Annotated in this window: 36 protein-coding genes and 1 pseudogene; 28 read left to right on the plus strand and 9 right to left on the minus strand. The window is 40.2% G+C overall.

Translation table 11 applies throughout. The annotated features are described in order from the left end of the window. Positions 1–300 (minus strand): annotated as a pseudogene (locus B2V92_RS17160) (serine protease); the annotation flags it as partial. Positions 301–613: 313 nt separating this feature from the next. On the opposite strand from B2V92_RS17160, the gene dapF reads away from it, so the two are divergent. The 8 genes from dapF to B2V92_RS17200 all read left to right on the plus strand — a co-directional run bounded on the left by dapF (position 614) and on the right by B2V92_RS17200 (position 13,618). Continuing rightward, positions 614–1,396 carry a diaminopimelate epimerase gene (gene dapF / locus B2V92_RS17165; protein WP_293310394.1) on the plus strand — a complete coding sequence of 261 codons (783 nt, stop codon included), beginning with the start codon at positions 614–616 and terminating at the stop codon, positions 1,394–1,396. A 256-nt stretch (positions 1,397–1,652) separates the two neighbouring features. Beyond that, positions 1,653–2,522 (plus strand): hypothetical protein, encoded by an 870-nt coding sequence (locus tag B2V92_RS17170; RefSeq protein ID WP_293310396.1) that lies wholly within the window; start codon positions 1,653–1,655, stop codon positions 2,520–2,522. A gap of 380 nt (positions 2,523–2,902) precedes the next feature. After that, entirely contained in the window at positions 2,903–4,072 is a 1,170-nt protein-coding gene (locus tag B2V92_RS17175; RefSeq protein WP_293310398.1) for an efflux RND transporter periplasmic adaptor subunit, read from the plus strand. Between the two features lie 48 nt (positions 4,073–4,120). Beyond that, positions 4,121–7,300, plus strand: a complete 3,180-nt coding sequence (locus B2V92_RS17180; RefSeq protein ID WP_293310400.1) for an efflux RND transporter permease subunit — start codon at positions 4,121–4,123, stop codon at positions 7,298–7,300. Positions 7,301–7,310: 10 nt separating this feature from the next. Next, positions 7,311–8,711, plus strand: a complete 1,401-nt coding sequence (locus tag B2V92_RS17185; protein ID WP_293310402.1) for an efflux transporter outer membrane subunit — start codon at positions 7,311–7,313, stop codon at positions 8,709–8,711. A gap of 482 nt (positions 8,712–9,193) precedes the next feature. Continuing rightward, positions 9,194–12,085 carry a DEAD/DEAH box helicase gene (locus tag B2V92_RS17190; RefSeq protein ID WP_293310404.1) on the plus strand — a complete coding sequence of 964 codons (2,892 nt, stop codon included), beginning with the start codon at positions 9,194–9,196 and terminating at the stop codon, positions 12,083–12,085. 367 nt (positions 12,086–12,452) lie between these two features. Continuing rightward, on the plus strand, positions 12,453–12,770 hold the full coding sequence (locus tag B2V92_RS17195) for a YgaP family membrane protein (protein WP_293310406.1): 318 nt from the start codon (positions 12,453–12,455) through the stop codon (positions 12,768–12,770). Positions 12,771–12,835: 65 nt separating this feature from the next. After that, positions 12,836–13,618, plus strand: a complete 783-nt coding sequence (locus tag B2V92_RS17200; RefSeq protein WP_293310408.1) for a 3-keto-disaccharide hydrolase — start codon at positions 12,836–12,838, stop codon at positions 13,616–13,618. A gap of 459 nt (positions 13,619–14,077) precedes the next feature. On the opposite strand, the gene aat is transcribed toward B2V92_RS17200, so the two are convergent. Beyond that, on the minus strand, positions 14,078–14,710 hold the full coding sequence (aat, locus tag B2V92_RS17205; protein ID WP_293310410.1) for a leucyl/phenylalanyl-tRNA--protein transferase: 633 nt from the start codon (positions 14,708–14,710) through the stop codon (positions 14,078–14,080). A gap of 74 nt (positions 14,711–14,784) precedes the next feature. Here aat and B2V92_RS17210 point away from each other — a divergent pair, with 74 nt between their 5' ends. Then, a complete protein-coding gene (locus tag B2V92_RS17210) occupies positions 14,785–16,227 on the plus strand; it encodes a DUF1800 domain-containing protein (protein ID WP_293310412.1) in 1,443 nt (480 codons plus the stop codon). A gap of 265 nt (positions 16,228–16,492) precedes the next feature. Continuing rightward, positions 16,493–17,692, plus strand: a complete 1,200-nt coding sequence (locus tag B2V92_RS17215; RefSeq protein WP_293310414.1) for a DUF1501 domain-containing protein — start codon at positions 16,493–16,495, stop codon at positions 17,690–17,692. A gap of 150 nt (positions 17,693–17,842) precedes the next feature. Here the strand turns inward: B2V92_RS17215 and B2V92_RS17220 are convergent, their stop codons facing one another. Next, positions 17,843–18,193 carry a hypothetical protein gene (locus tag B2V92_RS17220; RefSeq protein ID WP_293310416.1) on the minus strand — a complete coding sequence of 117 codons (351 nt, stop codon included), beginning with the start codon at positions 18,191–18,193 and terminating at the stop codon, positions 17,843–17,845. Positions 18,194–18,281: 88 nt separating this feature from the next. On the opposite strand from B2V92_RS17220, the gene B2V92_RS17225 reads away from it, so the two are divergent. Together B2V92_RS17225 and B2V92_RS17230 are read left to right on the plus strand one after the other, a co-directional pair. Continuing rightward, positions 18,282–18,800: a hypothetical protein gene (locus B2V92_RS17225; protein WP_293310418.1), complete on the plus strand. Its 519-nt coding sequence runs from the start codon at positions 18,282–18,284 to the stop codon at positions 18,798–18,800. Between the two features lie 47 nt (positions 18,801–18,847). Further along, positions 18,848–19,216 (plus strand): YccF domain-containing protein, encoded by a 369-nt coding sequence (locus B2V92_RS17230; protein ID WP_293310420.1) that lies wholly within the window; start codon positions 18,848–18,850, stop codon positions 19,214–19,216. Between the two features lie 345 nt (positions 19,217–19,561). Here B2V92_RS17230 and B2V92_RS17235 read toward each other — a convergent pair whose 3' ends face one another. Both B2V92_RS17235 and B2V92_RS17240 read right to left on the minus strand, forming a co-directional pair. Continuing rightward, positions 19,562–20,878, minus strand: coding sequence for an amidohydrolase family protein (locus B2V92_RS17235; RefSeq protein WP_293310422.1), 1,317 nt, complete (start codon positions 20,876–20,878; stop codon positions 19,562–19,564). Beyond that, positions 20,868–23,888, minus strand: coding sequence for an amidohydrolase family protein (locus B2V92_RS17240; protein WP_293310424.1), 3,021 nt, complete (start codon positions 23,886–23,888; stop codon positions 20,868–20,870). The genes B2V92_RS17235 and B2V92_RS17240 overlap by 11 nt, the downstream gene beginning before the upstream one ends. 112 nt (positions 23,889–24,000) lie before the next feature. Between B2V92_RS17240 and B2V92_RS17245 the strand changes: the two genes are divergently transcribed. The 11 genes from B2V92_RS17245 to B2V92_RS17295 all read left to right on the plus strand — a co-directional run bounded on the left by B2V92_RS17245 (position 24,001) and on the right by B2V92_RS17295 (position 33,057). Beyond that, entirely contained in the window at positions 24,001–24,444 is a 444-nt protein-coding gene (locus tag B2V92_RS17245; protein ID WP_293310426.1) for a cytochrome B, read from the plus strand. 601 nt (positions 24,445–25,045) lie between these two features. Further along, positions 25,046–26,443: an anthranilate synthase component I family protein gene (locus B2V92_RS17250; protein WP_293310428.1), complete on the plus strand. Its 1,398-nt coding sequence runs from the start codon at positions 25,046–25,048 to the stop codon at positions 26,441–26,443. Between the two features lie 11 nt (positions 26,444–26,454). Continuing rightward, positions 26,455–26,763, plus strand: a complete 309-nt coding sequence (locus B2V92_RS17255; RefSeq protein WP_293310430.1) for an isochorismate lyase — start codon at positions 26,455–26,457, stop codon at positions 26,761–26,763. Continuing rightward, positions 26,750–27,328 (plus strand): anthranilate synthase component II, encoded by a 579-nt coding sequence (locus B2V92_RS17260; RefSeq protein WP_293310432.1) that lies wholly within the window; start codon positions 26,750–26,752, stop codon positions 27,326–27,328. The genes B2V92_RS17255 and B2V92_RS17260 overlap by 14 nt, the downstream gene beginning before the upstream one ends. Positions 27,329–27,541: 213 nt before the next feature. After that, positions 27,542–28,324, plus strand: coding sequence for an indole-3-glycerol phosphate synthase TrpC (gene trpC / locus B2V92_RS17265; protein ID WP_293310434.1), 783 nt, complete (start codon positions 27,542–27,544; stop codon positions 28,322–28,324). Positions 28,325–28,407: 83 nt separating this feature from the next. After that, positions 28,408–29,598 carry a GTPase HflX gene (hflX, locus tag B2V92_RS17270; RefSeq protein ID WP_293310436.1) on the plus strand — a complete coding sequence of 397 codons (1,191 nt, stop codon included), beginning with the start codon at positions 28,408–28,410 and terminating at the stop codon, positions 29,596–29,598. Positions 29,599–30,003: 405 nt separating this feature from the next. Then, the gene (gene rbfA / locus B2V92_RS17275; RefSeq protein WP_147227499.1) at positions 30,004–30,381 is read left to right on the plus strand and encodes a 30S ribosome-binding factor RbfA; all 378 of its coding nucleotides are present in this window, start codon (positions 30,004–30,006) and stop codon (positions 30,379–30,381) included. A gap of 6 nt (positions 30,382–30,387) precedes the next feature. Further along, positions 30,388–31,017: a PAQR family membrane homeostasis protein TrhA gene (trhA, locus tag B2V92_RS17280; RefSeq protein ID WP_293310441.1), complete on the plus strand. Its 630-nt coding sequence runs from the start codon at positions 30,388–30,390 to the stop codon at positions 31,015–31,017. Between the two features lie 5 nt (positions 31,018–31,022). Next, positions 31,023–31,709, plus strand: coding sequence for a peptidoglycan DD-metalloendopeptidase family protein (locus B2V92_RS17285; protein WP_293310443.1), 687 nt, complete (start codon positions 31,023–31,025; stop codon positions 31,707–31,709). 301 nt (positions 31,710–32,010) lie between these two features. Continuing rightward, on the plus strand, positions 32,011–32,664 hold the full coding sequence (locus B2V92_RS17290) for a TonB family protein (RefSeq protein ID WP_293310445.1): 654 nt from the start codon (positions 32,011–32,013) through the stop codon (positions 32,662–32,664). After that, entirely contained in the window at positions 32,665–33,057 is a 393-nt protein-coding gene (locus tag B2V92_RS17295; RefSeq protein WP_293310447.1) for a hypothetical protein, read from the plus strand. On the opposite strand, the gene B2V92_RS17300 is transcribed toward B2V92_RS17295, so the two are convergent. Continuing rightward, positions 33,054–33,917 carry a diacylglycerol/lipid kinase family protein gene (locus tag B2V92_RS17300; RefSeq protein ID WP_293310449.1) on the minus strand — a complete coding sequence of 288 codons (864 nt, stop codon included), beginning with the start codon at positions 33,915–33,917 and terminating at the stop codon, positions 33,054–33,056. The two genes, B2V92_RS17295 and B2V92_RS17300, sit on opposite strands and share 4 nt — an antisense overlap. 58 nt (positions 33,918–33,975) lie before the next feature. Between B2V92_RS17300 and B2V92_RS17305 the strand changes: the two genes are divergently transcribed. Continuing rightward, positions 33,976–34,950: an App1 family protein gene (locus tag B2V92_RS17305; protein WP_293310451.1), complete on the plus strand. Its 975-nt coding sequence runs from the start codon at positions 33,976–33,978 to the stop codon at positions 34,948–34,950. A 181-nt stretch (positions 34,951–35,131) separates the two neighbouring features. Further along, complete coding sequence (locus B2V92_RS17310) at positions 35,132–35,536, plus strand: helix-turn-helix domain-containing protein (protein ID WP_293310453.1); 405 nt, start codon at positions 35,132–35,134, stop codon at positions 35,534–35,536. A gap of 380 nt (positions 35,537–35,916) precedes the next feature. Here the strand turns inward: B2V92_RS17310 and B2V92_RS17315 are convergent, their stop codons facing one another. After that, positions 35,917–36,597: a hypothetical protein gene (locus B2V92_RS17315; protein WP_293310455.1), complete on the minus strand. Its 681-nt coding sequence runs from the start codon at positions 36,595–36,597 to the stop codon at positions 35,917–35,919. 698 nt (positions 36,598–37,295) lie between these two features. On the opposite strand from B2V92_RS17315, the gene B2V92_RS17320 reads away from it, so the two are divergent. From B2V92_RS17320 to B2V92_RS17330, 3 genes are all read left to right on the plus strand, one after another. After that, the gene (locus B2V92_RS17320; RefSeq protein ID WP_293310457.1) at positions 37,296–40,505 is read left to right on the plus strand and encodes a TonB-dependent receptor; all 3,210 of its coding nucleotides are present in this window, start codon (positions 37,296–37,298) and stop codon (positions 40,503–40,505) included. Between the two features lie 104 nt (positions 40,506–40,609). After that, positions 40,610–42,361: an ABC transporter ATP-binding protein gene (locus B2V92_RS17325; protein ID WP_293310459.1), complete on the plus strand. Its 1,752-nt coding sequence runs from the start codon at positions 40,610–40,612 to the stop codon at positions 42,359–42,361. Positions 42,362–42,379: 18 nt separating this feature from the next. Continuing rightward, positions 42,380–42,595, plus strand: coding sequence for a PLDc N-terminal domain-containing protein (locus tag B2V92_RS17330; protein WP_293310461.1), 216 nt, complete (start codon positions 42,380–42,382; stop codon positions 42,593–42,595). 365 nt (positions 42,596–42,960) lie between these two features. On the opposite strand, the gene B2V92_RS17335 is transcribed toward B2V92_RS17330, so the two are convergent. Both B2V92_RS17335 and B2V92_RS17340 read right to left on the minus strand, forming a co-directional pair. Next, complete coding sequence (locus B2V92_RS17335; protein WP_293310463.1) at positions 42,961–44,247, minus strand: MFS transporter; 1,287 nt, start codon at positions 44,245–44,247, stop codon at positions 42,961–42,963. A 177-nt stretch (positions 44,248–44,424) separates the two neighbouring features. After that, the coding region (locus tag B2V92_RS17340) for a RagB/SusD family nutrient uptake outer membrane protein (RefSeq protein WP_293310465.1) at positions 44,425–44,700 on the minus strand (276 nt) is incomplete at its 5' end.

The raw sequence follows: 44,700 nt of genomic DNA on the forward strand, positions 1-44,700 counted from the left end.
GCGGCCACCGCCGCCGAAGAAATCTTCCATCATATCAAATGGAGAAGAAGAACCCTGGCCTTTTGATGCCGCATAAGTTGTTTTAATATGGACCACCCCCGGTGCAACTGCCGCCGCAGCCTGGGTAAAATCTGTAGCACCTGCCGATGTTACTTTTAATGGATTATTGGCAAAGTACAAATTCTGTTTTTCAGTAATGGTACTGCCATTTTGGTTACGCTCAAATAGCTTGTAACCGCCAATTGCTGCTGCCCCACCTATAAAAGCAGCCAACACGGTAATTCCTAATATCTTTTTCATGTGTTTATATATTGTTTTTTTAAGCCACGAAATATTATAAGCCATTTGCTAGCTAATTGTTTGGGTTAGCTTATAACATCCATTTGTTAATTTATTTTGCGGGAGCGTTTATTCACTTTGATTTAAGCAGAATGCTCCGGCAGTTTTTATCTGCTCAAATTTTCTTTCGTAAGTTTATTCAAATTTAATACCATATAAACGATATTTGTATCTTCAAAGCACTTAGTTTTGTGTTAAAAAATGTTAAATTAAAAAACACAATCCGCTTATTACCTTTTGCAACTCAAATATTGCATTAAAAAATGAAGCTTTCATGAAAATTAATTTCTATAAATACCAGGGCGCGGGGAACGATTTTATTCTGATAGACCATACTACAGGTCCGTTAAAAAATATTGACAATCAATTGGTTGAGCAGTTATGCCACAGAAGATTTGGTATTGGTGCCGATGGATTAATGTTCCTTACCAAACACGAGGATTACGATTTTGAAATGCATTATTTCAACGCCGATGGCAAACTGGGCAGTATGTGCGGTAACGGTGGCAGATGTATTGTGGCCTTTGCCAAGCAGCTCGGTATTATAGATCGCGAAACCAACTTTTTGGCAGTTGATGGACCGCACTATGCCAGAATTTCAGAAAACGGCGAATGGATTGATCTACAGATGATTGATGTAGATAATATCACCAATGATGGTGAAGCCTATGTGCTTAATACAGGATCGCCACACTATGTTGCCCTACAAAGCGGTTTAAAAGATTTTGATGTTTTTAACGAAGGAAAAAGCATCCGTTACAATTCAACTTATGCGGCAAAAGGCATCAATGTAAATTTTGTGGAGGATAAAGGCGATCATTTATTTGTGCGTACCTACGAGCGTGGCGTTGAAGATGAAACCTATGCCTGTGGTACCGGAGTAACCGCAGTAGCCATGGCCATGGCAAAACATAAAAACCAAACCGGTCATATTAAAACCGACATTAAAGTTTTGGGCGGCGACATTAAAATAGAATTCGATTACGATGGCAACGCATTTACCAATGTGTTTTTGTGCGGTCCGGCCAAACTGGTTTTTGAAGGAGAAGTTGATTAACTTCTTTTCAAATTATAATTAGTGCTAAAAGCTGCTAATGATTTGGGCGTTCCCCAGGGGGCGGGCTTTTCAGGGCTGCGCTGCGCTCCGGTACCGATGAAAGATCGGTACTGAACCCTTACAATCCCTAACGCGAAGTTATTGCATTTAATCCCCACAGGTTTTCGAAACGGCGCAGCCTTTAATAATGCCATTAAAAACAATATTAGCCGCGGGGCTAACCAGATCTATACATTTATTAAATTCTATTTTTGTAATGCGCTTAGCCTTTCTTTTCATCTGTGTAATGTGCTGCATATCTTGCAAACAGAAAAAACATGCCAAACATTTCGAAAGCAGTAAGATAAACACTCAACCGAAAGCAAAAACAGACGCTACCATTAAAAAAACAGATTCTATTTTTCAAAACGCGCTAAAAAAAGCATTAAGTATTGCCAAAGCCTCTAAAAAAGAAAATTTTAGAAAGAATTTTTCTATCGGAAATGAGAATTTAAACAATAAAGTTGATGTAGAACTTAAGTTTGGAAACCTATTTTCCAGAAAGTATAAAAATTTATTAATCGTAAGTTCGTCAAAGCTTTACACAAAAATAAATGTTTATGCGGTAAGGGATACCGGTTTTACACAATTGATCGACAAAATCTTAATGACCGATTCACATCCCGGTTATTTAATAGAAGATGTAAATAATGATGGGTTAAAAGATCTCTCCATAAACTGGTATCCTTTATCCGGTTGCTGCAGGAGAAATATTTTTGATCTGTATCTTTCTAAAAACGACGAAACTTTTAGCAAAGAGATTGAGCTTGTAAATCCTACTTTCTTTCCAAAAGAAAAAGTAATCAGAGGTATTACTTACGGTCATCCTGGACTTGCGTCTTTATATAAATTTAGATGGAACGGAATAAATGTAGATACCATAGAATATATTTATCCCAACATAAACGATACACTCCACATTTCCTTTGTAAAATCTAACAGTCAGGCCTATTCCCGTTTAAGAAATAAGTGGTCTGAAAACTTAAAATCGATACCAAAAGAATATAACCCCGTTTTAGACCTTGATTATTTTAAAAGCTACAATCTGAAAGATATTAAAGTCATTTTAAAAAACATTGATAAATAGCCCTAATTCTTAGGTATATACTGGACAATAACTTATACAGCGCGTCATTTTAGCCTGAACAAAATTACTCGCACCACCAAAGGTAAAAAAGCTTCATTGCAATTAATTTTAACAAGCTTTTAACATCTGTCGCAAGATATTTACAGATCATTTAATAACAACTATATTAGTTTAATATACTTTAAAACAGTATTTTAGAGTAGAGATATGGTCTTTTTCACCCCAAAATAAATCAATCGATTGATTAAATGACAGAATTTGGACAGATTTATTTTTTTTTAGGCTCTATTTTTGGGCGGTTAATGGCGGAAATTGAAGACCCACATTTTGACGACGCCCTTAATTCCGGAAATTTAAATTTATACACACAGAAATAACCCATGAGAAAAGTAACAACTCTCTTTTTTAGCGTGAGCATTGGTATGCTTTTAGCATCCTGCGGAAATAACGATGCAGCTAAAAAAGCTGCCGCTGCAGCAGCAGCTGGTCCACAGCCTTACCCTGTTTTTACCGTATCAACCCAAAACACCACTTTAGATTCTGATTACCCGGCCACTATCGAAGGTATCCAGAACATCGATATCCGCCCAAAGGTTGACGGTTTTATCGAAAAAATCTTTGTAGATGAGGGTGCGGTGGTTAAAAAGGGCCAGTTACTTTTCACCATCAATGCGCCACAGTACGAACAGCAGGTTAGAACAGCAAAGGCAGCAATCAGCAGTGCCGAGGCTGATGTTAATGCGGCTCAGTTAACCGTTAACAAAACCAAACCACTGGTAGATAAGGATATCATCAGTAAATACGATCTCGATGCAGCACAATTAACGCTTCAGAGCAGAAAAGCCGCATTGGCACAGGCAAGGGCCGAACTGGTAAACGCACAGGTAAACCTGGGTTATACTTCGGTTAAAAGTCCGGTAGATGGTGTAGTTGGCAGCATCCCTTTCCGTAACGGAAGTTTGGTAAGCAGTTCGAGCACCGAACCATTAACTACCGTTTCCAATACCTCGAAAGTTTATGCTTACTTCTCGTTAAACGAGAAACAGCTTTTAGATTTTTCTAACACTTATAAAGGAAATACACTGGCACAGCAGATGAAAAATATCCCTGCAGTAAGCCTCGTATTGGCTGACGGAACCATTTATGCACAGAACGGTAAAATCGAATCCATCAATGGCCAGATCAATACCAGTACAGGTTCTGCAAGTTTAAGGGCTACCTTCCCCAACCCGATTTCTTTATTGAAAAATGGCGCGAGTGCTTCAGTAAGGATTCCACAACATGTTGAGAACGCCATCTTGGTTCCGCAAAAATCAACCATCGATTTACAGGGCAAAAAATTCGTTTACATCTTGGGCGATTCGGCCAAAGTAATCAATACCCAGATCGAGGTAATGGAATTAGCTAAAGGCAACTTCTATGTGGTTACCAAAGGGCTTAAAACAGGCGATAAAGTTATTTTAGAAGGTTTTCAATCGTTAAAAGACGGTACAAAAATAAAACCTGATGTAAAAAACGCCGATTCAGTGTATGCTGAAATAAAAAAATAACAATATAATCAGTGCAATCACACTACTTCGGTGTAACCAATATTAATTATGTTCAAGAAATTTATAGATAGGCCCGTTTTATCGACAGTTATATCCATTATAATTGTAATATTAGGTGTATTAGGCCTTGTAACCCTACCCATCTCGCAGTATCCGGAGATAGCGCCGCCAACCGTTCAGGTATCGGCCTCTTACCAGGGTGCAAATGCCGATGTGGTAATGAGTAGCGTTGTTGTTCCCTTGGAGGAACAGATAAATGGTGTGGAAGACATGACCTACATGACTTCTACCGCCAGTAACGATGGTACCGCAACCATTACCGTTAACTTTAAACTGGGTACAAACCCCGATTTAGCAGCAGTTAACGTACAGAACCGTGTGGCCAGGGCAACCAGTTTATTACCTGCAGAGGTAACCCGTTCGGGTGTAATTACTGCGAAAAGACAGGCGAGTAACCTCCTTATTTTTGCTATTTACAGTGATGATCCATCGTACGATCAAAAGTTTTTACAAAACTATGCAAACATCAACATCATCCCGGAAATTAAAAGGATTAATGGTGTGGGTGATGCAAGTGCATTTGGTACATTGGATTATACCATGAGGATCTGGCTTAAACCAGATGTTATGGCCGTTTATGGTCTTGTTCCCAATGATGTAAACGTGGCCCTTGCAGAGCAGAATATCGAGGCTGCCCCAGGCCAGTTTGGCGAGCAGGGAAATCAGGCTTTCCAATATACCTTAAAATATAGCGGCCGTTTAAAAACCGAAACAGAGTTTAGCAACATCATTATCAAAGCCAATCCTAACGGACAGATTTTACGTTTAAAAGATGTGGCCAGGATAGAACTTGGCGCACAGAGTTATGCCAGTTATGTAAAATTTAATGGTAAGCCCGCTTTAGGTATTGCCATTAGTCAAACTGCGGGTTCGAACGCGAAAGAGGTAATTGATAATTCCATCAAAACATTGGATAAAGCTGCTACTTCTTTCCCTAAAGGTGTACATTACGAAACGGTTGTTAACGTAAACAACTTCCTGGATGCATCTATCGAAAAGGTAATCCATACCCTGATCGAAGCATTTATCCTGGTATTCCTTGTGGTATTTATCTTCCTTCAGGATTTCCGTTCAACTTTAATACCGGCAATTAGTGTTCCGGTAGCGATTATAGGTACCTTCTTCTTCTTAAGCCTGTTCGGTTTCACCATCAACCTGTTAACATTGTTTGCATTGGTGCTGGCTATTGGTATTGTGGTAGATGATGCCATTGTAGTGGTTGAGGCGGTGCATGCCAAGCTCGATGCCGGTTATACGGATCCTAAAAAGGCAACAAAAGATGCCATGGACGATATCAGCGGTGCGATTATTTCCATCACATTGGTAATGGCTGCTGTATTTATCCCGGTAAGTTTTATCCAGGGTTCGTCAGGGGTGTTTTATAAACAGTTTGGTTTAACACTTGCCATCTCGATCATTTTATCGGCCATCAATGCATTAACATTAAGTCCGGCATTATGTGCCATGTTCTTAAAACCACATGCCGATGATCATGCGAAAAGCAAAAATTTCCTACAGCGTTTTTATACGGCCTTCAATACTTCATTTGATGCGGTAACACAAAAATATAAACGTTCGGTTGGCTTTTTGGGCAGAAAAAGGTGGCTCGCAGGCTTAGGCATTGCAGTTTTCGCTGTGGTACTGGTTTGGATTATGAATACAACGCCTAAAGGTTTTGTACCAAATGAGGATTTGGGTACTGTTTTCTCTGATATTTCATTGCCGCCATCTACTTCGCAGGAGGAAACCGATAAGATTATTGTAAAAATCAATGATATTGTAAGTAAAGTGCCCGAAGTTGAGGCTACTTTCAGGGTTGTTGGCCGTAGTTTAATCAGTGGTTCGGGCAGTTCGTACGGTATGGTTATTGCCAGGCTTAAACCATGGGATGAGCGTAAAGGCCGCGACGTTAAAGCTATTATTGGCGAATTATTTGCAAAAGCAGCAAGCGTTAAAGGTGCTAAAGTAATTTTCTTTGCGCCACCAACCATCCAGGGTTTTGGTACCGGTGGTGGTTTCGAATTCCAGTTACAGGATAAAACCGGTGGCGACATCAAGAAATTCAACGATGTTGGTAACGGATTTTTAGCTGCACTGAGCAAACGTCCTGAAATCCAGTACGCATCAACCTCATTTAACCCTAATTTCCCCCAATACCAGATTGATGTAAATGTGGCCAAAGTAAAACAGGCCGGTTTAACTGTTAGTGATGTGCTGGGTGTGCTACAGGGTTATTATGGTGGCGTTTATGCTTCTAACTTTAACAAATTTGGCAAGCAATATAGGGTAATGTTTCAGGCTGATGCCCAATACCGTGCCAATCAGCAGAGTTTAACCAGTATTTACGTACGTAATGCCAGCGGAACCATGGCGCCTATTTCGGAGTTTATTACGCTCGAAAAAGTATACGGTCCACAGGCAATTTCGCGTTTCAACTTATATACTTCAATTGCGGTTACCGGTAACCCTAATGCGGGTTATAGTTCGGGCGATGCCATTAAGGCCATCCAGGAAGAAGCTGCCATCCACCTGCCAACAGGTTATGGCTATGAGTTCTCCGGTTTATCACGTGAGGAAGTAAGCAGTGGCAGTCAAACCATTTTCATCTTCCTGCTGTGTGTAATCTTTGTGTACTTCCTGCTTTCTGCACAGTACGAAAGTTATATTTTACCATTGGCCGTATTATTTTCACTGCCGATCGGTTTAGCAGGCGTATTCATTTTCGATAAAATTTTCGGCGTGGATAACAACATTTATACACAGATTACCCTGATTATGTTGGTGGGTTTACTCGCCAAAAATGCCATTCTGATTGTAGAATATGCGGTTGATAGGCGACGGAAGGGCATGAGTATTATTAATTCGGCCATTGATGGTGCAACTGCCCGTTTACGTCCGATTTTGATGACCTCGTTCGCCTTTATCCTCGGTTTATTGCCTTTAATGTTATCATCAGGTGTTGGTGCCGCAGGTAATACCTCAATTGGTACAGGTGCTGTAGGCGGGATGTTGATCGGTACCATTTTCGGGGTATTTGTAATCCCTGCATTGTTTATTGTTTTCCAAACCCTGCAGGAAAAAATAAGTAACAAATCTCCTTTTGAGGAAGGTATAGACCGTGAGCAAACAGAAGAAGAGTATGAGTTAGCGGTTAGCCGTGAACATTAATATTAAGAAAATGAATTTTAGATATAAGCATTCCATTTTAATTGGTTTAGCCATCCTTACCCTGAGTGCCTGCGTAACCAAAAAATACGAACGCCCACAGGTAACAAGCGAGGGTTTATACCGTGATAATAATACAACGGATACCACTACGATGGCAGATCTGCAATGGAAAACATTGTTCTCTGATACCACTTTACAATCGTTGATCCAACAGGGTATAAATCAAAATCTAGACCTGAAACAGGCCATTGAGCGCATCAAAATTGCAGAAGCGACCTTGATACAGAGCCGTGGTGCATTATTGCCAAGCTTACAGGCTGATGTTAACGTAACCGATAATAAAGCTTCGGCGGCAGCACAGAATTTTCCGGCCGGAATCAACATCAATTTAGAAACCCAAACTTATAAAGCGCAATTAAGCACCAGTTGGGAAGCCGATATCTGGGGAAAATTAACCAGCGCAAAACGCGGCGCCTACGCTACTTTGTTGCAGAGTGATGCAGCAAAAAGAGCGGTACAAACACAGTTAATTGCAACCATTGCCAATAATTATTATACTTTATTGGCGCTTGATAAACAACTGGCCATCACTGAGGAAACCATTAAGGTACGTACAAAGGATGTGGAAACCATGCGTGAATTAAAACAGGGAGCCGTGGTTAATGGCGCAGCAGTTGTACAAAGTGAGGCCAATTTATATGCCGCACAGGTTACCCTGCCTGATTTAAAAAGAAGCATTAAAGAGGCCGAAAATGCGTTGAGCGTACTGGTTGCAAAAGCGCCAAATGCGATTAACCGTACCTCGCTTGATCAGCAAACACCTTATGCCAATTTACAGACCGGTGTTTCTGCACAGTTGTTAAAAAACCGTCCGGATGTAATAGCGGCAGAGTTTGGTTTTAGGTCGGCTTTCGAAAACACTAATGTTGCTAAAGCTTATTTCTACCCTGCTTTAACCATTACCGCAGCAGGTGGTTTATCGAGTCTGCAATTGAGCGATTTCTTCGGTAAATCTATCTTCTATAACCTGGTTGGTGGCTTAACACAGCCTATTTTTGCGAAAGGAGCCAATAAAGCACGTTTAAAAACAGCTGAGGCTAATCAGCAGATCGCTTTTTATAATTTCCAGCAAACCCTTTTAACCGGTGGACAGGAAGTATCTAATGCTTTATATGCTTACCAAACGGCTACAGAAAAAGAAGAAACAAGAACAAAACAGATTGCTTCGTTAACCAAAGCGGTTGATTTTACAAAAGAGTTATTACGTTACAGCTCGGCCACAAACTATACTGATGTATTAACATCAGAGCAAAGTTTGTTAAGCGCACAGTTAAGCGGTATTAACGATAGGCTACAGAAATTACAGGCTGTTGTTAACCTATACCGTGCATTGGGCGGCGGCTGGAAATAACATTATCATTTACAGTCAATTTTAAAGGCATTCTGATTTTCAGGATGCCTTTTTTGATTTCATAGTTGTGTCCCATGGTTTGTGTCACCACAAACTATCGCCTAGGCTTTTTGCCACGCCTGCCCGATAATTCAGGCGGGGAAACACAGATTAACACGGAGGATTTTATAGCCTGTCATCCTGAGTGCAACGATAGATGTTTAAAACCCAAACCATTTTCTTTGGCTCACTCCCATTCCTTTCCTAGTTAATACCCAAAAACATAAATTAATACGCAAATTACCGATCCTATACAAGAAGTATTTTATTACCGGCAGTAATATCTTCCCATTACCTATTGCATTTCAACGCAATTTCCGTTATAGATAAAAATTATCTATATTTTTTATTTCAAAAGCCATCAGTTTTTTTGATGTATTCCTAAAATATTGTAAGTTTAAAGTTTTTTAAGCGCTTAGCTTATAAAAATTTTATATCCATCAATGTTACGTGTCGATAGTTCTAAAGCCTGCAAAATTGTATACTCTTTGTGCAAACATGAGTATTTGGGTTATCTAATTGAACCGCATGTAGTTCAACTCAATCCGCAGGGCGATTTTTCTTTTACCTACCAAAGGATTTTCACCCACACTGCCGAAGAATTTAAGGCCTGCTTAAACGATATCGATTATAAGCTGATCAAAATTTTAGACGACATTGAACAGGACTCGCTGATTAAGAAGTATTATAAGAAATTAATCAGGCCAACCGAGTTTTTCACCAAAATTTTCGACGATAAATTCTATGAGAATGTACGTCCGAAAATAGAGAAGAAACTCGCCGAAGCTTTAGAACTTTTAAAGGTTAAAAACGAGCTTTACGTAATGGACAAAGATGGCTGGCCGGTTGAGCGTAAAATCGAACTTGCCGGCGAGCCTGCGTCTATCCTTTTCCATTTCCGGAGGAATGAAACCGAAACGAGGTATTTCCCAACCATCAAATACCAGAACCTGCGCATCGAATTTATGTTCAAAGAAGCACAAATCATCAGTAACAAACCTGCCTGGTTATTACTGAATGATGTATTGTACTTTTTTGATCAGGATATTGAAGGCAAAAAATTACAACCCTTTTTAAATAAACGTTTTATTGCCATACCAAAAACTACCGAAGCTACTTATTTTGAAAAGTTTGTAGCACCATTGATCGAGAAACACCATGTTTATGCAGAGGGGTTTGAAATCAGGACGGAACAGTTTGAGGCCAAACCGGTGATTAAGGTTTTATATGTAGATGGCGGACTATCGCAGATCCAGTTGTACTTTAAATACGGCGAATATACTTTTCCGGTCGAGAATGCGCATAAAGTTACCGTACGTTTAGAAAAAACGGCCGACAACTATATTTTCCACCGGATTAAACGCTCGGCAGACTGGGAGAAAAAACAGTTTAACCTGTTATTATCGCTGGGACTTAAAAAAACCAGTTCTTTATTCAGCAACCTCGAAGTGATTGCTGCCGACGAGAACCCGAGTTACGCAGCAATTAACTGGGTAAACGAACATATCGAGCTTTTAGAGTCATCGGGTTTTGAAATTGAACAGGCTACCGGTCAGAAAAAATTTGTACTCGGTGCCAGTAAAATCGACCTCGAAGTTAAAGAAGGGAACGATTGGTTCGATATCCATGCCGTGGTATGGTTCGGAAAATACCAGATCCCTTTCCTATCTTTAAAACAGCATATTTTACATAAAAAGCGCGAATTTTTATTGCCAGATGGCGAAGTAGCCATTATCCCCGATAAATGGTTTACCCAGTACGGCAGTCTTTTCAGTTTGGCAGAGGCCGGACAAACGCTTAAATTAAAGAAACACCACATCGGTTTAATTAACGATCTGGCCGAAGATAGTTTGGCAAATGTTACGCTCGAACGCAAGCTTCAGCGCCTTTCGGATTTCGAAGATATTGCCGATACGCAGATGCCTGTGCATTTTAAGGGCAGTTTACGCGATTACCAAAAAGCAGGCTATAACTGGTTCAGCTTTTTACGCGAATATAACTTTGGCGGTTGTTTAGCCGATGATATGGGTTTGGGTAAAACCATCCAAACGCTGGCTATGCTGCAAAAGGTGAAAGAAGAAGATCAACTGCTCGGAACGCAGACTACTTCATTGATCATCATGCCAACATCGTTAATTTATAACTGGTTAACAGAAGCCAAAAAATTTACGCCAAAGCTTAAAATATTGGCACATACAGGTACCAACCGGAATAAGGATGTGGCCAATTTCGCCAATTACGACATTGTCATAACCACGTACGGTGTAACCAGGGTTGATGTAGATGAACTGAAGAATTTTTATTTCAATTATATTATTCTGGACGAAAGTCAGAACATTAAAAACCCTTCTTCAAAATCGTTCAAAGCCGTTAGAAGCTTAAAATCTAAACATAAATTGATTTTGAGCGGTACACCTGTAGAAAATTCGGTAAGCGATTTATGGTCGCAGTTAACTTTCCTTAACCCGGGTTTATTGGGTACGCAGGCATTTTTCTACGAAGAATATGTGCAGGCCATAGAGAAGAAAAAAGATGAAGAAAAAGCACGGAAACTGCAATCCATCATCAAACCTTTTGTACTCCGCAGAACAAAAGAGCAGGTAGCTGCTGAATTACCGCCTAAAACGGAGCAGGTAATTTATTGCGATATGAGCGAGGATCAGGCTGCTTACTACGAAAAAACAAAATCAGCCTATCGTAACGACCTGCTGCAGAGCATGGATGATGGAACTTTTGCGCAAAAGCAGGTTCAATTATTGCAGGGTTTAACGGCACTACGCCAATTGGCCAATCACCCTGTGATGATCGATGGTGAATATATTTCCGATTCGGGCAAATTTGAAAATGTAATCCACACTTTAGACAATGTACTTAAGGGCGGGCATAAGGTTCTGGTATTTTCGCAGTTTGTAAAACACCTCGATATCTTTAAGAAACATTTTGAGGCCGAAAATATTCCTTTCGCTTACCTGGATGGCGCCACCCGTAACCGTGGCGAAATTGTTTCCGAATTCCAGCAGAATACCGATTTAAAGGTTTTCCTCATCTCGATAAAAGCTGGAGGCGTGGGTTTAAACCTCACACAGGCCGATTATGTTTTCATCCTCGACCCATGGTGGAACCCAGCTGTAGAACAACAGGCCATTGACAGGACACACCGTATCGGTCAGGATAAAAAGGTTTTCATCTATAAATTCATCGCAAAAGATACCGTTGAAGAGAAAATCCTTGCATTACAGAACCGGAAAAAATCTTTGGCCAACTCATTGATCACCACAGAAGAAAGTTTCTTTAAATCGTTGAGTAAAGAGGATATCAGGGATATATTGAATTAAAATCGCCAAAGGCAATTGGCTCATTAGTCATTAGTTCATTTGTTAGCATAACGCCTACAAATAAGTTTAATTTGATGTAAATCTCACGCGTTCGTCACCCTGAATTTATTTCAGGGTCTTAATCACAAAAAAGATGCTGAAACGAGTTCAGCATGACGATTCGCTGGAATGATTACTTCGAGGCAGATTTTACTCCGTAGAGCCTTCGGGTTCTCAGCTGCGTTGCACCCGATAGCTATCGGGCCGCTCGAAATGACGTTATGGGAGAAAACTTCGCTACCAACAACGACCTTTTACCATTTTAAACTTCTTTTCAAAACTCATTCCCTCTTCACTTGTTATACAGTAGAACATTAATACTACCATCATGACAAATCAAGATTTTAATACCGCAGTAAATAACGTTAAAGAGGCCTGGAAATATCCTGAGTTATTCGAAAATGTTTCCAAATCCGAACGTTGGTTATCAGGCGTTACCGGCACATATTTACTATTTAAAGGCATTACCAGCATTTTTTCGCATCCCGTTATCGGTTTAACAGGTGCGGCAATCGGTACAGGTTTACTATACCGTGGCATTACCGGTTATTGCCCAATGCGCGATCTGGCAGAACAACGCCGGGAAGACATTGCCCCTGATGAAGTGATTATAAGTGAAACCTATGTTGTTGACGATTTGGGGTAATATTTTAAATACTAAATTTCCATTTCTTAATAAACTGGTTAACTTTAAAAAGTTAAACCACAATTATGAACAAGTACACACTATTATTTATTCCTGTTTTATTTGCAGGGCAAGCTATGGCACAAGATAAAAAACCAGATCCTGCCAAAGACCCAAAAACAACCGAGGTTTGGTCGCCTGTACCTAAAATTGTTACACCAGGTAAATTGCCCCAGGATGCACCTTCTGATGCGATCGTTCTTTTTAACGGCCGTAATTTAGATGCATGGCATTCGGTTAAAGATCCATCTAAACCTGCTGCCTGGACAATCGACGATGGCTTTTTTACCGTAAAAAAAGGTACCGGAAATATCGAGACCAATAAAAAATTTACCGATTACCAGTTACACATGGAGTGGAAAATTCCTGAAAACATTTCGGGCGAAGGTCAGGCACGCGGTAACAGTGGAGTGTTTTTAGCTTCAACCGGAGGTGGCGATGATGGCTACGAAATCCAGATTATGGATGCCTATAACAATAAAACCTACGTTAACGGACAAACCGGAAGTGTTTATAAACAAGCTATTCCACTGGCAAATGCCAACAAAAAACCGGGCGAATGGCAATATTATGATATCATCTGGAATGCACCCCGCTTTAATGAAGATGGTACAGTACAAAAACCGGCAAGCGTAACCCTTTTTTTAAATGGTGTGCTTTTACAGAACGGTTATGTATTAAAAGGCGAAACCCGTTATATCGGTGCCCCTGAATATAAAAAACATGGTCCGGCTTCAATTAAATTGCAGGATCACGGCGACCCGAGTCCGGCAATTAGTTTTAGGAACATTTGGGTAAGGGAATTATAATTTCAAGCAATAACATGATCCTCGTTTGTAACGAGGATCGACGAGAATGGCGATTTTATCGCCTTAATAAAACAAATAATAAGGAACCTGCAGGCCAAAAACTTGCAGGTTTTGTTTTATAACCTAATTTTGGCGAATTGAAAACGCAATGAGGATTCAGGATTTAATGGATAAATTATTTAACATAAAAACCATCGGGCACAGATTAGGCAATTAGCCGATAATAGAAACGCAGGTTTTGCCATTTAGCCTGATATTTGTAAATAATATATCTTTAAAGGTCTTCCATAAACATTTTTAACTCATAGCCGTCACCCTGATCCGATAGCTATCGGATTTATTTCAGGGTCTATATTGCAGGAAAGATGCTGAAATAAATTCAGCATGACGATCGCGTTAGCTTCGCGGGTTCAAAACTAATCCTTAAGAATTTCAAATAACAAACTAAGCACGGTGGCATTAATCTCGCCGTAATATTTCCATATACACTTCACGGCTGATCATTTCTGCGCCCAAACTCATTAAATGATCGTTCGGTAACTGGCAGTCGATTAAATCGATATTCATTTTACTTAAAAAGATGAGGGCAGCTTTAGAGGCATTGCTTACATGGCTGAACATGCTTTCGCCACAGAACACGCGGTTAACTTTTAGTCCGTACAAACCACCAACCAATCGCTCTTCCAGCCAAACTTCTACACTATGGGCATACCCCTGTTCGTGGAGGTTGATATATGCTTGTTGCATCTCGTTGGTAATCCAGGTTCCATCCTGCTCCTTCCTTTCAGTTGTTGCACAGTTCCGGATCACTTCTGCAAAAGACTTGTTAAAAGTGATTTTAAAAACCTCCTGTTTCAAAGTCTTCTGCATGCTTTTACTGATCTTGATTTTGCCTGGATAAATCACGCATCGCTCATGGGGCGAGTACCATAAAATAGGTTCTCCTTCGCTAAACCATGGAAATATCCCGTTAGAATAAGCAATTAACAGTCTTTCCATGCTCAAATCTCCCCCAACAGCCAACAAACCGTCCTCTTCGGCCAAAGCCGGATCAGGAAAACCGGGGTGATCATCTAACAGTTGAAAAAACATAGGCGAAAATAAGAAAGAAAACAAAGATTAAACCCTTGCGTTTTAAATAAGTCATACTGTTAAAATCGTCCACCATGAATGCAAAAGATAATTTCTTAAAAGTTAAACATCTTTATAACCGGGCCGGCTTCGGCATTTCGTATGCCGAATTGGAAAAATTAAGTAGAAAAAACCTTAATAAAGTGGTTGATACGCTGCTAAAAGACTCCCAAAAAGACGATCCCATCAAATTAGTAAACGATTTTGAATCGAAAAGGCAGCTTTTGGTGCAGGCAGGACTTTATGCAAAAAAAGACCTGACCGATGAGGAAAAGAAAATGCGACAGCAGATTGTACGCGAGCAGAATGAAGTAAGCCGCGACCTCAACATTGCTTTCGTTAACCAGATGATCAATACCGCTGCGCCGTTGAGGGAGAAAATGACCCTCTTTTGGCATGGACATTTTGCCTGCCGCAGCAACAATCCTTTTTTCGCTCAGCAGCTAAATAACATCCAACGCACCAATGCCCTGGGCAGCTTTAAAACTTTATTGGTTGAGGTTTCCAAATCGCCAGCCATGTTGCAATACCTCAACAACCAGCAGAACAGGAAGGGCAAACCGAACGAGAATTTCGCACGCGAGCTGATGGAGCTTTTTACCCTGGGCAGGGGAAATTATACAGAACAGGACATTAAAGAATCTGCCCGTTCGTTTACGGGCTGGATGTACGATAAAGATGGCTCTTTTATTTTCAGGCAGAACCTTCACGATACCGGAACGAAAACCTTTTTCGGAAAAATCGGAAACTTTGAAGGCGAAAACATCATCGATATCATTCTCGAAAAACCCGAAACTTCGCAGTTTATCGCCCGCAAAGTGTATAAGTTCTTTGTGAACGATAATCCAAATGAAGATCACGTTAAAGAGTTAGCTACGCATTTTTACAATTCGAAATACGATATCGCCTCGATGATGAAAAAAATGTTTACATCAGACTGGTTTTACAGCCCTGAAAATGTAGGCACCAAAATTAAATCACCTGCCGAATTTTTAGTCGGTTTAAGTCGCGAGTTTTATGTTACCTATAACAAACCACAGGTTTTAATCCAGTTACAAAGTAGCTTAGGCCAGTATCTATTTAATCCACCAAACGTAGCGGGCTGGCCGGGTGGACAAAGCTGGATCGATAGTTCATCCTTAATGCTCCGGATGCGCATTCCATCGCTGGTTTTAAACGATGGGGAAATCGATTTTAGTGGCAAGGCCGATCCGGAAGATGAAGCTGTAATTGCATTAAGCAGGGTGGCAACCACCAATGCGAATGCCAACAGTAAACCCAAGTCGTACGTTAACGCAAATGCCGATTGGCCTAAATTTTTGGGTACTTTACCAAAAGGATTAACGCCACTTGCACTGACGGAGTTTTTATTGCAACCGAAGTTAAACGATAAAATTACAACAATGGTTAGCGACAATAAAGGATTACGGAGTACGGCGGTAGAGATTACGAGTATGCCAGAGTATCAGTTGTGCTAACTAGGGCAGATTAATTGAGTATTTAAGTTATATGGTTGATAGTTTGATGGCTCATGGTTGATAGCTGATCAGTGAAATAAAATTAAGCAAATTGAGGTTGATGGTTTAGTAGCTCATGGTTGATAGCCGATTGGCTAAAACCCAGTCCATCAACCAAAAAACCATGAACTATTAACCTAAACATCATGGCCATGAACCATCAACCAAAAAACTATGAACCATGAACCAATGACCAAGTCAACCAGTGAACCAAAAAAGTAACAAAATGAACAGAAGAAATTTTTTAAGAAATACAGGATTTGTTGCGGCAGGATCCCTATTTGTTCCCGCTTTTATGAAGCCGTTGGAGGCCATGGCGCTTGATGAGTTGAGTTTATATAAAAACCTCGTTGTGGTACAGCTTTCGGGCGGAAATGATGGATTAAATACGGTTATTCCTTTCGGAAATGATATTTATTACCAAAAAAGGAAAAGCATAGCCATTAAACCCGAAGAAGTAATCAAACTGAACGATATGCAGGGCTTAAATCCGAATATGGCTGCGCTGCAGGAGATACACGATCAGGGCTGGATGACCATTATTAACGATGTGGGCTATCCTAATCCGGATCGATCGCATTTCCGTTCGATGGATATCTGGCAAACAGGTAGCGATAGCAATCAATTTCTTTCTACGGGCTGGATTGGGCGTTATTTAGACAGCAACTGCCAAACCTGCAAATTCCCCTATACCGCGATTGAGGTTGATGATTCGCTTTCTTTAGCGATGAAAGGACAAACTAAAAAGGGTATCGCATTAAAAGATCCGGGCGCTTTATATCGCAACACCAACGATCCGTTTTTTAAAGCCATGCTGCAGAATGATAAAGAGCATTTAGACGAAGATAATTTGGGTTATCTGTATAAAACCATGATCGAAACATCTTCTTCGGCCAATTATATTCAGAATACATCAAAAATTTATCAATCAAAATCAACTTATCCTAACTCGGGTTTTGCCAACCAGTTAAAAACGGTTTCAAAATTCATTTCTTCTGGCTTAAAAACCAGGGTTTATTACGTTTCGTTAAGCGGCTTCGATACCCATGTTAACCAGATCGGTCAGCAGGGAAATTTGTTAAAACAATACGGCGAAGGTATGGCGGCGTTCTTAAAAGATTTAAAAACAAACAATAAACTGGATGATACCTTAGTAATCACCTTCTCCGAATTTGGCCGAAGGGTTGAACAGAATGCAAGTAACGGAACCGACCATGGAACGGCAAATAATATGTTTGTTTTTGGCGGAAAACTCAAAAAACAGGGCATTTTTAATGCAGCACCTAACCTAAGTGATTTAGATACAGGAGATTTAAAATACCAATTGGATTTCAGGCAGGTTTATGGTACCATCCTCGATAAATGGCTGGATGTAAACAATGCCGATATCCTGAACAAGAAATTTAATACACTTGATTTTATATAGAAAGGTTCGTCATCTCGACCGGAGCATGGCGGAGTGGAGAGATCTACATGAGAAACTATCTTAGATAGCTCTCTCGACTTCGCTACCGATGTAAAACCGGTACAAGTTACACTCCGCTCGAGATGACGATGATTTTAAAGAAGTTATTCTTTACTTTCTTTTCAGCACATAAACAGGTCTTGTGGCATCTTTATCAATCTGATCAGTGTAGGTATTAAAAAGTTCGTACCCATAGTTTCTCAATTTATTCAGGCAATCCATCTGTGAATTAAAGAGTAAATCATTCCCATCATCATCCCTTACGTTCAGTTCTTTTAAACGTTTAAACTTTTGTCCATAATCTATTCTGGCAATATAAGTATCACTGCCATTGTAAACAGGTTTAACTTCGATGTATTCTACTTTAATATCGCTCAGTTTAAAACCGTTAACATTTTGGGCTTTGGCACTAAACAGCCCAAAGCATACGGCGAATGCCGCTGCAAGAATTAATTTTTTCATATTGTGTTTCTTTTGTGTGTAATTCTAAATTACGGAGAATGATTTATACTTTTAAGATTGTACCCATAAAAAAGAATTAATTGGTATTATGAGAAAACGCTCCCTCCTACTCATCATTATTTCCCTGTTGTGCTGCAACATCGGCTTCGCACAAAAACAACGCAATAAAGTTTACCAAACATTTATGGCTGCTGATTCAGTAATAATTGTGAGCCATACCCTAACTTATTCTCCAATCAGAAACAAAGGTGATTATTCCGCACGCTTGATCGAGAATGGGAAATTGAACGGAAAAATTATAAAACAGCAATTAAAACTTGGCAGAAAAGACATCGATATACTGGCAAGTATCCTGATTACCCCACTTAAAATCGGTGAAACATTCGAAAAAGGTAAATGCTTTATGCCCCATCATGGTATATTGATTTATAAAGGAAATAACTGTTCTTTTTTCGACATCTGTTTTGATTGCAAACACTTTGTTACCTCTGATGATATTAAACTTTCTGATAGTTTAAGTATCAATACCTGGCAAAAGTTAAAAGCGTTTTTCAAAACCCGTAAACTGGATTACCAGATCCCGATGAATAATGAAATAGATGACTGAGCATGTAACAAATACTTTTAAATTAAATCTTAACCTTAAAAAACAACATGAACTTTTTAGGCAATATCATCTGGATTATTTTTGGCGGAATCTTTATTTTTTTCGAGTACATTATCGGAGGCCTGATCCTTTGCCTAACCATTGTAGGTATTCCTTTTGGTATACAATGTTTTAAATTTGCCATTGTTGGCCTTGCACCTTTTGGTGTTAAAATAACCGATACCTCATCGAACACAGGTTGCCTTTCTACCATCATGAACCTGATCTGGATTTTCTGTGGCGGTTTCTGGATTGCCCTAACCCATTTGTTCTTTGGTATCCTGCTCTGCATTACCATTATCGGGATACCATTTGGCCGCCAGCATTTTAAGCTGATGAATTTGGCTTTCACTCCCTTTGGGAAATCGATAAATTAAGGACTTAGGCTCCATAAAAAGGCTCATAAAAGCAGCGTCATCTCGACTGGAACACAGTGGAATGGAGAGATCTATTTAGAAATATCTCCCCAGTTAGATTTCTCGGCTGCGTTGCACTTCGCTCGAAATGACGACGTAGGGGGAGTTATTTACCTTAACTTCTCTATCAACAAAAAACGGCCGATAAACTAATATCGACCGTTCTAATTTTAAGCCTTAACAATTAACCATATACACAGTTTTCGGTTAGCAATTGGCAGTTTGCAATGCAGCAATCTAACAATTGAACACTTTGATATTCTCAGTTAACCGATTCAAACAATTAACCGATTAACCACACAGAAGTTACTTCTTTTCCGCACTATACTTATCGCTGAATTTTTTATCAAGCTGTTTATGTAAGTTATCCAGATTAATATCCCTGCCCTGAATAAAAGCCTGTTCTACTTTGTTGGTACGCATATCCAGCGCATCACCAGCTGAGATAAAGAAAGTAGCATCTTTACCGGTTTCGATACTGCCCGTGGTTTTATCAACGCCCATGGCTTTTGCCGCATTTAAGGTAATGGTTGATAAAGCTTTTTCCTTATCCAAACCCCAGGCCGTAACTGTACCCGCCATAAAAGGCAGGTTGCGCTGTTGCCAGTAACCATCAATGCTCAATACCACATTTAAACCCGCATTGGCCAACACTGCGGCATTTTTATAAGGCATATTTACATCATCATCGTTGTTGTTCGGTAAAGCATGGGGCTGTTTCACCACCAAGGTAATGTTGTTGTCTTTAAGGAAATCGATTACCAGGTAAGCTTCATCGGCACCCGTAATTACCGGTGTAATACCGAATTTCTTGGCGAAATTAACGGCCGCAACAATATCTTTCTGACTATCAGCGGCAATAAATAGTTTTTCATTACCCGCAAATACCTTTTTCATTGCTTCGAAACGGGTATTGATTACTTCTGGTTTACTGATTTCTGAATAAGCTTTAGCCTCAGCAAAGAAAGAGGTTAACTGTGCAATGGCAGCCTGTGTTCTTTCGGCCAAAGCCTCAGGCGATTGCTGTGGACGGCCAAAACCTCCGAAACCACCCCTGAAACGTGGCGTAACCGGCCAGGTAACGTGCATAGCATCGTCGGTTTTAATTGCTGCATCTTCCCAGTTCCAGGCATCGAGCTGAACTACTGATGAACTGCCAGAAACCGTACCACCCTGTGGTGTAGGCTGTGCCATTAACACACCATTGCTACGCAAAGTAGCCGGAACTTTCGAATCAGTATTGTAAGCTACAATAGAACGGATGTGCGAATTAAAATCGCCGATTTCCTGAAAATCCAATGTTGCTTTTACGGCTTCAATTTCTGTTAAACCCAAATTGGTTGTTGCAGCAATAAAACCCGGGTAAATGTGCTTACCTGTGGCTACAATACGCACTACATCATCCTGCGGTACCTGCCCGTTGGCCGTAACCGAAATGATTTTTCCGTTGCCGAAAAGGATGGTGCCGTTTTCGATTACTGTTCCATTGCCCACATGTACCGTTGCACCTGTAATGGCGATGGTTTTGCTCTGTTTTTTAGCTGGCGAAATGTTTGCCTGCGCAAAACACATCAGGCTTGTTGCCGATAGAGCCAAGCTTAATATATATCTTTTAGTGTGCATGTTCTTTCTCGTTTAATTCTGCTGAATAGTTTTCTAAAGTTTCGCAATTGTATAAACGCGGTGCATCACCCATAGGGCGTTGCGTGCGGCCACCTTTGCTTTTGCTCTCTAACATTTTTTGGATCAAACGGGCTTTTTCTATCTGTTGTGCTTTGATTACCTGTGCATCTTTATCAATATCCCAGTAAGCTACACCATCAACAAAGGTTTTTTCGGCCCTTGCGTAGATAGAAAGCGGATTGGCAGTCCAGATTACTACATCGGCATCCTTACCAGCTTTTAAACTGCCCACTTTATCATCAATATGCAGCATTACAGCCGGGTTAAGCGTTACAAATTTCAAGGCATCCTCTTCCGGAACGTTACCATATAAAACCGATTTTCCGGCTTCCTGGTTTAAGTGACGGGCCATTTCGGCATCATCTGAGTTGAAAGCAGTGGTAATACCCACGTTGTGCATAATTTTTCCGTTGTAAGGGATCGCCTCGGCAACTTCGTTTTTATAAGCCCACCAATCAGAGAAAGTAGAACCTGCAATACCATGCGCTTTCATTTTATCGGCCACTTTATAACCTTCTAAAATGTGCGTAAAAGTATTGATCTTAAAGCCTAAGCTATCGCCCACATGGATAAGCATGTTGATTTCACTCTGCACATAGGAGTGGCAGGTAATGAAACGTTTATTGTTCAAAATTTCTACAATCGCATCCAGTTCAAGGTCTTTACGTACACTGTTTCCTTTTACCGATAATGCTTTTTCGTATTCTTTTGCGCGGGTAAATTCATCAACAAAAGTTTGTTCAACCCCCATACGAGTAACCGGGAAACGGGCGCCTGTACCAAAGTTACTCTGCTTAACGTTTTCGCCCAATGCGAATTTGATAAAACCATCCGCACCAACAAATTTCAACTCTTCGGGCGATTTGCCCCAGCGTAATTTGATCAGTTGTGATTGACCTCCGATAGGATTTGCCGAACCGTGTAAAATATGCGAAGTGGTAACTCCACCGGCCAGCTGGCGATAAATATTTACATCTTCAGAGTTGATGATATCTGCAACACGTACCTCGGCAGAAACCGATTGTGCACCTTCGTTAATACCACCGGCACCAGCAATGTGCGAGTGCTCATCAATAATACCGGCGGTAATGTGTTTGCCTGTAGCATCGATCACTTTGGCACCACTTGCTGAAAGATTTTTACCAACAGCTTTGATCTTTCCGTTTTCTAAAAGTACATCGGCGTTTTGTAGAATGCCTTCTTTCTCATTTGTCCAAACGGTACCATTTTTAATCAGCACAGTTTCCTGTTTAGGCAATTCGGTGCTACCGAAAGCAGAAAAAGGATAAATTACCGGGCCAAGCGCTAAAGTAGCTTTAGGTTCGTCTTTTTTAGGTGTTTCTTTTGCAGCTTCTTTGTATGTAGCTGTAAATTTTCCGGTGCTACCATCAGCCAAAGCCGATTCGCCTTTAACCGTAACCGGATTTGCCGAAGTAATGTAACCGCTTAAACGGACATCGCCTTTAGGGTTTTTCTTTAAATTGAAATTAATGCTGATCCAATCGCCATTGCGGGTAAAAGTGGCGGTAGTTTTTACACTATCAACGCCAACTCTTTCAATCGCAGCGGTTGACCCACCACCGGTTCCGGTAATTTTTAAGGTTAAAGCACCAACGCCGTCAACATTTAAGTTGTAGTTTCCACGTACATCGCTTACATCAATTTTGTTTACCACAAAACGTTTGCCCTGTACCCAGTTTTCAAAAATAATATTTCCGTTTTTGAAGAGGTTATCAGATGAGATCAAAAAGTTGGCAACTTTTCCTTTTTCCAGTGATCCTACTTTATCGCTGATACCCAAAAGAGAGGCAGGGATTTCGGTAACCGATTGTAAAGCCTGTTTTTCTGTTAAACCATTTTCAATTGCTGTGCGGATGTTTGTCCAGAAATCGCGGCTGTTCTCTAATCCGAAAGCCGTTAAAGCAAATTTAATTCCTGCTTTTTCCAAACTTGCCGGATTGGTTGGTGCCAGTTCCCAGCCTTTCATCTGCGATAAACTTACATTCCTTGCTTCAGCGGGATCTTCCACATCGTAAGCTTTAGGGAAAGTTAAAGGAATAATCAAGCTTGCACCTGTCGCTTTAACTTCGTTGATGCGCTGGTACTCATCGCCTGTTGATTTGATGATGTATTTCTTGCCGAATTCTTTACCGATTTTATCTGCACGCAGGATGTTCTGCCATCCATCTACCTCAAAAATCTGTGGGATAGCTTGTTGTTTGCCAAACTCATCAAGCGAGATATTATACTCGTCTTTTTGCTTGCCGTACCATTGCGCATCGTAGTAAGTCTGACGCAATAAGGCAATCGATCCCATTAACGAAGTAGGATAATCGTTTGATGATGTTCCTTTATTGAACGAGTAGTTTGCTGCCGTCTGGTCTTTTAAGATCACACTGTTATCAGCGCCTTCGTTTAAAGTTACCGCGGCAGAAACACCACGGGCAATACCATCACGGCTGATCACATTTACACTTCCGAAACCTACTTTACGCAGTTCGTCTGCTTTTTTGCTGTCGGCAGAAAAAATGTTTTTCACATAAGTTTCAGGTCTGATTGATTCGTTCCAACCGTAAGCACCTTTTTTGGTCGATACGAAAATAGATTGTCGCTGACCGCCAAAACCGCGTTGCTGTGCTGGGCCTTCGGTAAGTCCATAGCTGGTAAAAGCATCAATTAACGATGGGTAGATAAATTTTCCTTTAAGGTCTATCACTACGTAACCTTTTGGTACAGCCAAGCCGGCACCAACGCCCTGTATGGTTTGTCCTTTAATTAAAAGTGTTGCGTTTGTAAGGGTTTGATTGGCATTAACTACTATTGTTGCATTGGTGAAGGCAAACAATCCGGGCCGGGTATCAAAAGAGCCATTAACCGGGAAGGTGGTTTGCTGTGCAAACAGAAATGTAGTAGAAATTACCAGCCCAATGGCGAGTAAAATTTTCTTCATAATAAGTTTAGGGTTTAATTTGTTTAAAACTAATATAAATAAGCCTTGATTCTGCTGAATATCCTATTTTTTACAATTAATGTCTATTTTTGGCTAAACATATCTGATTAAAATGTACAACATCTTAAAATCTGCGCACTCCGGATGGCGCTACATCGTATTAATTTTATTGGTTATTGCTGTAATCAATGCTTTATCGGGCTGGTTGGGCAATAAAACCTACACCGAAGGTAACCGCAAACTGAATGTATTTACGCTCATCAGCGCGCACATCCAGTTGTTGATCGGTTTGGTATTGTATTTTTTGAGTCCGCTAACAAAATTACCGATGAGCGATGCCATTGGCCGTTATTTTAAGGCAGAACACACCTCGATCATGATTATTGCCATTATTTTGATCACAGTAGGTAATGCTAAATCGAAAAAAGTAACCGAGGCAGTTGCAAAACACCGTACCATTGCTATTTTCTTCGGTCTTGCCCTGATCCTGATTATTGTTGGTATTGCATTATTGGTTAAAGCTGTTCCGGGAAGATCTTTTTTTGGGATTTCTTAATAGGATATTTCTTGCAAATTAAATATAGAATCCTGCTTTAAGAGCGGGATTTTTTATTTACTCGTTTTTTACCGCAATTACGTAGAGAAAAGGCGCAAAGGTCGCTGAGGCGATATTGGTAGTGAAGCTCTCCTCTTCACCGTCATCTCGACTGAAACGTCCCGAATATTCGGGAGAGAGATCTGCCGCATAGATTTCTCGACTTCGTTGCACCCCGCTCGAAATGACGACAATTTGTAAACAAACCTTTGCCTACCCACCGTCCCTCTTTGCGAAATTGCGGTTAAAATGATCATGCTTAAAAGTATCATTCTCTCAAAATAATTAACCGTTCGCTCAATTATTTTCATAAATATTTCGGTTTTTCAAAATTCTTTATATTTTTGTGGCTCATGATCAACAATATACATACATGGCTTTGGCAAAGTAATTCGAAAACGGATTGCGCTGGCTGCGTATGAAAAAAATATAGTTTATCAACCTAAACCTTATTAAAGAACCATTAAAGCCCGGCGTAGAACCACACGCCGGGCTTTTTATTGTTAAAAAAACACGGAAATGCAAACTTTAGGCATTATAGCTTACACCATTTACCTTTATCATGTATAAAATAAATACGACTTACAAAAAAATGCTTGCCGATACCACTACTCCAGTGAGCATTTATTTACGTTTACGGGATGTATACCCGAACAGCATCTTATTGGAAAGCTCTGATTACCACAGCAGGGAAAACTCAATGAGTTTCGTTTGTGCCGAGCCTGTTGCCGGAATTATCTTAAAGGGATCGCGGTTGGAAACCTATTTCCATGATGGAACGGTAGAGATTACAGAAAGTAAAAACCTGATTGATGAAATAGCCGATTTTAAGGATAAATTCAAAGAAACCGAATTTCCTGAAATCAAGTTTATTTCGAGCGGATTATTCGGTTACTTCACCTGGAATGCTGTACAGAACTTTGAGGATATCAAATTTACTTCCGAAACACCAGAGGGAGAAGAAATTCCGGAAATGCAGTACCATTTGTACCGTTATATTATCGCCATCGATCACTTTAAAAACGAAATTACCCTTTTCAAAAATACTTTCGAAGGCGAAGAAGAAGGCGGACTGGAAAAAATGGAATACCTGATCCAGAATAAAAATTATCCTGAATATAAATTCCAGACAAGGGGTCAGGAATCATCCAATCTAACCGATCAGGGTTTTATGGATCTGGTATCGAAATTACAGAAGCACATCTATCGTGGCGATGTTTTCCAAATTGTGCCTTCGCGTGCATTTAAGCAGGCTTTCTCGGGAGATGAGTTTAACGTATACCGTTGTTTGCGCTCCATCAATCCATCGCCTTACCTGTTTTATTTCGATTACGGGAATTTCAAATTGTTCGGTTCGTCGCCAGAAGCACAGATTACCATCAAAAATAATTCGGCAAACATTTTCCCTATTGCCGGAACGTTTAAACGCAGCGGAAACGATATCGAAGATGCCGAACAGGCCCGCAAACTGGAGCAGGACCCTAAAGAAAGTGCCGAACACGTAATGCTTGTTGATCTGGCCAGGAACGATTTAAGCAGGCACTGTAACCGTGTAGAGGTAAAATCATTTAAAGAAGTACAGTATTATTCGCACCTCATCCACCTGGTAAGCAAAGTAAGCGGTCACCTGCAGGAAAATGTAAGTGCATTTAAAGTAGTAGCCGATACCTATCCGGCAGGGACTTTAAGTGGTGCGCCAAAATATAAAGCCATGCAGCTGATTGATGAAAACGAAAAACTGGGCCGGAATTTCTATGCTGGTGCTATTGGTTTTATGGGTTTCAACGAAGATTTTAACCATGCCATCATGATCAGGACTTTTATGAGCAAAAATAACGAACTGCATTACCGTGCAGGCGCAGGTATAGTGGCCGATTCGGTACCGGAAACCGAAATGCAGGAGGTGAACAATAAAATTGCTGCATTGCGTAAAGCGGTGCAGATGGCTGAAAGTATTTAAACATTGATAAAATGGTAGGTTCGCCAGAAAGCTGTAAAAATATCAATGAGATAAGGTTAGCTATTGATGCTATCGATCTGCAGGTTATTCAATTGATCGGAAAAAGATTTAAATATGTAAAAGCCGCTTCAAAATTTAAAGTAAATGAAGAGGCTGTTAAAGCACCCGAAAGATTTGAAAACATGCTTTTACAGCGACGTGATTGGGCGGTAGAAGAAGGTTTGAGCCCTGATATTATTGAAAAATTATACAGAGACCTGGTAAACTATTTTATCAGTGAGGAAATAAAAAATTGGAATATTGAAAATGGAAACAAATAATAAAGTGCTGGTTATAGATAACTATGATAGTTTTACCTATAATCTCGTACACCTAATTAACGAAGTTGGTTATGAAGCCGATGTTTGGAGAAACGACAAGTTCGATTTAGCAGATGTAGATAAATACAACAAAATTTTGCTCTCTCCTGGGCCGGGTATTCCAGAAGAGGCAGGGTTATTATTGGATGTAATCAGAACTTATGCCCCAACCAAAAGTATTTTTGGAGTATGTTTAGGCCAGCAGGCCATTGCCGAAGTTTTTGGTGGCACGCTATTAAACCTGGGCAGGCCAATGCACGGAATTGCCACACCTGTAACGGTTGTAGATGGTGATGAACCATTGTTCTGGGAATGCCCGCAAACCATAAATGTTGGCCGTTACCACAGTTGGGTGGTGAGTAAGGATAACTTTCCATCTTGTTTAAAAATCACGGCAAGAGATCACAAAAGTGAGATTATGGCGTTAAGACATGAAACATTGGATGTGCGTGGTGTGCAATTTCATCCCGAAAGTGTACTTACCGAGTATGGCAAACAGATGATGGAGAATTGGTTAACTGCTTAAGAATTATCCTGCCAGTCGTCATCCCGAACTTGATTCAGGATGACGACTGGAATTAATTAAATTTTAGACGAGGGTATATCATAAAGCTTTTTTCTAAAAATTTTGTCACGTTGAGCCTGTCGAAACGTCTAGCAAAGAGTTAATAAAGGTCCTTCGACGAGCTCAGGATGACAATTCTGCATTTATTACGCATCCTGATAACAGATTGATATAATGAACATATTAGATAAAATCGTATTACGTAAAAAAGAAGAAATCGCTGCCGCAAAAGCCTTGGTTTCTATACAGGATTTAGAAAATTCGGTACACTTTAAAAGAACACCTTATGTTTTTAAAGAGTTCTTATTGGCAGGAGATCGTACCGGTATTATTGCCGAGTTCAAACGCCGCTCGCCTTCAAAAGGTTTAATTAACGGCATTGCCGATGTTGCTGAAGTTACGCAAGCCTACAATGCTGCAGGTGCTTCAGCACTTTCGGTATTGACTGATGTAGATTTCTTTGGAGGTAAAACCGATGATATTCTGGCTGCAAGGGCTGCAAACGATATCCCGATCCTGAGAAAAGATTTTATGATCGACGAGTATCAGATCCTGGAAGCGAAAGCTTGGGGTGCCGATATCATTTTGTTGATCGCCTCGATATTAACACCGCAGCAGATCAACGATTTTGGGAAATTTGCAAAAGATTTAGGTTTAAACGTGCTTTTAGAAGTGCATAACCTCGAAGAACTGGAGCGGAGCATCTGCCCCAACCTCGATGCCATTGGGGTAAATAACAGAAACCTGGCCGATTTTACAGTTGATATCCAAACCTCCTTCGATCTGGTAAATAAAATCCCTGATGAGTTTTTAAAAATCTCAGAAAGTGCGATCAGCAATCCACAAACCATTAAGGAATTAAAAAACGCTGGTTTTAACGGATTTCTGATCGGCGAAAACTTTATGAAGATGGATAACCCGGGAGCTTCTATTAAGGAATTTGTAGCGCAGATTTAGCCTTATAAAACCTTATAGGTCTTTGAGACCTATAAGGTTTGGCAAAAACTGGTTCGCAAATTTCGTATCTTTGTAGCAATTACATGGGAAAACAAAAATTTTATGATACTGCCGTTGTGCAGGAGCGGGCAATTTTAGTTGGTGTGGTTACACCTGGCGAAAAAGAAGCCCAAACAAAAGAATATTTAGATGAGCTGGCCTTTTTGGTTGATACAGCTGGTGGGAAGGTTGAAAAGGTTTTTACACAGAAAATGTTAAAACCTGAGCGTGCCACATTTGTGGGTACAGGTAAGCTCGAAGAAATAAAAGCTTATGTGAAATCGGAAGAGATTGATGTGGTTGTTTTTGATGATGAATTATCACCATCGCAACTGCGCAATATCGATCGCGAACTTGGTGTTAAAGTGCTGGATAGAAGTAACCTGATCCTCGATATTTTTGCCAACAGGGCCCAAACAGCACAGGCAAAAACACAGGTAGAGCTGGCACAGTTACAATATGTTTTGCCACGCTTAACGGGTATGTGGACGCACTTGGAACGCCAAAAAGGTGGTATCGGGATGCGTGGTCCAGGTGAAACCCAGATCGAGAGTGACAGACGTATTATTTTAAATAAAATTTCGCTGTTAAAAGAGCGTTTAAGAAATATCGACCGTCAGAACGAAACGCAGCGTAAAAACCGCGGACAATTGATACGTGTAGCTTTGGTTGGATATACCAACGTGGGTAAATCGACCATTATGAACATGCTTTCCAAATCGGAAGTATTTGCAGAGAACAAGCTGTTTGCAACCTTGGATACGACTGTACGCAAAGTAGTGATCGAAAATTTACCTTTCCTGCTTTCTGATACCGTTGGATTTATCCGCAAACTGCCACACCATTTGGTAGAGTGTTTTAAATCTACTTTAGATGAGGTGCGCGAGGCCGATTTATTGATCCACGTGGTAGATGTTTCGCATCCGAACTTTGAAGACCAGATCAACACGGTTAACGAAACATTGAAAGACTTAGGTGCCATTGATAAAGACATGATTTTGGTTTTTAACAAAATTGACGCTTACGTATCGCCAGAAGTTGACAATGAAGACGACGATGGAAAGCTGACATTGGAAGATTTCAAAAAAAGCTGGATGAGTCATGATAAAGTACCTGTACTGTTTATCTCGGCTACACAGAAAGAAAACCTTGAAGAGTTTAAAACATTATTGTACGATAAGGTAAAAGCTGCGCATGTAGCGAGGTACCCGTATGATAGTAATCTTTTGTATTAGAAAAAAATCCACAATTGTTTGGAGCAAACCTTAAAATTTTTAAGTTTTTTAAGCCAGGTTCGATTGACAATGTGCCTTTAAGGTATTTTTAATATAGAATCGTCATGCTGAATTTATTTCAGCATCTTTCTTGCAAAATAGACCCTGAAATGAATTCAGGGTGACGATCGCGTTAGAATTAAAGTTAAAATGGTCACTATGGATAAATATTAAACTAACTTAGATCTTAAGATTTCAAAATTTTTTACATTTTTAGCATATAATATCTATCCCATTTGTGATCTTTAGATAGATTATGGTCTGATAATTGACACCGGGTTATAGATAATTTTAACTTTACCAAATAGGAATTACCGGCTCTTGGGCCAGATAATTGATTATTGGTAATTGATAATTATAAACATTATGGAAAGTAAACGTCAGCAGAAATTTGCAGGAGTATTACAAGAGGAGTTGGCACAGGTTTTTCAGCGCGAGGGTGCTGCATTTTTGCCAAATACATTGGTAACCATTACCCGCGTTAGGGTTTCGCCCGATCTGGCCGTAGCCAAGGTTTACCTAAGCTTTTTAAATACCAATAATACCACGCTCTCTATCAATACTGTTAATGCACATGCAGGTGAGATCAGGTATAAACTGGGCAGCCGTATCCGCCATCAGGTAAGGGTGGTGCCCGAACTTACTTTCTTTGTTGATGATACCAATGAGTATGTAGAGCGCATGGACCATCTTTTCGATAAGATTGCAAAAGAACCCAGACAGAAAGACGAAGACAGCGAATAATTTTTTGTGAGGAAACTAAGGGAACCCGTTAATTTCTTCACCCATTTTATTCCGGCATTGATTGCAATTCCGGCAGGATATGTTTTGCTCCAGAAATGCCATACGCCAATTGAATTTACTGCTGCCTGGATTTATAGTATAGGCACATTTATCCTGTTCGGGGTAAGTGCTATGTACCATGGTTATCCGGCTACCGAATATGGCGTACGCTTTTGGCAGAAATTTGATCACTGCTGCATTTACCTTATGATTGCCGGATCGTACACGCCAACAGCTTTATTGGTTTTTGATGGCTGGCTGCGTTGGAGTTTGTTTGCCATTGTATGGGTTATTGCCATTGTGGGCTGTCTGCTCAAAATATTTAACCGGTTAAAAAGTACAGCCATATCTTTGGCCATCTATATTTTAATGGGTTGTTTAATTGTGCCTTTATTACAGAAAATGCTGGGAACTTTGCCCATTGGTGCTATTTTTTGGCTACTATTGGGAGGCGTTTTTTACATCGGCGGAACCTATTATTATGCGAAGGATAAACAGCTATACAGGTGGATGCACAGCCATGAGTTATGGCACCTATTTGTAATCGGCGGTGCCCTGTCACACTATATTTATAACTTCGTTTATATCTTTAAATAAAACAGATGCAAACTTTCAAAGAGGGTATCTTATCAAATATCTCGTTGATTCAAAAAGTTGTCGATTTTGATATAAAACAGGATCGGCTTTTACCTTTGGATTTTACGGCAGCCAATATCGAATTAACAAACGAAATTTTGGATGATACCGATCTGTTTTCCGATTGGGTAACCAAAAAACTTTCAGCAAACAGTGCCCGTTACGGAATTGGAGGATACAACGAGCACCGCACCATCTATTCGCGAAGCGCACATTTTGATACCGGAGAAGAACCCCGCAGGTTACATTTAGGTGTAGATATCTGGGGACCGGCTGGAACACCGATCTATAATTTTTTAGATGCTACTGTACAAAGTTTTGCCTACAACAACAATCTTGGCGATTACGGTGCTACTATTATTTTGGCTTATGAAATAGACGGCTTTAAATTTAATGCCTTGTATGGGCATTTAAGTTTAGCCTCATTAAATGGACTGGAAGAAGGTAAATTTATCCCTGCGGGAACTAAAATTGCCGAACTGGGTGCAAAAGAAGAAAACGGATCGTGGCCACCACACCTACACTTTCAGTTGATTAATGATATGGGTGGTTTAAAAGGTGATTATCCGGGTGTTTGCAGGTTTAGTGAAAGGGAAAAATATTTAGCCAATTGCCCCGATCCGGATTTAATTTTGAAGGCTACTTTTTCTTAATTTTTAACCACAAAGATCCTTCGACTCCGCTCAGGATGACAAACCGCCAGAGCTTATCTGTGTTTCCGTGCCTCCGTGGCAAAATTTTTAACCATCGAGAGCGCAGAGAAAAACTCAGAGGTCACAGAAAAGTTTTGATTCTGGTCGTCTTACTTACTGAATATTCGGGATCAGCATCTTTCCTGCCCAAAAGACCCTGAAATAAATTCAGGGTGACGATGTTAGCTTAAAGACGCTGCATTCAATGCGTTGCATGCGCTTTAGTCTTTATGCTTTCAGCTTTTTTTAGTAAATTAGTACAATGAAAAAGCTGTTCACCATTTGTTTACTTTTCTGTTGTTCGCTGGCCATGGCTCAGGTGCAGTTTAAATCGGGTAAGAGCGGCTTTATCAATTTCTTAAGGGAAAACACCATCTATCCGCAGTTTTCGAAGGATAATTGCATCCAGGGAACGGTAAATGTAAGCTTTAAAATTAATCAGCAGGGAAAAGTCTATTTTTCAAAAATTAGCAAAGGAATACTGTCCGATCTTGATCAGGAAGCCTTGCGTTTAGTCCGGTTAAGCAGTGGCAAATGGCAGGTTCCGACCGGTTACGATACTACTGTTTCTATCGTGGCTCCCGTAAATTTTGTGCTTTCGGGATACAATTGCGAGGGTAAAACAAATCAGGATATCCAGGATGCCATCCGGAGTTATTTGGCTGAGGAAGGTTTAACCAATTCGGTAATCAATTTCTATAAAAATATCGATCAGGCAAAGCCCGGGCAGGAAGTTCAGATCATTGGCATTAAAAACCAATTGGGCATTGATGATGAATACCTGGACGACAGGATAAAAATGGGCCTAAAAAAGATAAAACAGGGCGATAAACAGGGTGCCTGCGAAGATTTTAACTTTGTTAAATATATGGGGAGTAAAAAGGCAGACGATTATTTAGCAAAGTATTGTAAGTAAATGAAGAACACCACCCGATTTTTTGCCTTACTGGATATCATCAGCATTGTTTTACTGGCCAAACAGTTTTGGCAGATCATTACGCATTTAAACGAAATCCCCGATCAGGCACTCTCGCAGGCTAAAGTGATTTTACTATTGCCTTTATTTGTGTCGCTTTTTATTTCGGCAATCGGTTTAATCTTATTTAAAAAATTTGGTTTTATTGCCTATTATATCCAGTTTCCGTTCCGTTTGGTGGTATGGGTGTTTTCGATCGGTTTTATTACTTATCTGCCAGAAATCTTGAGCCTTGGCGACCGCTGGTTCGATATTCTCTTCCGTGTATGTTTCATTGCTGAATTTTTCAGGTTGTATTTTACCATTAAAATCCACCGCGAAGCACTCGGTTAAATCTTTGGTAAGATTACGGTTATTGCTGCAGGTAAAATTTTCGCTTCAACCGTATTTACCCTGCCGATATATTCGCCATCAACCTGGAAATGCGCTTTATGTTTTGAAGAAATTTTTACCTCTGCCGTTTGGAAAACTTCAATTTTCTTGGGGTTAAATGGCAGTTTGGTTATCCATATCTTTAAAATTTCGAGGTAGGAATAATCTTTTACCAGTATTACTTCAAAAAGTCCGTCATCCAGTTTTCCATCGGGATTGATTTTTAATCCGGAGCCATACATCGTTGCATTGGCAATGGCTACCATGGCCGCTTTAGAGGTAATGGTTTCACCTTTAAGTTTCAACTGCACTTCCATCCGGCGGTGGTTCCACAGGGCGTGCCAGGTCGCTTTTGCGTAGCCCCACATGCCGCGTTCGGGCAGGGTATCAAATTTCTTCACCAGATAAGCATTAAAGCCTAAATCGGATAAATGGATGCAGATTTCATCATTTAGTTTAACCACATGTATTTTCTGCAGACGGCCTTCTTCCAAAAGTTCCAAAGCCTGTTCAATATCGGTAGGAACACCCAATTCTTTAGCCATTCCATTGGCCGAACCTGCAGGGATAATCCCGATCGGTGTTTCAGTATCCAACAAACACTCGGCAACCAGTTTTAAAGTGCCATCGCCACCAACAGCCACTACCCTATCCGCCTTTGAGCTGGTAATTTTTGCTTTTATTTTATCCAATGAACAATCTTTGGGCAGTTCGAAAAGATCGACTTCGGTATTTTTCGCGTCGAAATGTCCAGAAATTACTTCCTTTAAGTTTATATCGTGACTGCCAGAGCCCGGATTGATGATGAACAGTAATTTCATTTTGCTTACCTGATGTTTACCTCACAAACAACTTTTAATAAACTCTGTTTTAATAACAATGAATAAATCTGTTAGTGTAAAAGTATATCACGGTTATGGGCACACGTATAACCTGGTTGTTTATGGTCATGTTTTTAAGCGCAGGGCAAAAACGAAGCAGGTTTACAGCAATAATATCTTGGTTAATATTGTCCATCTGCTAAAGCTTTTTATTTTAAAACCTTATGCTTTTGTTGAGGTACGTTTACAGTTTTTCGGTCAAACCGTTTATAATAAAACCGAGGGTGATGGCTTTTTTAAGTTCGAGTGGAAAGCCGGGCAGGATATCGCCGCGGGTTGGCATGATGTTAAGGTTGAGGCCATCGATCAGCATGGAAATGTTTTAAACGCTGGTGCAGGTAAAATTTATGTACCGCACATTACGCAATATGCTTTTATATCGGATGTTGATGATACCGTGATGGTTTCGCATTCGGCTACCATTGGCAGGCGGTTAAGGGAACTGTTTATTAAAAATCCGCATACGCGTAAAACCTTTCCCAATGCGGCAAGCCATTACCAGCAACTGGCTTTATCACATACCGAAGTTCAACAGCCCAATCCTTTCTTTTATGTTAGCAGCAGCGAATGGAACCTGTACGATTACCTGGTAGAAACCTTTAAATTTAACAAACTGCCCGATGGCGCTTTCCTATTAAATACCTTAAAAAGATGGAAAGACCTGATTAAAACAGGTAAAACGGGGCATGAGGGAAAATTATTAAGGGTAATGCGGATTCTGGATGCTTTCCCGAACCAGAAATTTATCTTTTTTGGAGATAATTCGCAACACGACCCTCAAATTTATACTGCTATTGTAGAAAAATATCCTGAGAATATTGAAGCAGTTTATATCCGGAATATTCTTCCTCAAAAGGCTGCAGAAACGAAGCTATTACTTCTAAAAGTAGAAAATAAAGGGGTAAGTACCTGTTTGTTTAATGATAGTGAAGAGGCGATTCAGCACTCTAAAGTAATCGGGTTGATTGGGTGATTGGGTTACTTTTTATCAGCGCGTTCAGTATAACAAACTCATTTTTCATGCTGTCATCCTGAGATACGAAGGATCTTTATTTTAAGCCAAAATAATCTACTAAATATCAATATCATATAAGTTGTTGATAACAACCCCATATTGTTTTTTACCCCTGCTAAATTTTAGATATATTTGGAATATGGAAACCGCAGAAAAAACATACAGAAGCCATTTGGGCAGGAAAATTAGCCGCATACGCGAGCTACGTGGTATGAAACAGGATACCCTTGCAACCGAACTCGGCATTAGCCAGCAGGCAGTAAGCAAACTGGAACAGAGCGAAACCATAGAGGATGCTACTTTAGAAAAAGTAGCAAAGGTATTAGGGCTGACAACAGAATCAATCAGAAATTTTAGTGAAGAAGCAGTTTTCAATATTATCGGAAATACGGTTACCAATAACGATAATGGTGCTTTATTTAATTATCAGCCTACATTTAATCCATTGGATAAATTAATCGAGGCTCTGGAAGAAAACAAAAAATTATACGAACGTTTACTGGCAAGTGAGCGCGAGAAGGTTGAAATTTTGAAAGGGAAATAAGTTTGCTCAGGATAGATAGTTAAATCTACTAATATCGCAAGCTTCAATAAATAAAGTCGTCATTGCGAGGTACGAAGCAATCTTACAACAATCGCTACCTAGCGCACGCATTAGGATTGCTTCGTGCCTCGCAATGACGCTCTGGCGGCAACTCCGCTACCAATTACAGCATTCAATAAATAAAGTCGTCATTGCGAGAAGGCTTTTTCAGCCGACGAAGCAATCTTTCTCGCAATAATCGTTGCAGGAAAGATTGCTTCCCCGAAAAGTCGGGGCCAACTGTCGTACCTCCTCGCAATGACGACTTTTTGCGGCTTACCGGTGCGCTAGAATTATTGCGTCACTAAATGCAACATTCATCCCGATAGTTTATTAATGGCTTATACCTCCGTTTCCTCACCACCCTTTCTGTGCCTTGCCCCCAACCTGATCACAATCCTGGCATTTTCGTAATCGGTAACAAATTTTTCATTGGTGTTCTCCCAGATTTTGATCAAACGATCGAGCTTAAAAAAGGAAGTTTTAAGTTCCATCAGCAAGGTGGGTATAGCATTGTTAAAACCTTTACGTTCGGCTATTACCACCCTTGGGTTATCTTTATGTTCTTTAAATTTAGCAATATGCTCGTGGAAAAGTTCGAGATCTTTTTCTGCAAGTCCGTAAGGTTTAAGTACATCTTTTAATCCATCAATACGGCTGTAAATATGTTCTAATGCAGGGATCAACTGCTGGTCGGGCAATCTTTGTAATTGGGTTGCAGATGTTTTAAGTGCATCAAACAATATCTTATCGCCAATTTCGAGGGCATGGATCTGCCCCAAACCCGAGTATTTAACTGCAGCGCCAATGGCTGCATCGGCCGTTTGATATTTGGTTGCTGTTGCGCCAGTACTTTTTACACCTGCACTGTTTATAGCCAGGCCAATACTTTTTACATCTTCATCAATTTCGGCAACAACTTTACTAAATGCAGCCTGAGTGGCCCAGATTGGCTTATTCGCGTTTAATACCTGTAACGTTACATTAGCCATTGTTAGGTAGTTTTCTTCTTTTTGCGTCATGTTTTTTGTTTTTAGATAAATGTTAATAATGGTTTTATTCTGTTTATCAATGCCTTGTTCGAAAGCAATACACCGATGCTTTTATGCAAGAGCTGTATGTTTTATCACCACAGCCAATTGTTTGGCTTCCATTATGATTTGCTAAGCTTCCCGTGTCAATTGTTTCACTTCCACTATGCAATGTTTGGCTGTTACTGTGCTTTGCTAAGCTTTCAGCATCAATTGTTTTGCGTATACTGTCAATTGGTCAGCATACAGGTCGCTATGTTTTGCTGCAACTGACGGTTGGTCATCAGCAAGCATTAAAAAATATTAAAACAGCATATGACCGGCCTTAATACCATAGCACTGTTATTGTGGGATGTTGGGCTTTTAGCCCGTTTTGGGGATGATTTTGGACCATTAAAGGGCCCCGGAATACAATTGCTGCCCTAAACCAGTTAACAGAGCTGTTTGATTGGCAACCATATCACTAATTTAATCATTATTAATCAAAAGGAAAATTGATATAATAAATTTTAGCAACAACTTGCCTAACATTAGCTTAACACAAAAGGCCAATATTAATTTATCGGTTGCTGTTTATTTTAACATCAGCATTAAAAAGTGGCAGGTATTAAACCAATTATTAATATAAAATCAGAATTGAGTTAACAGCACAGTAACATCTTTGTGATCATAAAATCAGAAAACTAATCATGATGAAAAATTTACTAATGGCAGTGTTGCTACTGTTGTGCTGTACCTATAATGCAGCCCTGGCGCAAACTACACAAGCATCAATTTCGGGTATTATTACCGATCAGCAAAAGAAACCCATCCCCGGTGTTTCAGTACAGATCCGGAACAACTCTACCGGTTTCACCACTAAATCCTCTACCAATGCACAGGGCGAGTATACTTTTAAGGAGTTGCCTTTAGGTGGGCCTTATTCGGTAAAAGCCCTTTATGTAGGCTTTGGCGAGCAAACCAGAACGGGTTATTACCTTAACCAGGGCGATGCGGTAAAAGTTGCCATCAATATGCAGGAGGCTTCTCAGGATTTAGAAGCCGTGCAAGTAGTAGGCACAACCTTAAAAAACAAAATCGAAAACATTGGTGCAGCCACAGCTATATCGGCAAAGGCTATTACGCAATTACCGGTTAACGGACGTAACTTTACCTCATTAATGGATTTATCGCCATTAAGCAGGGGAGGTAACATCTCGGGGCAGTTAGGTTCATCAACCAACTACACCATTGATGGTATGAATGCAAAAAACCCAACATCGGCCGGAAGTACAACCAGCCGCAGCGGTGCACCATACTCTATTTCAATAGAAGCGGTACGCGAGTTTAAAGTAGTAACCAACCAGTACGACGTTACTTACGGACGTAGTGGTGGTGGTACCGTAAGTGCCGTAACCAAACAGGGTACCAATACATTATCAGGAAGTGCGTTTACCTATGGCCGTGCCGATTGGTTATCAAGCGGGTATGACATCAGGGGAAATAAACGTCAGGCCGATTTCTCTACCTATCAGTACGGTTTCTCATTGGGTGGTCCTATCATTAAAGATAAATTACACTTCTTTGTAGCCTGGGATCATCAGCGCGATGCCCGTCCGTTAGTAATTGCCGATGTTCAATCTCCAGCAGATGAGCTTCGTTACAACATAAACCGTTCAACCCTCGATTATTTCGTTGGTGTTGCACGTTCTAAATATGGCGTTGCAAACTCGCAACAATATGGCTCTTTCCCTAAAAAGAGAGGATCGGATGCAGGTTTTGCCCGTTTGGATTGGCAGATTGATGAGAAGAACTTACTAACCATCCGTGATAACTATACTAACGACCGTAATAATTTAGGTTTAGAAGATAATACAGCTATCAACTTATACGAATCGACTGGTAACGATAAAAACGTTGATAATAGTTTATTGGCGACTTTACGTACATCAATCAATTCTAAATTAACGAACGAATTAAAAGTACAACATTTATATACTTATCAGAAAAGTTCGCCCGGCGATCAGTTGCCAGCATCAAACATTCCACGTGTAATTGTAGAAGGGGTAACTTCGGTAATTAATGGTACCAACAGGGCAACCAATATCGAAATGGGCGGCCACCGTTTTGCACAGGAAGGATTTACCAATAATGTATTGCAATTTGTAGATAACCTTTATTACAACACCGATAAAGTAAAATACACTTTTGGTGTCGATTTTATGTACACCCATGCCAAATCGCTATATGGTAGCGAGGTAAACGGCCGTTTCCACGTTCAGGCAGGTACAAAAGATGTAATAACCAGTGCCCCTGGCGTAACACCTGTGGTAACTACCAAGGTACCTAACTTTGATAATTACGAAAACGGAACAGCTTACCGCTTTTTCCGCGAGGTGCCCTTAATGGCCGATCCGAGTGTTCGCTCAAACATCATTAATGCAGGTATATATGCACAAATGCAAACAAAACTGGCCAAAGGTTTAGATTTAACCGCAGGTATCCGTCTAGATTATGCACATTATCCATCGTCGCCATTAAATCAACTGGTATTTGATGAGCTGGGTGTACGTACCGATAATAAATTAAAATCATTTGTTATCCAGCCCCGTGCACAGTTTACCTGGGATATTAACGAACAGAAAACCGATTTCATCCGTTTTGGAGCAGGTGTATTCGCATCAGATATCAACAACTACGTTACCATTAATAACTTAACTTTTGATGGTAAACATTACGGAACGGTTGATACACGTTTGGGTATCCCAACCGCTTATTTAACAGGCTACAGAAACGATCCTTCAACAGCACCAACGCTAAACCAGTATCAAATTGCAACCATCAATACTTATGGCGAAAATGCTAAAGTACCGGTTGTGTATAAATCGAATTTATCTTATAGCCACTTTTTCACACCAAAATTAAGGGTGGGTATTGCAGGATATGTAACCTTGGGCAGAAACAATTACGTTTATACAGATCGTAACATGGTTGCTAATCCATATTTCAGGCTGGCAAATGAAGATAACCGTGGTGTATATGTCCCTTTAGCAAGTATCCCAACTAGTAATGGCGCTGCTGATTGGCAAAGAGGACGTATTAGTGATAAAATAGGCCGTGTGTTAGAGATGAACAGTAACGGTAAAGTAAATCAGTTTGCTGTGGTGGCCGATGCTACCTGGCAGTATTTCAGGGATGGTGAAGTTACAGTAAGTTATACCTACAACGATACAAAAGATAATACCTCATTTAACGGAAACGTTGCCAATACTTCAACATTATCGTTGCCTGTTAAAGATGATCCGCGTAATTTAAGCAACATGACCTATTCTGATAACCAGTTTAGGAACAAGGTTGTTTTTTATGCAACATCGCCTAGCTTAGCCGGCTTTAATATTGGTGTGCGTTACTCGGGTATCGGCGGAACACGTTATAGCTTACTTTCTGGTGCCAATACTAATGGCGATTTTGTTGGAACAAATGATCTTGCATTTATCTTCGACAGAAACAATCCTAATGTTGCAGCAAATGTGCGTAATGGTTTACAGGCCATTTTAGACAACCCTTTGGCAAGTCAGAGTTTAAAAGATTATATCAATAAATATTCAGGACAGATTGCGCAGCGTAATGGTGGTATTAACGGCTTTTATGGTATTGTTGATGTAAGGATCACTAAAAAATTCAAATTGTACCAAAGCCACACAATCGAATTATCGGTTGATGCGTTTAACGTAGGTAACATCTTCAAAAAAACATGGGGTGTTAACGAATCGTTGGGCTCGCAGGCATTATATGCATTGCAAAACCCGGCATTTGATGCTACCAATCAAAAATTTAACTACAATGTAAACAACGCAGGTATTGTAACTCCTTCGGGCAACCCTTACCAGTTCCAGATTGGTTTACGCTACGGTTTTTAACCAAACTCTTAGCTAAGTTTCTTAGCTTAAAGTCATAAAAAAGGGGAATGGATTTTAATCCATTCCCTTTTTTTATGTTTGCATTCACAAACAACAAAACTTTCATGGGATTATTACTCAACTACCTGAAAAGCCACAAATGGATAGTGGCCTTAGCGTTATTGCTTGCAGGTTTAAATATTGGCTTTTCTTTAATGGATCCACTTATTACCGGAAAAATTTTAGACCGCTTTATCAATAAAAAAAGTTCGTTAACCTATGCCGAATACCTTTGGGGTTCGCTGGGTTTAATCGGCCTGGCCATCGGCGCAGCAATGGTTTCGCGTATTGCCAAAAACTTTCAGGATTATTTTACCAGCGTAATTGTGCAAAAGGTTGGGGCAAAAATGTATGCCGATGGTTTGCAGCATTCGCTAAAATTGCCTTATCAGGTTTTCGAAGATCAGCGCAGTGGCGAAACTTTGGGCATTCTGCAAAAAGTACGTTTAGATTCGGAAAAGTTTATTACCGCATTTATAGGGATTCTTTTTGTGAGTTTAATCGGAATGGTATTCGTAATTGTTTATTCGTTTACGGTGAGCTACAAAGTTACTTTGGTTTATTTTTCGGCAATTCCTATTATCAGTTTCGTGAGCTGGTTTTTAAGCCGGAAGATCAAAACCATCCAACGCTCTATTGTTGGCGAAACCACTGCTTTGGCAGGTTCTACAACCGAATCGTTAAGGAATATCGAACTGGTTAAAAGTTTGGGGCTGGCTGATCAGGAAATCGAAAGGTTAAATAAAACCACCTACAAAATCCTTGGCCTCGAACTTAAAAAAGTAAAATACGTACGCAGTATGAGCTTTGTTCAGGGTACTACCGTAAACCTGGTACGCAGTACCATGGTGCTGGTTTTACTATTACTCATTTTCGACAATACCATTTCTGCCGGACAATATTTAACCTTCCTCTTTTATTCTTTCTTCCTTTTCGGGCCGTTACAGGAGTTGGGAAATGTAATTTTAGCCTGGCGTGAAGCAGAGGTTTCGCTGGCTAACTTTAAAAAGATTTTAAGTACACCTATCGATAAAAAACCGGAGAACCCTATCTCAATTGCTAAAATTAAAGACCTTACTTTTAGCAGCGTTGGTTTTAAACATTTAACCGCTAACAGAAATGCTTTAGAAAACATTTCGTTCAAAACCCAGAACGGGCAAACCATTGCTTTTGTTGGCCCCTCAGGTTCGGGAAAAACCACCTTGGTTAAGCTACTGGTTGGTTTATATCAGCCAAAAGATGGCGAGATTTTGTACAACGGCATTCCGAGCCATAACATCGATCTTGATGCTTTACGCGAAAAAATTGGTTTCGTAACTCAGGATACGCAGTTATTTTCGGGTACCATCCGCGAAAACCTGTTGTTCGTTAATCCTAACGCCAGCGATGAGGAATGTTATAAAGTTTTAAATCAGGCCGCCTGCCAAACTTTACTGGCCCGAGCTGATAAAGGCTTAGATTCGTTAATTGGCGAAGGTGGTGTAAAGGTTTCGGGTGGTGAAAAACAACGTTTATCAATTGCAAGAGCATTGCTGCGTCAGCCCGATATTCTGGTTTTTGATGAGGCTACCTCTTCGCTCGATTCGATCACAGAAGAAGAAATTACCAAAACGATCCGTTCGGTTTCAGATTTAACCGATCACATTACCATTTTGATCGCCCACCGTTTATCGACCATTAAACATGCCGATAAAATTTATGTACTCGAGAAAGGCCATATTATTGAGCAGGGTAAACATGAAGAATTAATTGCACAAAACGGTTTATATCAGGCCATGTGGCGCCAACAAATCGGCGAAAGAGTTGTTGAAGCTTAAGGAACAATTAAAATTACCATGTTACTAGCACAAGTAGAAAGCAATCAGATCGCTATTATCATTATTGTTGCAGCCATAATTTGGCTGGCATTAATATTAACAGCCTTGTACCACATATCCCGGAACAGCTCGATGGGCGCTACGGTAAAGGTACTTTGGTTTATCATTATACTTTTTGCCCCCTTTTTAGGTTCGATTATTTACCTGATATGGGGAAAGAATAAGAAGTTTTAAGATAAAGGGTTTAACGCGATCGTCACCCTGAATTTAGTTCAGGGTCTATATAACATAACATCAAGGTTCGTGATAACACGAACCTTTTATTTTTTGCCACAGATGCACACAGATAAACACGGATTTAATATGTGTATTTATTTCGGTAGGCTTGCATGAGGGATAGCAGTGTAAATCCTTTTTTGATTTTTCATCAAAAAAGATTGTAACGTATAGCCCGACCCTTGCGCAGCTTGGGGCATGCCCAAATCATAAAATGTAAGACACTGAATAATTCCTATAGCAATCCATTAAAAATTTTGGATTAGAATTAAAGAGTTGTCAACTTTTTTGCCAACGTGCTACTAAAGTTGACAACTCTGCCATTAAACAGCCTTAGTTGTTTGCTCGTTAATATCCTGCAAACTTAATTTAGTAAGCGATTTCGTTTTTAACCAGGTAATCCCTGCAATAGCAATCGTCATACTTCCGCCAAAAACCACAGCTGGCACTAAGGTTAACAGTCTTGCCGAAAGTCCGGACTCGAACTCCCCTATTTCGTTCGACGAACCAATAAACATACTATTTACTGCCGAAACACGTCCGCGCATATCATCAGGTGTAAGCAACTGCATAATGGTTTGGCGGATGATAACGCTCACACTATCGAAAGACCCCTCCAGGAATAAGAAAAATAGCGTTAAATAGAAGTTTTTAGATAATCCATAACAGATGATGCTTAAACCAAAACCGGTTACCGCAATCAGCAGGTTTCTCCAGGGTTTGCCCATGGGTGAAAAACGGGTCATGGCCAACATCGTTAATACTGCTCCCAAAGAAGCCGCACCTCGCATCATCCCCAGACCGTAAGAGCCCAGATGGAAAACATCTTTTGCAAACATCGGCAACAAGGCCACTGCCCCGCCAAAAAATACCGAGAAAAGATCCAAACTCATGGCCCAAACCATCATTTTGGTTTTGAATACAAACTGGATTCCTTCTTTTAAACTATGGAATATATTTTCTTTCGGAATGTATGTTGAAGGATGTTTTTTCAGCGTAAAGATGCAGATTAGCGAGATGGATACCAGCACCACGATAAAAGTGTAGGCTGCAGTGATACCCCACAACCAGTTTACAAAACCACCTGCTACCGGGCCGATAATGGTGGCCAACTGCCAGCTGCTGCTGTTCCATGTACTCGAATTGGGATAAAGCTCCTTAGGTACAATCTTCGCCATCAGCGAGAAAGTTGCCGGTCCGAAAAAACCGCGGGCAATACCGATACAAAATACCAGTCCGTACATAATCAGTACAATCAGATCTTCTTTTAAATGAAGGTATTTACTGGTAATAATGAGCATTAAAACCGAAGCCAGCCAAACACCCGAAAAAATCTTGATGAGCAAACTTCTTTTCTCGCTTTTATCGGCAATATAACCGCCATACAAGGCAATCCCAATGGCTGGGATGGCTTCGCATAAACCTACTAAACCCAGTTTTAAGGGATCGTGTGTTAAATCGTAAATATGATAGCCAATAACAACAGCCTGCATTTGGTAGGCCAGTGTAAAAAAGAACCGCATGCCCAAAAACGATCTGAATTCTTTATAGCGCAGGGCTGCGAAGGGGTCTTGTTTTACAATAACGGAGTTGGGGTCTGAATCTGCCACAGAAAAAAGTTTATTTGCAAAACTAAGCTTTGAAAATTAAATATGGGAATAGATAAACGTTTAAGATGTGATCTTTTTCCATTAAAGCGTAAAAATAACCGATCATATGGTCCAAATCTTTATTCCATAAAAAACCCGACAGATCATACGATCTATCGGGTTATCCAGCATGGTTGTTTAGTAACCCGGGTTTTGTTCGAGCAGATTGTTCTTATTTACCTCATCACGGCTAAATGGCCTGAAATAAAGTTTATTGTCCCAGCTTCTGTTCTCCTGTGCGTTTTCTTCAACAGGGCTATAGGTATAGTCATAAACTGTTGGGTCATAATGGTAAGGGGCCGACATGGTTTTGCCAGCTTTAAACTTACCGGTTACTTTAATATAAGTAACTTTTCTGCCCAGGGTTTCGCCTGCAATCAGCCATCTGCGGGTATCATGATAACGTTGTTCTTC

The sequence above is a fragment of the Pedobacter sp. UBA5917 genome (assembly GCF_002432345.1).
Classification (GTDB): Bacteria; Bacteroidota; Bacteroidia; order Sphingobacteriales; family Sphingobacteriaceae; genus Pedobacter.

Coding starts and splice junctions, on each gene's coding strand:
- B2V92_RS17325 (WP_293310459.1), top strand. CDS start 40,610: ATGGGATTATTACTCAACTACCTGAAAAGCCACAAATGGATAGTGGCC.
- B2V92_RS17230 (WP_293310420.1), top strand. CDS start 18,848: ATGAACTTTTTAGGCAATATCATCTGGATTATTTTTGGCGGAATCTTT.
- B2V92_RS17260 (WP_293310432.1), top strand. CDS start 26,750: ATGGAAACAAATAATAAAGTGCTGGTTATAGATAACTATGATAGTTTT.
- B2V92_RS17290 (WP_293310445.1), top strand. CDS start 32,011: ATGAAAAAGCTGTTCACCATTTGTTTACTTTTCTGTTGTTCGCTGGCC.
- B2V92_RS17285 (WP_293310443.1), top strand. CDS start 31,023: ATGCAAACTTTCAAAGAGGGTATCTTATCAAATATCTCGTTGATTCAA.
- B2V92_RS17195 (WP_293310406.1), top strand. CDS start 12,453: ATGACAAATCAAGATTTTAATACCGCAGTAAATAACGTTAAAGAGGCC.
- aat (WP_293310410.1), bottom strand. CDS start 14,710: ATGTTTTTTCAACTGTTAGATGATCACCCCGGTTTTCCTGATCCGGCT.
- B2V92_RS17180 (WP_293310400.1), top strand. CDS start 4,121: ATGTTCAAGAAATTTATAGATAGGCCCGTTTTATCGACAGTTATATCC.
- B2V92_RS17315 (WP_293310455.1), bottom strand. CDS start 36,597: ATGACGCAAAAAGAAGAAAACTACCTAACAATGGCTAATGTAACGTTA.
- B2V92_RS17185 (WP_293310402.1), top strand. CDS start 7,311: ATGAATTTTAGATATAAGCATTCCATTTTAATTGGTTTAGCCATCCTT.
- B2V92_RS17330 (WP_293310461.1), top strand. CDS start 42,380: ATGTTACTAGCACAAGTAGAAAGCAATCAGATCGCTATTATCATTATT.
- B2V92_RS17320 (WP_293310457.1), top strand. CDS start 37,296: ATGATGAAAAATTTACTAATGGCAGTGTTGCTACTGTTGTGCTGTACC.
- B2V92_RS17240 (WP_293310424.1), bottom strand. CDS start 23,888: ATGAAGAAAATTTTACTCGCCATTGGGCTGGTAATTTCTACTACATTT.
- B2V92_RS17245 (WP_293310426.1), top strand. CDS start 24,001: ATGTACAACATCTTAAAATCTGCGCACTCCGGATGGCGCTACATCGTA.
- B2V92_RS17255 (WP_293310430.1), top strand. CDS start 26,455: ATGGTAGGTTCGCCAGAAAGCTGTAAAAATATCAATGAGATAAGGTTA.
- B2V92_RS17220 (WP_293310416.1), bottom strand. CDS start 18,193: ATGAAAAAATTAATTCTTGCAGCGGCATTCGCCGTATGCTTTGGGCTG.
- B2V92_RS17235 (WP_293310422.1), bottom strand. CDS start 20,878: ATGCACACTAAAAGATATATATTAAGCTTGGCTCTATCGGCAACAAGC.
- B2V92_RS17210 (WP_293310412.1), top strand. CDS start 14,785: ATGAATGCAAAAGATAATTTCTTAAAAGTTAAACATCTTTATAACCGG.
- B2V92_RS17305 (WP_293310451.1), top strand. CDS start 33,976: ATGAATAAATCTGTTAGTGTAAAAGTATATCACGGTTATGGGCACACG.
- B2V92_RS17170 (WP_293310396.1), top strand. CDS start 1,653: ATGCGCTTAGCCTTTCTTTTCATCTGTGTAATGTGCTGCATATCTTGC.
- B2V92_RS17175 (WP_293310398.1), top strand. CDS start 2,903: ATGAGAAAAGTAACAACTCTCTTTTTTAGCGTGAGCATTGGTATGCTT.
- B2V92_RS17250 (WP_293310428.1), top strand. CDS start 25,046: ATGTATAAAATAAATACGACTTACAAAAAAATGCTTGCCGATACCACT.
- dapF (WP_293310394.1), top strand. CDS start 614: ATGAAAATTAATTTCTATAAATACCAGGGCGCGGGGAACGATTTTATT.
- hflX (WP_293310436.1), top strand. CDS start 28,408: ATGGGAAAACAAAAATTTTATGATACTGCCGTTGTGCAGGAGCGGGCA.
- B2V92_RS17190 (WP_293310404.1), top strand. CDS start 9,194: ATGTTACGTGTCGATAGTTCTAAAGCCTGCAAAATTGTATACTCTTTG.
- rbfA (WP_147227499.1), top strand. CDS start 30,004: ATGGAAAGTAAACGTCAGCAGAAATTTGCAGGAGTATTACAAGAGGAG.
- B2V92_RS17310 (WP_293310453.1), top strand. CDS start 35,132: ATGGAAACCGCAGAAAAAACATACAGAAGCCATTTGGGCAGGAAAATT.
- trpC (WP_293310434.1), top strand. CDS start 27,542: ATGAACATATTAGATAAAATCGTATTACGTAAAAAAGAAGAAATCGCT.
- B2V92_RS17225 (WP_293310418.1), top strand. CDS start 18,282: ATGAGAAAACGCTCCCTCCTACTCATCATTATTTCCCTGTTGTGCTGC.
- B2V92_RS17300 (WP_293310449.1), bottom strand. CDS start 33,917: ATGAAATTACTGTTCATCATCAATCCGGGCTCTGGCAGTCACGATATA.
- B2V92_RS17215 (WP_293310414.1), top strand. CDS start 16,493: ATGAACAGAAGAAATTTTTTAAGAAATACAGGATTTGTTGCGGCAGGA.
- B2V92_RS17295 (WP_293310447.1), top strand. CDS start 32,665: ATGAAGAACACCACCCGATTTTTTGCCTTACTGGATATCATCAGCATT.
- B2V92_RS17200 (WP_293310408.1), top strand. CDS start 12,836: ATGAACAAGTACACACTATTATTTATTCCTGTTTTATTTGCAGGGCAA.